We start from the raw sequence: 55565 nt of genomic DNA on the forward strand, positions 1-55565 counted from the left end.
GCAGTCGACGTGGGCATAGTGACGGTTGGCCGTCTCATATTCCACATGCGAGGTCGAGATCGTGATGCCGCGCGCCTTTTCTTCCGGCGCTGCGTCGATCTGGTCATAGGCCTTGAAGTCACCAAAGTACTTCGTGATCGCCGCAGTCAGCGACGTCTTGCCATGGTCAACGTGACCAATCGTGCCGATGTTAACGTGGGGTTTCGTACGTTCGAATTTGCTCTTTGCCATCGCCGTTGTTCTCTTTGTTCTAGAACCGCTCAAGCGCCAGCACAAAAGCCTTTTGGCTTCCGGACCAGCATTTATGCCAAAACGGAACGGCGAACCGCCCGTCGATGATTCCTTACACGCCAAACCGCCCTGAAATTTTTGGAGCGGGTAGCGGGAATCGAACCCGCGTATTCAGCTTGGAAGGCTGCTGCTCTACCATTGAGCTATACCCGCGCACTCTTAACTCTGATCCGACAGTGGTGGAGGGAGTTGGATTTGAACCAACGTAGGCATAGCCAACGGATTTACAGTCCGTCCCCTTTAACCACTCGGGCATCCCTCCAGATATCACTATCAGCAGAGTCGAGCGACTAGGCATTTCCGCGGGGCTTCTGGCTGACTGTTGGGCCAGCCGTCGATCCGCGAGGGGCCTTATGACGATAAGCTTATCCGCTGTCAACAGGGTAAAAGCGAAAAGAATGCATGTTCATCCACAACGCCGTGGAAACATCGCCCGCCTCTGGCCGTCCATAGGGCAAGAAAGCCCGCTAAACCGGGCTTTGCGAATTATTTTGCAATCATAACAGCCTGATAGCATTTGCGGGGCAAGCCGCTATCTTCCGCCCTTCTAAAGAGCTATAAGCACGCCATGACCGATCAAAACCCGCCCCGCACACCAAAAGATTCTCATTATGCGCGCCTGCGCCGCCAGCATCGCGACCAGAAGGCCGTGACCGAAGGCAAATCACCGCGCAAGCCGCAACGCCCAACCATTTCGGCAAGCGCCGTGACGGAGGGAACCGTTCGCCTTTATGGCCTTCATACAGTTCGCGCCGCCGTGGAAAACCCGGAACGCAACATATTGCGCATGCGCGCCACGCGAAACGGCTTCGCCCGGCTGGAAATCGGGGAAGCCGAATCTCTTCCCTTCCCGGTCGAGATCGTCGACCCGCGCGATATAGACAAGGAAACGGGGTCCGAGGCCGTCCATCAAGGCGTCATGATCGAAGCAGAACCGCTTCGCGCCAGAAAACTGTCGGAACTCAAGGACAGCCCTCTGCTTCTCGTTCTCGATCAGGTGACAGACCCGCACAATGTCGGCGCGATCATGCGTTCAGCCGTCGCGTTTGGTGCTGGCGCGCTGATTACCACAAGCCGCCATAGCCCCCAGGAAACCGGCGTTCTGGCGAAAGCCGCCTCCGGCGCGCTTGAAATGATCTCGCATATCGAAGTGCGCAATCTCGCCGAAGCGATCGAAGAGCTGCACAGCCTTGGCTTCCAGACAATCGGCCTTGATTCGGAAGGTCCACTGGAGATGGAAGCCACATTGTCCGGCGGACGAATCGCTCTGGTCCTCGGTGCAGAAGGCAAAGGCCTGCGCCAAAAGACGCGCGAAACCGTCACCGCGCTTGCCCGTCTCGACATGCCGGGTGAAATCAAGTCGCTCAATGTGTCGAATGCCGCAGCGATTTCCCTCTATGCCGCCGAGCGATATCTCCGCGCGCGTTGATTCGATTTTATTTTCCGAAAAATGCCTCCCGGCCGGTTTGCCGCCGGGAGATATGGAGAAGCCAATCGGAGCCTGAATAAAAAAGCGGCATGCAGCCACACGAGGGCGACTTTTGGAACAGGCTCTCAGGCAGTTGCGATATAGGTGCGGATATCTTCCGCCTCGCGCTCGACATCCTCGATGCGCCGCTTCACCACGTCGCCGATTGAAACGATTCCCACGAGCTTGCCGCCTTCTTCCACCGGCATATGGCGGAAACGGCTTCGCGTCATGATCTCCATCACCTGATTGATCGTATGATGTTCGCGGCAGACCTGCACTTTCGCGGTCATGACTTCGGCAACCGGCATGCTCATGGCTTTGGTTTCCTGCGCGGCGACAGCACGCACGACATCGCGCTCAGACAGAATGCCCTTGATTCGACCGGCCTCGTCGCACACCACCAGCGCACCGATCTTGTGTTTGTTCAACATCGCGACAGCGTGGGATAGCGTATCGGCAGGCGCGATTATCACCACATCCCTGCCCTTTGTTTCGAGAATCGATCTTACGGTCATGCCAAAGTCCCTCCAAGATTTAGCACTTGCTGCTTCGGACGCTCCAGCGCCGTATGAAGCAGAACGCAGCTCCTCCCACCACGTTCCATGATGGTGCGCTTCGAACGTCAGATTGGCAAGTGGCATCGAATGGGGAGAAGGGAATCTATCGCCTCAGCACGGCATCATAACTGCGTGGGCGGTCCATCAGCGAAATGCCGAAGAACCCGGCAATGAAGCCGCCTATATGCGCTTCCCAGGCAATGCCGGAAAAGTCAGCGCCGCCCGTCGAATAAAGACCGGTGATGATGTTGATCACGAACCAGACCCCGACAAAAGTCAGCACAGGCTTCAGCGTCAGGGTCAGCCCTACCGGAAGAACAGGGCCTGCGAACTCCGATCTGCGCCCGTGGCCTATACGACGGAAACCATAGCGTGCGGCGGCACCCATCATGCCTGAAATGGCGCCCGATGCGCCCACCATCGGCGAAACGCTGTCTGGATAGATCGCATAATGGGTCAGGCCGGCAATCACCGAAGTGAATATCCAGAAAATAATCATCCGCCCGGTGCCGATGCGGCCCGCGAGCGGGGAGCCAAAAGCTGCCAGCCAGATCATGTTGACGGCAATATGAGCGATGCCGCCATGCATGAAGGAATAGCTGATCAGCGTGAAAAGCGCCGCCGGATCGGTAAAGCCATCCGCAAGAGAGAATCGTGCTGGAATAAGCGCGAAGTTCAGCATGAACTCATAGTTCTGCTGCTCGCTGATGAGGTAGTTCTGATAGATATAGACTGCGGCGCACAGGCCGATCAGAGCTATCACCACGCCCGGAATATTGAATATCGGCTCGCTGCCGCCCGACTGTCGGTTGGTGCCGTTCATTTCCGGCTGGGGAACGCTCATGAACTGCTGCCCTTTACTTTATGCGAAACACCCGCAACCAGCTCGAAGCAGCCGTTTGCATGGGGTTGAACGTTGATAGGGCACAATTTGTTAAAAATAAAGGCCGGCGGAGGTTCCCGACCGGCCTTGACGCGAACAGAAATCTTTCGCGAAATTCAAATCTGGAGCTCAGAAAAACGCCAAGCAAGTCAAAGGCTTCGTCTGAAGTCTCATCAAAGCGCGTCTTTTAAAATTGCGCAACCATTACTTATTATTAACCTTAACGAACGAGCCCGGTGGATGAAGAAAGGGTTAAACTGGCATACTCGCCGTTAATACTATTTTAATGCGTTCAGCAGCGGAGCCAGCTTCCGCCTTTCACGAACAAACCAACGGCGCAGGATGAAACACCGCAGTACGATCGCGATTTTCAGCGAATGGCAGCGCTTGGCCCGCACGGAACGCGGCACCTTTCGCGCGCCGACACGCGAACGGATCGAGCCGCGCAAGCTCGGACGCCATCTATCCGATCTCTTCTTCCTTGAAGCCGACAAACACGGCGATTTGTCGTTTCGTCTGGCGGGAACACGCATCTGCACCCTTTTCGGGCGGGAACTGAAGAACACCCGGTTCCTCTCGCTCTGGTCGGAGCGTGACCGCACGGCTCTCCGCGAACTGACGCAAAACGTAACTTCCCTTGAGATCCCTGCCCTCGTTTCGCATGCCGGAATCAGCATGTCTGGACGAAGCCTCAGGCTTGAAATGTTCCTCGCCCCGCTCGAAACGCCCGGCGTGCGGACAAGTCTTCTCGGCAGCATCGCCGTGCTTGATTCCGTCACATGGGTCGGCGCCGACCCAATCGTACTCGGCCATTTGAACTCTATCGAGCCGGTGGCGCCCGATCTGATTCTGGTCGATGACATCCGGAAATCGGCAGCCATCAGGGTCAACGCCCCCCGAACAGGCCGGGAGTGGACGAATATTCGCCTGACGGAGCCGCATGCGGCACCCAAACTTCGCGTCATCAAGGGCGGCAAAGCCTGACGCCCGGTTGAAATCGCGATTTCTCTTTATCGACGGCTACTATATTGTCACGGGTAATGAGAGTGCGGAAATTCGGAATGGATCGACTTTGATGAACAGATTTGCTGCGGCATCTTCTGCGACCACTGTGCGGCAGGAAAACTTCAACGCCGTGAATGTCGATCTCAACGGTCGTTACATGCTGGAAGATCGCAGCGAATTTCCATGCATTATCAAGCGTATGTCGCCCGGCACGGCCCTGTTGAGCGGTATAGCGACACCGCGAAACGGCGAGCGGATCATCGCCTATGTCGACCATGTGGGGCGGATTGAGGGAATTGCCAATGAGGTTACCTCCGAAGGCTTTCACATTCTCCTGTCGACCTCCGAACAGAAGAAAGACAAGCTTTCCGCCCAGCTGACCTGGCTTGCCAACAAGCACGAGCTTGCTCTTCCTGAGGACCGCCGCCACGAACGCGTTGCCCCGCGCAAGACCCGGCACAACATCACTTTCGGCGACGGTACGCAAAGACTGTGCCGCATCGCCGACCTTTCGCTTTCCGGTGCGGCTATCGAAAGCGAGTTCAAGCCCCCGATCAAGAGCGGCGTCATGCTCGGGCCGATCCGGGGCACTGTCGTTCGCCATTTTCAGGGTGGTTTCGCAATCGAATTCGCCACCATCCAGACCAGCACGACACTGGACAATCTTTTCGGCTGAAAGCCGCTGGCCCAAAGATGAATGCGCGTCAAGGTTACGGAATGGCAAACCCCAAAAAGGCCGGAATCACAGAAAAGCCACGAAAATAGCCCGGTTTGCCCTGAATTTGTCCGTTCGTTGACAAAAAGTTTCAGCGTTATTTGCACTTTTAATCGAATTTGACTCGCATTTTCGCGCGTAAATTTGCGTGCCTTCAAATTGTCTAAGTCATCTTGGTCCCCAACAGGGAGACAAAAGAATGACGAAGCAGACCATCATCGCAGCCATTTTGATGCTGCTAGGAATCGGACTGGCAGAAGCCGCAAGCCCCGCCTCCAACTCACCGTGGATGACCACCGGCGAACGCACGTCACAGCCAATCGGCCATTATGAATTCTGCGACCGCTACAGGTCCGAATGCAATATCACCAGCCGCAACAGCAACATGCTGAAGCTGACGCCGGAAATCTGGAAGCAGATTATCTCGGTCAATGCGAGCGTCAACGAAAAGATCGCGCCGATGACCGACATGGAAGCCTGGGGCCGCGAGGAATATTGGGAATATCCGACGACGGTCGGCGATTGCGACGACTATATGCTTTTAAAGCGTCGCGAACTGATGGCGCTCGGCATCCCGGCCAATACGCTGCTTTTCACGGTTGTCCGCCAGCCGAATGGCGAAGGCCACGCGGTTTTGACCGTCCGCACCGACCGCGGCGACTTCATTCTCGACAATCTCGATAGCCGCGTCCTCGCCTGGAACAAGACCGACTATACCTATCTCAAGCGCCAGTCGGCCACCAACACCGGCAGCTGGGTTTCGATCAAGAGCGACCGCGAACTTCTCGTCGGCAGCATCAAGAACTGATCAAAAGGCCAAATCGAAAAGGACGGGAAGCCAGCCTCCCTCTGGCCCCGTCCTTTTCATTTCAGGCAGGTTCCAGGCCGCGCATGAAGGACCGCGCCTTCTCCACATAATGCTCTGCCGATAGTTTGAGTTTTTCCACCGCTGCCGCGTCCAGCTCCCGGAGAACCCTTGCTGGAGAACCGACGACGAGCGAATTATCCGGTATATCCTTGCCCTCGGTCACAAGAGCCCCTGCCCCGATAAGGCAGTTCTTTCCGATCTTCGCTCCATTGAGAACGATCGCGCCCATGCCGATCAGCGTATTGTCGCCAACCGTGCAGCCGTGAAGAATCGCCCGATGACCGATGGTGCAGCCCTTCCCCACCGTGAGCGGAAAGCCGATATCGGTATGCATGATAGTGTGTTCCTGAACATTGGTGTCGTCGCCAATGGTGATCGGCTCATTATCGCCGCGCAAAACAGCGCCGAACCAGAACCCGGCATTTTCACCCACGACGATCTTGCCGATCAGGGTCGCATCAGGCGCGATCCAATTGCTGCTGCGGTCCGTGAATTGCGGCTTGTGACCGTTATAAGCATAGATCGGCATAGTTTATCCTCCATCTGCAAACTCGATACTGAATCGCTAAGCCGTTTCAGGCGGCCAGACAAGCGCGGTTTCACGCTCTGTTAACCATAGAAGACAGATATTCTGGCCAAATGGAAACAGCACCCGACTACACCGCCTCGAAAACGAGCAACCGGCTCTTCGGCTGGCTGCTGCTGGCCGTTGTCGCGCTGGTTCTCCTTTCGGTCGCCATCAATGTAGGCGGGCGCCTGCTCGGCCCGCTGATTGCCCGCGGCGGGCATTCCGCCAATACGCAAGCCTATGAGATCATCATCGGCAACAATGTCCTCTCGATTCCCGCCAATATGATCCGCTTCTCGAATCAGCGGCGCGGCGGGGTGACGGGTCGCCTTGATCTTTATGCCCGCTGGCCGGGGCTTACCGGCTATACGGAACGCGACCGCGCCATCTTCAACCTTCTGACCCCGAAGCGGCACCTGATTTTCATGTCGATCGAACAGCGCACCATGTCCCGCGACATGAGCGGGCGTTACCTGCCGATCTACGCCGAACTGATAGATCCCGATGGGGAAGCCGCCCCCGGAAACCTGACGGCACACCGGTTTCTGGAAAACAGCGGCTACAAGGGCGAGGAACTGCTCCTGTCCGACACGAGCAGCGGCAAGCCGGAATTTGTAGCGCGATGCCTCGCCGACAGCGAGGCGGAAAGTTTCAATTCATGCGAACGCGACGTCCAGTTCGGACGCGACTTGCAGATACTCTATCGTTTCCCCCGCTCCATGCTGGGCGACTGGAAGTCACTGGACAAGGCGGTCGTCGATTTCGCGAACACTCATCTTCTTGACGGCAACCGCGCCGGCTGATTCCGGACGAGCATCATAGACGGAACAGCCAGCAGATAGACGGCTGGCCCCACCAGCCATACCCATCCATTCCAACTGGCGGCTGTCATTGAATAAAGGGCCGTGAAAACGAGCGGCCCGACAACGGCACTGATATTGGTAAGGCTCGCGAGAGTTCCCTGAAGCGCACCTTGCCGGTCATGGCTGATCCGGTCCGACAGTACTGATTGCAAGGCAGGCATCGCTATCCCGCCAAAAGCCAGCAGGATGAGAATCGGTGCGACCATCCAGACTTGCGTAGCGATGGCGAGGGATGCCATGCCCACCCCGTCAGCGATGATCCCGATCATTATCGTGCATCCGGCTCCAATCGCCGCGACGAGACGGCCCGTGCCCAACCACTGGAACAGGGCATGCAGCAGACCGAAGGCCGCAAGCGACAGGCCGACATAGGTCGTGTCCCAATGGAATCGATCTTCGGTGAAGATCACCCACAAGGCAGCAGGAACCTGCCCCACCAATTGCAGAATGAAAAACACCCATAGCAACGGCTTCAGCCCCTTTTGCACACCGGACGGCAGAAAGGCTTTCAGCAATCCTTCTGCCTGCGGCTCCTGTTCGGCCTCCGGGCGGAGCCGAGGCATAAGCAGGTAAACCGCCAAAGCCATGCAGCCACTGACCAAAGCCGCCGCCGCGAAGGGTGCTGTCGGCGACACATTGCCCAATGCGCCGCCGATCACCGGCCCGAGAATCATGCCGCCGCCATAACACGCACCGAGCCAGCCGAAAGCTCGGGCGCGCGTTCCCTCCTCCATCGTGTCGGCGATGCAGGCACCGCCCACCGCCATCGTTGCCCCCATCACGCCTGACAGGATACGGCCGATATAGAGAACCCAGATATGGGGCGCGGCAGACATAATCGCATAATCAATCGTTGCCCCGATCAGCGACCCAAGCAAGACGGGCTTGCGGCCAAAACGATCAGACATTCGCCCGAGTACAGGCGCGAAGAAAACCTGCATCAGCGCATAGAGCGACAACAATATTCCGTAATGCCCCGCCACATCGTCCGTATGGGCCACATCGCGCAGCAAGCTCGGGAGAACAGGCATCACCAGACCGATGCCAGCCGCATCCAGCGCCGCAACAGCCAGAACAATCATCAATGTGCGGTTCATGCCAGCCTCATAATTTATCACTGATAAGTAGTTGGACTTAAAATTTATCGGTGATAAATTGTCAAGAGGCAACGGATTGGATGAACCGCATTGGCAAAACTGCATCGCGACGCCGTGATACGCACGGCACTGGAATTACTGAATGAAGTCGGAGAAGAGGGCCTGACGACACGCCGCCTTGCGGAACGGCTTGGCGTACAGCAGCCCGCGCTCTACTGGCATTTCAAGAACAAGCGTGTCTTGCTCGATGCCCTTGCCGAAACGATTCTGGCCGAACATCACGACCGCGCCCTGCCGCGCGCCGGGGAGAACTGGCGTCAGTTCCTGATTGAAAATGCGCGCAGTTTCCGGCGAGCCTTGCTGACTTACCGCGACGGTGCGCGCATCCATGCCGGAACGCGCCCGACCAACAATCAGATGGGACAGGCGGAAGCGCAGATCGGGTATCTAGTTGAGGCGGGATTCACGCCCGCAGATGCAGCGCGCGCGCTGATCGCCATCAGCCATTACGTTGTCGGTTCGGCGCTGGAACAACAAGCTGACATGCACGAAAGCACGGCTTCCGATGCGGCGAACATAGCCGCGACGCCAAAAATCGCCGAAGCTATCGCCGTGCTGGATGCCGACGGCCCGGAGAACCTGTTCGATTTTGGCTTGCTGGCATTAATCGATGGATTGGAGCGGCATCGGCGGTCCTGAGTGCCCCGGATTGCCCGTTAGTTCCTCAAAAGCTTTTTGTCCATCTTGCCGGAACTTGATCTTGTTCAGCGGAACGCCGCTCACGACACGTTCCTCCGTGGCGTTCAGCACGATTTCCAGCTTCAGCATGTCCGCCGATCCGAGCACCTTCCAGCATCCTTTTCCGGCAGGCAGGGAAAAATCACCCTCCGTGACATAGGCTGCGGCGGCATAAGCGCCGTCGCATTTGCCGACGCTTTGAGGTTCATCCAGAATTTCAACCACCGACCGGGAGCCATCGTCCTGCTCGGTTTCGATGGTGCCTAGAACTGCTGCCCGCCCCGGAAACGACAGGGCGACCATGAGAACGGTCAGTGAAAAGCGGAATTTCATGAACTCGCACCGGAATCAGGGATAGTCGCAGACTTCATACCGCTCGGTTCCGTTTCCACACCATAGCAGCAGCATGGTCTTGGTGAATTCTCGCAAGCACGTTTCAACAACAAAACGCCCTCTCCATGGGAAAGGGCGTCAAGAGCATTTCTGCATGGACATCGGCGTCGTCAGCGACGCGATTGCCGTGATCGATCAAAGATCGACGTCGAGAATGGCCATCGAGAAATTGTAGGAGAGTTCGCCCTCGTCCTCATCCTTGTAGATCAGGCCCAGAAACTCGTCCTCGAGATAAAGCTCGGCGGAGTCGTTCTTGCGCGGGCGCGCCTTCACCTGCAGGCCGGGATTATTGAAGGTCCGTTTGAAATAGGCGTCCAGTTTTTTGAGTTCTTCGGGTTTCAACCGGCTTCTCCTGAAATTGAATTGAGCCGGTTTATTGCACCCGGCATTTTCTTATGTAAACCCCTGACATCGACTATCCCAAGGGCGTAGCCAGCGAATTGCCGCTTGCGTCATCATATAGGCCGCCTGCGGGAGAAAACCAGCAAGCGGCCCTGTTTCTTCGGCTCAACCGATATCAATGGTGGAAAATGGGCTAGATTCCTTCGCCCAGCATCTGGTCCATGACGCGGGAAGGCTCTGCGCAGCCCGTATCGCCCATGATCCGGGCAGGCACACCGGCGACCGTGACATTGTTCGGCACAGGCTTCAGAACCACCGACCCGGCGGCGATCTTCGAGCAATGGCCGACTTCGATATTGCCGAGAATTTTCGCACCCGCGCCGATCAGCACGCCATGACGGATTTTCGGATGACGGTCGCCGCTCGATTTGCCCGTGCCGCCAAGCGTGACGCCATGGAGGATCGAAACATTGTCTTCGATCAGAGCCGTCTCGCCCACGACAAGGCCGGTCGCATGATCGAGGAACAGGCCGCTGCCAAGCCGCGCAGCCGGATGAATATCGGTCTGGAAGATCGATGAGGAACGGCTTTGCAGGTAATAGGCGAAATCCTTGCGGCCTTGATGGTAAAGCCAATGCGCCAGACGGTGGGTCTGGATCGCATGGAAGCCCTTCAGATAAAGGATAGGGTCCATGAAGCGGCTATAGGCCGGGTCGCGATCATAAACCGCCTGAATATCGACGCGCACGGTTTGCGACCATTCCGGATTGGCATCCAGCATCGCATCAAAAGTCTGGCGCAGAATATCGGCGCTCAGGTCGGCATGGCCGAGGCGCTCGGAAATGCGATGCGTGACTGCATCTTCCAGACTTGGCTGATTGAGAATCGTCGCATAAAGAAACGTGCCCAGAACGGGATCGTTCTTGGCGGCTTCCTCCGCTTCGGCGCGGATGGAATGCCAGATGGGATCGACCTGCCCCAGACCGGGGGCTGCTTTCGCTGATGTGCGAACGGACATATGCATACTCCAGTTTTGCACCGCGCGAGGGGAGAGACAGCCGTGCTTTCACTCAGTCCCCGCGCCGCAATACGAGTTCGGCGCGCAGCATACCTTAAAAAGACTTGCCTTGACACAGCCGAATTTGACGCGGCTGCGACGCACGCACTTTGCAGAAGATCAAACTTCCGTCAGAGCGGGTTTTCTTTCAAAAACTCCAGGACCGCCTGCTTGTAGACCTTGTCGCCAACGGCCAGCATATGGTCGCGGCCCGGAATGTCGACCGCCTGTCCATTGGGCAGAAGATCGGCCAGTTCCTGCGCGCTGCCCGCAATATCGTCGGTCGTGCCGACGGCAACCAGAACAGGCTGCATGATGCGCGCTATCGCGGCGGCGGGAACAAGTTCCTTCGAGGTAATCACGCAGGCCGCAAGGGCGATGCGGTCGCTCCTGGTCTGGTCGGCAAATTTGCGAAACATCTGCCCGCGTGGATGCGTGATCGTCGTCGGGTCTTCGGCAAGCAGCGCCTCGCCAATCGGTTCCCAATCGCCCGCGCCCGTGACCATGCCGATGCCAAGTCCGCCGAAAACGGCGCTATGAACGCGCCCGGCATGTTCGAGAGCCATGAAGGCGGTAATGCGGGCGCCCATGGAATAGCCCATGACATGCGCCTTTTCGATGCCGAGGTGATCGAGCAGAGCCGCCGCATCCGCCGCCATCTTGGTCGGCGTGTATTCATCCGCATCATGCGGCTTGGCGGAAAGCCCATGCCCGCGATTATCGATGGCAATGACACGATATCCGGCTTCTGTCAGCGTTCGGAACCAGCCGGGCGAAACCCAGTTGACCAGACTTGACGAAGCAAAGCCGTGAATGAGCAGGATGGGATCTCCTTCTCCATCCTGACGATATGCCAGACGCAAGCCGTCATGCTCAAAATAGTCCATGTCGAAGACACTCACCTGAAATTCCTCTTGATTGCGATCAGGATCGGCAAGCGCCGCAGATCACGCGATGGGTGGCCTTGTCGCCAATCTTTATGCCGGTCCGTTTAGCCGTGCCGGCCAGAAGTTCCACGACATACGCCGCCGGACCTTCCGAGGAAATGATATTTTCGGAGAAAGGCACCGCATTTTCGTGAATGGCCGATACTCGCCCCTTGTCATCGAGGAAGACCATATCGAGCGGCGACGGCGTATTCTGCATCCACATCATGATGCGGCGCATCTCGCCAAATACGAAGATCATCGCCCGGTCCTGCGGAAAATCCGTGCGCCACATCAGGCCGCGAACGCGGGCTTCGTCGGTGTCTGCGACTTCAAGCGCAAAATTCACCTTGTTGCCATTGGCGGTGACGAATGTCAGCGGCTCCTTGTCGACCGGCAACCTCATCGGCTGTGCTTCATCAGCGCGAGTGGTGAATGCAAGGAAAACAAATGCAAAAGCGAGAAAAATACGGCCCATAACCTGCCTGTTCAAACAAAAAGACCAGGCCGGAACCTATCAACGGGACGGGATGACCACAAGACCGCGTGAGGATCAGCACCGAGCCCTCACCTGCTTGTTACAACAATCGGGTAAATCCGGCACGCTTTGAATTGGCGCGCGCTCGAGCGCGTTTCGATCCGATTGGATCAGATCGGCGCTCCAGGTAGCATAATCTTGATCGCCCTCGTTTCACTCCGATCGGACCATGCCCTAATGAGAAACGGGAATTGCCGTGCCAATATCCGGATGAATTTCAGCAGCCATCAGGCCCTTGTCGCCCTCACCGAAGCGGATGAGCACCACCTGACCGGGGCGCAGTTCCATCATGCCGAAACGACGCAGCGTTTCCATGTGGATGAAGATATCTTCCGTGCCTTCGCCGCGCGTCAGGAAGCCGAAACCCTTGGTGCGGTTGAACCACTTGACGATCACGCGCTCAAGTCCGCTCGACGGCGTAACGGTGACATGGGTGCGCTGCGGCGGCATTTGCGCCGGATGAACGGCGGTCGACGTATCCATCGACAGCACCCGGAAACATTGCAGGCCGCGTTCGCCCTGCCGGACTTCACAGACGATGCGCGCCCCTTCCAGAGCGGTCTGGAAGCCATCGCGACGCAGCGAAGTCACATGAAGAAGAATGTCATTGAGGCCCGGCTGGTCCGGAACGATGAAGCCATAGCCCTTGGCTACGTCGAACCATTTGATATGGCCCGAAACTTCGATGATTTCGCCCAGCTCTTCCGAGGCGTGCTGGCTGTGAAACTGGTCATTTGACACAGACTTGTCCGCCATGCGTTCGCCCCTCCTCTGTTCTTCCGTTGCGATTCCGACCTGATTCTTGTCCAAAGAATAACACTTCCTTAACCGGAGGCGGCAAGTCCAAACTTGTGTCCGTCCCCATGAAGACCACACACTTCACAACTTCATGGTTACTTTTCCGGCGCGGCGGCGCCTGAAACCGCGCCACGCTCTCAAATATGGCCGGCCATCGATTTGGCAATGTTGTTTTCAGGACATTCCGCTCACATATGCCGCCTCAAATTTTTGGGCGCATTGCGTCCGCCATGGCTTGACCTTCGGGCTCAGGCGTCGGATTCGATATTCCGGGCGAACCAATCGGTCTTCCATACGTTTTCCATACTTCAGCCTTCTGCATCACAACAGCCGAGGAAAAGACTATGCGCTACCTGCACACGATGGTCCGAATTCGCGACATCGATGAATCTCTCGATTTTTATGTAAACAAGCTCGGCCTTGAAGAAATCCGCCGCACAGAAAATGAAAAGGGCCGCTTCACGCTGATCTTTCTCGCAGCGCCTTCCGATACGGACCGGGCGAAGGCGGAACGCGCGCCGGAACTGGAGCTGACCTACAACTGGGACCCGGAAACCTATACGGGCGGGCGCAATTTCGGCCATCTGGCCTATATGGTCGATGACATCTATGCGACATGCCAGAAGCTGCAGGACGCAGGCGTCACCATCAACCGTCCGCCGCGTGACGGCCACATGGCCTTCATCAAGTCGCCCGACGGCATTTCCATCGAACTGATCCAGAAGGGCGAACGGCTCGCCCCGCAAGAACCATGGGCTTCCGCCGAAAACATCGGCAGCTGGTAACAAAAAACCCGGTCGCGAGACCGGGTTTTTTCAATCCTGAACGGTTATTCCGTTCCCTGAATGGCAGCAAGCTGCCATTCGCCGCCGTCCTTGCGGGTGAACGTCCAGAGCTCGACGCTTTCCACCGGCTCGTTGGGATTGCCCTCGACGACTGCGCCGGTATTGCGATCCAGCATCACATCGATTGCCGAATAGCGGATAGCAACGGTTGCATATTCGGCATTGCCTTCGCGCCAGGCTTCCGACACGTCGCCCTGCAGAAGCTTCACGTCCTTCACTTCGTTGCGCATGCCGCTGGAAGCGATCTCGCCCAGCTCTTCAGCCAGATAGGACATGGCTTCCGGCGTGGCAAGCTTGCGCAGCGCCGCATAATCCTCGCGGCCATAAGCGGTCTGGATTTCGGACAGCATCTGCTCAAAACGGTCCAGATCTTCCTGACCGACATCCATCGGTTCGTCTTCAACGGCAGGGGAAGCGGGGGCCGCGGCAGCGGGTGCGGCTTCCTGCTTTGTCTCGAACGGGTTCACCGATGGCGTGCGGCCACCAAAACCGGCCAGAGGACCAGCCTGTGGGGCGGCAGCCTTTGCCGCGCCGAAGGGCTGCGCGCCTGCGTTACCGGCACCTGCCGCCGCTGGCTGGCGACGGTTCGCAAACATGCGCATGACGAACATGGCAATGAGCGCGATCACAGCAACCTGCAGGATCAGGCCGAACATGCCCGCAAGACCGCCAAGGCCGTTACCGAGCAGCATGCCGATCAGTCCGCCGACCAGAAGACCGCCCAGCATGGAACGGCCGAAATTGCCGAACATGCCGCCGGAACGCTGCGCCTGCGCCGCATTCTGCGTTGCGCCTGCCGCCGGACGGCTGGTCTGTGTCGCGCCCGTGTTCGGCGTCATCGAACGTTCGATGGGAGCGGCGTTGTTGGGTGCCGTGCGCGTCGGCGCTGGCGCGGAATAGGTGCGCGCACCGCGGCTGCCGAAACCGCCACCGCCCGCGCGGCGAGCCTCGGCGAAATCGACCGCAGCAAAGGAGGCAATCAGCCCTAGCACCATTGCAGCTGTCAGTTTGGTCAGGCGGTTTCCGGAACCCGGCATCGGTTTCTCCCATTTAGAGTCATGTCTGAATGTTTAAATCAGTGCTCATATGGGAATTGGCCCCCGCCCCTCACAAGAGCGTGAAGACAAAAAAATCCTGAAATTTCAAACTGGCAAAGCTGCGTCCAGAATCTGTATCTGAGGAGTGACCGAGCCATTCCAGTGGTTTAGCGACAGATTGCCCGCCACATGCACGCTCTGGCCGATATTGTTGAACAGGAAGCGCCCGAGATCGCCTTCCGCCGCCCGGAAGGCTATGGCATTGACGCGCTTTCCATCCGCGCCGCGCAATGTGACGCGCACATGATCGCGCCCGACGCCGCGCACATCGGCCAGTATATGATGCGGCAGCGCCAATATGGGCTGCGGATGCGCAGAACCATAGGGCCCCGCCTTCTGCAAGGCTTCATAGAGCGATACGGTGGCGCCCGATGCAGCCAGCGCGCCGTCGATGGAAAGGCTCTGGTTTTCCCGCAAGCGCGAAACGATATGCGCCGATTCCTCTTCAAGATAGGCACGCAACGCGCCAAGATTGCCGCGCTCGATGGTGATACCGGCAGCCATGGCGTGGCCGCCGCCCTTGACGAGCAATCCACGCTCCATCGCACCGCGAACCAGCTTGCCGAGATCAAGCCCTATGATCGAGCGCCCGGAGCCTGAACCAACGCCATTGGCATTGAAGGCGATGGCAAAGGCCGGTCGCCGGGCCTTTTCTTTCAACCGTGAAGCGAGCAGCCCGACAATGCCCGGATGCCAGCGGTCGCTTGCCGTCACGATCACCGATGCGCCCGCGCCGCCGGAGATTTCCAGCGAGGCTTCTGCTTCCGCCTCCATGAGCATCTCGGCCTCCATGGCCTGACGCTCCTGATTGAGCCGGTCGAGTTCAACAGCGATACGGTCCGCCGTTGCAGGATCATCCAGCGTCAGCAGCCGAGCGCCAAGCCCGGCATCGCCGATGCGCCCGCCTGCATTGATGCGCGGCCCGATAAGGTATCCCAGATGGAAGACATTGAGTGGCTCGCCAATGCGCGCCACGCGGGCAAGCGCCGCAAGGCCGACATTGCTCTGCGAGCGGGCAACAAGCAGCCCCTTGACGACGAAAGCGCGATTGACGCCGGTTAGCGGCACCACGTCGCAGACCGTGGCGAGCGCCACCAGATCGAGCAGGGAAAGAAGATCGGGACCCGGCCCTTTGCCACGCTCGCGCAAGATTTTTGTCACCTGCACCAGCGTCAGAAAAACCACGCCCGCCGCGCAGAGATGCCCTTGCAGGGAAATATCGTCTTCACGGTTCGGGTTGACGATCGCCACCGCATCTTCCGGCAGGTCGCCGCCAACCTGATGGTGATCGAGCACCACGACATCCGCCCCGGCCTGCTTCGCCGCCGTGATGGAAGGTGCGCTGTTGGTGCCGCAATCGACCGTGACGATCAGGGTCGCGCCCTTGGCAACCAGATCGCGCATGGCATCGGGGTTTGGGCCATAACCTTCAAAAATCCGGTCGGGAATGTAGATGGAGTGCTGAATGCCGTAATGTTTGAAAAAACGCGCCATCAAGGCGGAGGAACAGGCACCATCCACATCGTAGTCGCCGAAAATGGCCACGGTCTCGCGGCGCAGAATGGCATCGGCAATGCGCCCTGCCGCATTTTCCATATCGGTGAGCGTCGCCGGATCGGGCATGAGATTGCGCAATGTCGGATCGACAAATTCAGGCGCGCCTTCCACCGACACACCCCGCCCTGCCAGCACGCGGGCGACAAGATCGGAAATGCCGTGATGCTGCGCGATGGCAAGTGCCGTATTGGCCTCACGAAGGCCAAGCCGGTCCACCCATTTCTGCCCGGTTGCGGATTGTTTTATTCCGAGGAAAAAGCGCTCTGTGGTCATGAGATTCTAAAGACACAAAAGGCGGCAGACGGTCAAGATGGACGATTTCTATCTCGCCAGTCGGCAGGACTAAGCGACGTTACCCGCCGGAACTCCCTATTGAAGTTTGATTTGGTCTGGAACCCGGATTCAAACATCACGGTGGTTATCGAGATGTCGTCCTTCTCAAGCCGCCGACAAGCTTCCGCAATTCGGTAATCGTTGATGAAACGGGAAACATTCTGGCCCGTCAGCCGGTTGATGGCGCCCGATATCTGGCGCGCCGGAAGGGAGGCGCGCCGAGCCAGCCGCGACAGCGTCAGATTCTCATCGAGAAAGAGCTTTTGCTCAGTCAAAAGCGCTTCGACCTTGTCCAGAACATTGCGATCTACTTCGACATTTGGCGCCGATGGCGTCGTTTCAAATTCCGGTTCTGGTACAGCTTTGGCGCGAGCCGCCGCCAGCGCGGTCAGGCCGATAAGAAACAGGCCCAACAGATTGGCATTGCCAATGATCGCAGCCGTGTAATCGCCTTTCCACCATTCGAAATCCAGGACCACTATAAGATCGAACAAGGCAGAAAAGCACAGCGAGGCGGCTGCGATGACAAGCGCCCGATGCGCTGCCACCGCACTGTCGAGACGCGCCGCATCCAAGGCGTCAGGACCAGAGCGGCCAAGCAGCACCAAGGCGACCGCATAGCCGACGTAAAGCCCAATCAGCGCCACGTCGATCAAACCCGGTGCGAAATAGACCATTGCGGCAATGACGAAGGGTGGCAGCGCGTGAAACCAGGTCAGAACGTTATCGTCTGCTTTCGCCTGATGGATGAGGCTTCTGAAACTCACCAGCGTCAGCCCCGGCAGGCAACTGGCCAGAACAGGCAAAACATGGCGCAATTCCGTAATGCCGTAGCCCCAGCGCAGACCGACAATGAAAGACTGCGACGCGCACAACCCCAACACGAGCAGGAAGGGACGGTTCGCTCCGTTCCAGCCGAAACGGTGCAACAGAATTGCCATCAGAAAAAGAAGCAGAAGTGCGGAGACGAACGGCAGAGGAATGAAAATCATAAAGCACACACGAGTGACAAACAGGCAGCCATCATGGCCCAAATCGCGATCCGAGACGACCTGAATCATGATCGAGGACGCAGTTCGCGCAAAATCGGATGACGTTCGCCCTGTTCCATCAATCAGCGGAGACCGCCATGTTTCTCTACTACATCGTCACTATCCTCTTCACCTTTTTAACCGCCGCCCCCAGTCAGGCCCATGAGGTCGGCCAGCGGGAAGTCAAGTTCAACAATGCGCTAACGGGGCGCAATCTCGAAGTGGGTATATGGTATCCAGCCGCAACCGGGGGCACGACTTCTCTTGTCGGAGACAATGAAGTGTTCAAAGGCGCTCCGGCTGCAATCAACGCCCTGCCCGAAAAAGGCAGCTTCCCGCTCATCGTCATGTCGCATGGTTCCGGCGGACGCTTTCAGGGTATGGCGTGGCTCGCAAGCGAGCTGGCCAGGGCGGGTTACATCGTTGCAGCGCCAAACCATCCCGGTACCACCAGTGGCGATTCCACACCGCAGGACACACCGAAAATCTGGCAGCGCACCGGAGACCTGTCGGCAGTGATCGACACGATGACGACTGATCCTGCATGGAGCGACATAGTCGACAAAAACAAGATCAGCGTCCTCGGATTTTCGCTGGGCGGTACCGCAGCAATGGAAATCGCAGGCGCAAGGACCAATCTCGACGCCTATGCCCGCTATTGTGATGTCTACGGCAAATGGGATTGCGCATGATATGCCGGTGGCGTTGGCTATCGAAATAACAAGCAGATCAAAGTCGACAAGGTCGATTTGCGCTCGGTCGACAGAAACCGCTTCGAGCAATCCAATCTCGACCGCCGCATTACGTCAGCCGTACTTATTGATCCCGATCTTGTGCGGGCTTACGACGAAGAGAGCCTGGCATCGATTTCAATCCCGATGAGCTTCATCAATCTTGGTGAAGGCGACGCGGTCCCTCCAGGAATTGCGGCTGAGAAGCTGGCATCAATCACGCCCAAAGGAACTTATGCCGCCGTCGCTGGCGCTAACCATTTCAGCTTCATGCCCGAATGCAAGAAAGGCGCCGCAGACCTCCTTAAAGCCGGAGGAGAGATAGATCCTGTTTGCGATGATGCCGGTCGCCCGCGTGCCGACATCCATGCAGATATCACAAGACTGGTGTTGAAGGCGTTGCAACCTAAGCCGAAAGCCTGAATCAAAACGCGAACATGTCAAAGGCGGCATTTTGCAATGCCGCCTTTGATAAAGTCGAAGGACCTATAAGACCTAGAACTTGGACAGGTCCTGATGCCTTGCCTTGATCTCGCGCACCGTCTGCGAGCTTGAACGCATGACGATGGTATGCGTCTGGATATAGTCGCGGGCGAACTTGACGCCGGAAAGCATGTTGCCGTCCGTCACGCCGGTCGCGGCAAAAAGCACGTCGCCCTTGGCCATTTCTTCCATCGTGTAGACCTTCTTGGGATCGGCAATGCCCATCTTGGCGGCGCGGGCGATCTTTTCATCAGTATTGAGCTGGAGACGGCCCTGCATCTGGCCGCCGATGCAGCGCAGCGCTGCCGCAGCCAGAACGCCCTCGGGCGCGCCACCCATACCGATATAGATGTCGATGCCGGTTTCATCCGGGTTGGTCGTGTGCATGACACCGGCCACGTCACCGTCGCCGATCAGGCGGATGGCAGCGCCGGTCGCCCGCACTTCCTCGATCAGCCGCGCATGACGCGGACGGTCCATGATGCAGGCGGTGATTTCATTCGGCTTCACACCCTTCGCCTTGGCAACCGACATGATGTTGTCCGTCGGGCTGGCGTCGAGATCGACGACGCCCTTCGCATAGCCCGGACCGACTGCGATCTTTTCCATGTAGACATCAGGCGCGTAAAGCAGGTTGCCCTTCTCGGCAATCGCGATGACAGCAAGCGAGTTCGGCAGGTTCTTGGCGCAGATCGTGGTGCCTTCCAGCGGGTCGAGCGCGATATCAACGTCCGGCCCCTGCCTGGTGCCAACCTCTTCGCCGATATAGAGCATCGGCGCTTCGTCGCGCTCACCTTCACCGATGACAACCGTTCCGGTAATCGGAAGGCGGTTCAGTTCCTGACGCATGGCATCGACGGCAGCCTGATCGGCGGCCATCTCGTCGCCACGGCCACGCAGCCTCGCCGCCGCCACTGCTGCACGCTCGGCCACGCGGACCAGTTCGAGTGTGAGAATGCGGTCGAGTCCGTGGGGTTGCTGCTCTGCGGTCTTGGCCATTTGAACAAAGTCCTGAATTCGAATTGCGTGGATGCGGCGCATCGCGCCCGCGACTGCCGCCTTTTATAGCGACACTGTGCAAACCTTTTGTCAAAGTCCCCCGCACCCTGCAAGGGCGCGAGGGCTAAAAACATTGTACGCTCAAACTCTTAATCGATTTAAGCAATACACGCTTCGTTTCATGTCCCGACCGGATGTGAACACTCACACCCGACCAGAAGTTATTAAACAACCGAAAGATGTTGCGCCTATTCAGCTTCCGATAGCATCGAAGAAAAAATCCGGACTTTCCAGCTCGATCAGCTTTTTTCTTTCGATCATCCAGAAACGGTTGCCGACATTGCGAACAAAACTCCGGTCGTGCGAGACGATCAGGCTTGCCGCCTCATTGCGCAGCAGTTCCACTTCCAGCGCTTCCTGCCCCTCGATATCGAGATGGTTGGTCGGTTCATCGAGAATATAGAAGTTCGGATTGGTCAGCCGCAGAACCAGCATGGCCAGCCGCGCCTTCTGCCCGCCAGACAGGCGTTCCAGCGGCTTCGCCTGCATTTCAAGCGTCATCCCGGCACCGGCCAGCAGGGATCGCGTCCGCTGGTCGCCAATGTCGAAACGTTTCGCAATCGTCTCGAACGGGGTCCACTCCGGGCGAAGTTCCGACAAGGCCTGATCGCTATATCCAAGCACCAGCGATGGCGTCGCCTTGATCCCGGTCTGCGCCCGTTCCGGAGCAAGAATGGCCTCGCGCACCAGCGTCAGCAGCCGCGTCTTGCCCATGCCGTTGGCGCCAAGCAGGACAATGCGGTCGCCCGGATTGATCCAAAACTGCCCCGTCTTGAAAAGAAGCCTGCCATCGGGCGTAGCAATATCGGCGTGATCGAGAACAACCAGTGCCTTGGCGTGGCTGCCGCGGCTGTTCAATATGATCTTGCCGGCAGATCGCTCCACATGGGCTGCTTTGGCAGTTTCCTCGATCTTGTCGGCCCGCGCTTTCAACTGCTTGGTCTTGATAACGAGCAGGTCGCTGCCGGAATTGATGCCGATATTGTTCAGCTTCGCCGCCTGCCTGCGCAATTGCTGGACCGTCTTCATGTCCTTTTCGAACTGCCGGGCGTCCGCCGCGTCGATTTCATCGAGCGCAACCCGTGCCTGGCTATAGGGCAAGGAGAAAACAGGCGACTTTTCCGCCCTCAGGAACAGGGTGCGCTTCGTCACCGCATCCAGAAAGGCACGGTCGTGACTGCTGACCACGACCGCGACCGAGCGTGGCAGCGCGTTCAGCCAGTCTTCCAGAAGCCGCACCTTTTCGAGGTCCAGATGGTTGGTCGGCTCATCGAGCAGGAGAACATCGGGTTCCGACACCCATGCGCGGGCCAGAAGCGCAAGCCGCTGCCAGCCGCCGCTGAGTTGACGTACGGGAAGCTGGCGCAATTCATCGGCCACGCGCAGATCATCCAGAACGATATCGGCGCGCCAGCTTTCATAATCCCGCGCTTCTTCATCGAGCCCATCCAGCACAACCTCGTAGAAACTGCGGTTTAGCAGGCTTTCTGGAACGTATTGGCTGACATACCCGATCTTCAATCCACGCGACCGCGTGATCGCGCCGAGCGTTGGTTCGCCCTCGCCGACAAGGAGGCGCAGAAGACTGGTCTTGCCGCGCCCGTTGGCAGCAACGAGACCAAGGCGCTCGCCCTCGCCTATGACGAGATCGAGATTGGCAAAAAGCGGCTCATGAAGGGTAAGCGAAAGATTCTGGATAGAAACAAGAGACATGGCAATCAGCCCAATTCTGCCACGCACAGACGCTCGGTTTCCAAACCGCGATATGCATCAATGTGCTGGCGAATGTCCGGCAACGGTCGATGACCGCGCCTTCAGGAAAAGGCAGAATAAGACAGTGGTTGAGTGTCTTTTCCGCCCTGCACAAATTACTTATGCAGGGCAAAACCGGGGCCATACTGACGGTGATGATCATGACGCTTCACATACATCGTACAGCCCTCCTTTCCTGTTTATCTCTTGAAACGAATAACCCGGCCTTCATAACAAAGGTGAATCGAACCTGCAAGAGAGCAGAATATCCCCAATCAGCCTGCCCGTTCGATACGGATCATCTGTGGCTTGTCGACCAGATGGTCGTCCTTGAGGATCGCTTCCAGCGCCTTCTTGACGGCCGATTCGGTCGTTTCATGCGTGACGAGGATGACCGTCTTGATACCTTCGCGCTGCGCATCTTCCATCGGCGGACGCTGCACGATCGACTCCAGCGAGATGTCGTTTTCGGCCATACGCTTGGCGATGGCCGCAAAAGCACCGATACGGTCAAGCACGGTCAGGCGGATGAAGTAGCCGCCCGCATGCTTGCGCATCTTGGCGCGCTTATAGGGCTGCAACGCCTTGGCGGGCGTGCCGAACACCGGCCCGTGCTGGAAACCGGGACGACTTTTCGCAATATCGGCAACATCGCCGATCACGGCAGATGCCGTCGCGTTGCCGCCCGCACCGGGACCGGAAAGCAGAAGCTCGCCCAACAGGTCGGTTTCGATTGCCACGGCATTGGTCACGCCATGAACCTGCGCGATCACCGACGAGGTTGGCACCATGGTCGGATGCACGCGCTGTTCAATGCCCGTATCGGTCTTCTGCGCAACGCCCAGAAGCTTGATGCGATAGCCGAGTTCATCGGCGGCGCGAATATCGGCCAGCGAAATATTGCTGATGCCTTCCAGATAAATATCGTCGGCTGCGATCTGCGTGCCGAAGGCAAGGCTGGTCAGCAGCGCCAGCTTGTGCGCCGTGTCGTTGCCCTCGATATCGAAGGTCGGATCGGCTTCGGCATAGCCCAGACGCTGCGCATCCTTGAGACAATCCTCGAACGAAATGCCTTCTTCCCACATCCGGGTCAGGATGTAGTTGCAGGTGCCGTTCATGATGCCATAGACACGCGACACCGTATTACCGGTCAGCGATTCACGCATGGCCTTGATAACCGGGATGCCGCCTGCGACAGCCGCTTCGAAATTGAGCAGAACGCCCTTGTCTTCGGAAATTCTGGCGAGCGCAACGCCGTGGCGCGCAAGCAGGGCCTTGTTTGCGGTTACGACATGGCGACCCGCGCGCAGAGCCGCTTCCACGGAAGCTTTGGCCGGGCCATCCTCGCCGCCGATCAATTCCACAAAAACATCGATATCGGCGGATTTCGCAAGCTCCACCGGGTCGTCGAACCATGCGATGCCGGAAAGATCGATACCGCGATCCCGGTTGCGGTCACGCGCACTGACCGCTGTAACCGTAACAGGCTTGCCGCATTGGCGCGTGAGCATTTCGGACTTGTCACGCAGGATACGCAACACCGAAGCACCAACGGTGCCGAGGCCGGCAACGCCGATCCGTAATGCATCACTCATTATTTCGACCTTCTGTATGGAGTGGCTTATCGGGTGGGAACCACAGGCGGCGAGTTGCCGCCCGTAGCGATTTTTAAAGACTATCCGCGACGACCGTCGAGCGGAATCACATTTTGCAGGTTCTCATGCTTGGCAGAGAGAAAACGCTTGATGTTGCGCGCGGCCTGACGGATGCGATGCTCGTTCTCAACCAGCGCGATGCGCACATAATCATCGCCATGCTCGCCGAAACCGATGCCCGGCGCGACGGCCACATCGGCCTGTTCGACCAGAAGCTTGGAGAATTCAAGCGAACCCAGCGAACGGAAGCGTTCCGGGATCGGAACCCAGGCAAACATGGTTGCGGCTGGCGGCGGAACATCCCAACCTGCCCGACCGAAGCTTTCGACCAGCACGTCACGGCGCTGCTTATAGACATTGCGCACATAGGCGATATCCGAGCCGTCGCCATTAAGCGCCGCCGTTGCAGCAACCTGGATCGGCGTGAACGCGCCATAATCGAGATAGGATTTTACGCGCGTCAGCGCTGCAATCAGGCGTTCATTGCCGACCGCAAAGCCCATGCGCCAGCCCGGCATGGAGAATGTCTTCGACATGGAAGTGAACTCAACGGTCACATCCATGGCGCCCGGCACTTCCAGCACCGATGGCGGCGGGTTGCCATCGAAATAAATTTCCGAATAGGCGAGATCCGACAGGATGACGATGTCATGCTTGCGGGCAAACGCGACGACATCCTTGTAGAAATCGAGCGTCGCCACATAGGCCGTCGGATTGGACGGGAAATTGAGGATCAGCGCGATCGGCTTTGGGATGGAGTGCTTCACTCCGCGCTCCAGCGTCGGGATGAAGTTCTCGTCAGGCTTTGCCTGTACCGAACGGATCACGCCGCCCGACATGATGAAGCCGAAGGAGTGGATCGGATAGGTCGGATCCGGGCAAAGCACCACATCGCCCGGCGCGGTAATGGCCTGCGCCATATTGGCGAAACCTTCCTTGGAGCCGAGCGTGGCGACGACCTGAGTGTCCGGATTGAGCTTCACGCCAAAGCGGCGCGCATAATATTGTGCCTGCGCGCGACGCAAGCCCGGAATGCCTTTGGAAGCCGAATAACGATGCGCGCGCGGGTCCTGCACGGCCTCGCAAAGCTTGTCTACGATGTTCTGCGGGGTCGGAAGATCGGGGTTGCCCATACCTAGATCGATGATGTCGGCACCCGCCGCTCGCGCCGATGCCTTCAGACGGTTGACCTGTTCAAAGACATAAGGGGGCAGACGGCGGACTTTATGGAATTCTTCCGACATGATCCTGTTCCAGTGGAGGGTTGAACGTAATGGCGCGTATGCGCCGCAGAGGAGCTATACACCTGTTCTCGAATCGGGTCGAGACATGTTGCCGGGTCAAAGAACCCGGCTTTCGTCTTTAGAGCACATCCCGAAAAGTGTGAAACGGTTTTCGGATATGATGCGCGCCAACAACCAAGGAAGAGGGTTACTCTTCCCCGCTTTCGATCTGTTTCAGGGTAGCGTCCGTATCTAGCTGCGCCTGCTTGCGCAGTGCAGCAGCTTCGGCGGGCGTGAAACCCGCGCCGCCGGTTCTGGATGCCGCCAGACGCGTGCGGTCGGCATCAAGCTTGGTCGTAAGCTGTTGCTTTTCTTCTGCGGTGATCTGCGTGGTCGCAGCCTTCGGCATATGGCCGAATGTCGGGAAAACGCCAGTGCGGGAGGCACCTTCCTGCGGCACGCCCTGAAACTCTTTTCCGCCCGCGCACGCCGTGAGCATCGCCGCCGCTGTTGCTGCCAGCAAAAGATTGGCGATCTGCCGCGTGCGCTTGGTCATGTTTCTGTTCCCGGTTAATGCCGCATTAGGCGCTGTTGGTCACAGCGCCAGACAAAGATAAAGCAATTGGCAAGGGATAGCACCAAGTCGAGGCGTCCTGTCAACAAGTGAGTGATGCAAATCGGAAATTCGCCTTGTCCAGAAGGACGGAACGCCACACCAACGGGCTCTCAGGAAGGAAAAACCTAACCAAGAGTTACACGAAGTAATATTTTGTTATATGCGAATATTCCGGGCTAAACGCCAAGTCATTTAACACCACATGCGCATCAATAGTTGCACTCGGCGATTAAAAAACTTAAAAATTGGTAGCGAATTGCCCGACAGGTGATTTGCCCGTTACAGCGAAATGACTGTCATCGCTCTGAAGTGACTATCATAACACGCTGATATTTCTGAATTTCTTCCCGGCACAAACAGTCGGGAGCGGTGGGGACGGCAAGCCATCAAGCATGACGTCAGCCTCGCACGGGAGAGCCGATCTCCCGAAACCAGGTGGGCCCGGATGAATTCGGGACGCCAAACTGGTCAGGGAAATCGAGCTGGAGCAGACTGTTGAAATTTGCACATTCTACACACCGGACCTCCGGCAGGTTTCTATCAGGCAGCGTGGCTTTGCTCGCGCTTCTTGTCACGTCCTGCACGTCAACCGGGACGGGCCTTGACGGCAAGCCGCTTCAGATGACCTCCGCCACTGACGGCTCCGTCATTGCGGAAACGTTGCAAAGCGCCGCTGACCAGACAACCGTCGCAGGGGCAACGACGCCCACTTCCGCGGAAGCGAAAAAAGCGGAAGCCAAGCCCGGTGAAACAAATCCTGCCACCGTGGCAGCAGCGACAAACGCCAATAATAAAGAGCAGGCGAAGCCGGTCACAACTGCGGCGGCCACCGAGCAGCAGCCGACCGAGGTTGCCGCCCTCGCCCCGCAGCAGCCGAAGAGTACATCGCTTTTCGGCATGTTCGGCGGCAGCAAGCCCACAACGCCGGAATCAACTGCTCAAGCCTCCGAACAACCAGCGGAAGCGGCTCCCGCCGACACCGCGAAGAAGCCGCAGGAACCGGCCAAGGAAGAAAAGACGGCCGAGGCAGCCGAACCACAGCAGACCCCAACTGCAAAGCCTGCCGAGGCTGAAAAGCCGGTTCAGGTCGCTTCCCTGTTTGGTTCCACCAAGAGCGCCTACGCCTCACCACAGCGCCCAACGGCCTCGCAAGGCAGTATTGCCCGGCTTTTCTCCGACGAATCGACCGGCGCACGTTCCGACAGAACGGAAAGCAAGAAACTTGCCGTCGTGAAGCCGGTTTCGCCGTCCGCCAAGCACGATTACAATTATTCGCTGCCGGGTGTGCGCCCGAATGGCGGCATCGAAATCAAGCATCGCAACAGTCTCTATGACGATAGCGATATTGATGCGAATGAAGACGATGAATTTGCAAGCGTGACGCTTGCGTCAGCTCCGGGCCTTGCCCGCCTTACGCCGAACGGCTTGAAGGTGCAACGCGAAACCGTGGATGTCGCCTGCCTCAAACCGCAACTCGTTTCCATGCTGAAAACCATGGAGCGTCATTTCCGCCGTCCAGTCATGGTGACTTCGGGCTATCGCAGCCCATCCTATAATCGCAAGGTCAACGGCGCCCGCAAATCGCTTCATATGATCTGCGCCGCAGCCGACATCCAGATCGACGGCGTTTCCAAATGGGAGATTGCCCGTTTTGCCCGCTCCATGCCGGGACGTGGCGGCGTCGGCACCTATTGCCACACGACTTCGGTTCACGTCGATGTCGGGCCGGAGCGCGACTGGAACTGGCGCTGCAAAGGCTGAGAAAAGTACCCTCACCGAACACCGGAAGCCGGATCGCACGATCCGGCTTTTTCTTTTGCCCTTATTTTTCAAGGCAGTACCAAGTTCGACCGCAGAAATTTTCCCCATTCTTGCAGTACATTCGATTTTTTTCAGAAAAGTGTTTTTTGGGGCTTGCGAGTCAGAACCTTCCTCAATATAAGCCCACTCACACCAGTAACGGGCGCCCATCGTCTAGCGGTTAGGACGCCGCCCTTTCACGGCGGAAACAGGGGTTCGATTCCCCTTGGGCGTACCATTGCTGGTTTTTTCTTTTCCCCTTACAATTCAATCGCTTGGCGCTTTTTGCGCACAGTTTTGTTCTGTTCGAAATTATTCACAGACAAGTGAAAAAGGGGCTTGCATGTCGGAAATTTCCTGACTATAAGCGCCCCACACCAGCAACGGGCGCCCATCGTCTAGCGGTTAGGACGCCGCCCTTTCACGGCGGAAACAGGGGTTCGATTCCCCTTGGGCGTACCATTGCTGGTTTTTCTTTTCCCTTATAATTGACGCAAATATTACTGGCTGATCTGTCAGGATGTTGCTACGCGCCTGTCTGCAACCTTTTTGGAAGGACAGCATGATGCCGAAAGCAACAGCAATCGTTCCCACCGCCCATGCCAGCCGTTACCTGCAGCAGCTCTGCAAGCACTGGGCGCACAAGTTCGCCGTCGAATTCACCCCTGAACATGGCACGATCGATCTTGGCGAGAATCGCCTCGTGATTCTCGATGCCGATGCGGAAAAGCTGACCACAACCGTTGAAACCTCCGAAGAAAATCTCGGACGTCTTGAAGAAGTCGTGGCAAGCCATGTCGTCCGCTTCGCATTCCGCGAGGAGCTCGTCTTCGAATGGGTAAGGCAATAGCAAGGGGCGGCGGCGTTTACCCTATCCGTAAAATGCCTGCAAATTGCCCGGAATAGCCATTATCGCATCACAATCCGGGCTCAATCACCCGCGAAATTCTTCCCAACTTCGAACGACTGATTTGATGGGGAAGAATAATGACAAGCGAAACAAGAACCACCCTCACCTTTCTCGGCGCCGGTCTGGTTGCTGCGGCAATGGCGCTCAGTGCGGATATGAGCTGGGCGGACGTCATCAAGGTCTTGTTCTGACCCCTTCCCGTTTCCCGGCTATTTCCGCGAAGCTGTCAGAAAACCCTTTCGCATACGCGCCGAACTGCTCTACATCGGCGCATGATTTTTCAAACACCTCTGGTTACCGGCAGGCTGGAACGCCGCTACAAAAGATTTCTTGCCGACGTCACGCTTGACGACGGGCGGTTCATCACAGCGTCCGTGCCCAATACCGGTTCGATGCTCGGACTGACCGCGCCGGGTTCCCGCGTCTGGCTGAGCGTTTCGGACGCCCCTCACCGCAAATATGCCCACACGTTGCAGATCGTTGAAGCGGATAATACGCTGGTCGGCGTGAACACCGGCTTGCCCAACAGAATCGCCGAGGAAGCGATCCTGAAAGGTCTCATTCCCGACCTCGCGGGATATGCCAGCCTCAAGCGCGAGCAGAAATATGGTCGCAATTCGCGCATTGATCTTCTGCTGGATGACGGTCCGCGCCAGCGGGCCTATGTCGAGGTCAAGAATGTGCATTTCATCCGCACGCTCGGACTGGCGGAGTTTCCAGATACGGTGACGGCGCGCGGCGCGAAACACCTCGACGAACTGGTCGACATGGTTGCCGCTGGTCATCGGGGCGTGATGCTGTTTATTATCCAGCGAAACGACTGCAGCAGATTCAGCATTTCCGGCGATCTTGATCCCACTTACGCACGCGCTTTTGAACATGCGCGCGCAAACGGGGTTGAGGCCTGGGCCGTTCGGTGCCACATAACGGATAACAGCATTGACGCCACCGAGCTGGTGCCAATTGAGTAAATGAGACGGATCGAGTGATGGTAACCTATATCGAAGCGACAAGCGTACCCATGAAATATACGGGTCAGATCAGGCTCTATGGCCCCGAGGCTTTCGAGGGTATGCGCACGGTCTGCAATCTGACGGCTCGCTGCCTCGATGCCCTCAATGATATCGTCAAGCCGGGTGTGACCACCAACGAGATCGACCGTTTCGTGTTCGAGTTCGGCATGGATCACGGCGCTTTTCCGGCAACGCTGAACTATCGGGGCTATACGAAATCGACCTGCACCTCGATCAATCACGTCGTCTGCCACGGCATTCCAAACGACAAACCGCTGCGCGAGGGCGATATCGTCAATATCGACGTTACCTATCTGCTCGATGGCTGGCACGGCGATTCCAGCCGCATGTATGCGGTAGGCGAAATCAAACGCGCCGCCGAACGGCTGCTGGAAGTCACCTATGAAAGCCTTTTGCGCGGGATCGCGGCCGTCAAGCCGGGCGCCAAGACCGGCGCAATCGGTGCGGCGATCCAGACCTATGCCGAAGGCGAACGCTGCTCTGTCGTGCGCGATTTCTGCGGCCATGGTGTCGGGCAGCTGTTTCACGATGCACCGAATATCCTTCATTACGGCACGCCGAATGAAGGGGTGGAAATCAAGGAAGGCATGATCTTCACCATCGAGCCGATGATCAATCTCGGCAAGCCGCATGTGAAGGTTCTTGCCGACGGCTGGACAGCGGTTACACGAGATCGGTCGCTGACGGCCCAATATGAACACACGGTTGGCGTCACGAAAGACGGCTGCGAGATATTCACACTCTCTCCAGCCAATGTCTTCGGTCCGCCTTCCATGAGATAATGTCGCAGTGATGTTGTCCCGATAATTGTCTGGTCTGTTTTTGCGGGGGTTTAAACAGGATGGCAAAGAACAAGAATGAGCCGGGTAATGCGCACTTGCCCGGCTTCAGCGATACGCTGCAATTGACGCCCAAAATCGACAAGCCGCATTACGCCGGGCATCGCGATCGTCTCAAACAGCGTTTCAGGGAAACCCCCGATGCGTTGGCGGATTACGAATTGCTCGAAATGCTGCTGTTTCGCGCCATTCGCCGCGCCGACACCAAACCGATCGCCAAGGCGCTTCTGACCCGGTTCGGCTCGATTGCCGAAGTGCTGGCCGCCCCCGAAAAGCTGATTGCCGAAGTGCCCGGTGCCGGCCCCACCGTCGCGCATGAACTCAAGCTTGTGGAAGCTGTCGCCAAGAGAAGCGCGCGCAGCACGGTCATGGAGCGCGAAGTGCTGGGTTCATGGAACCAGGTGATCGAATATTGCACCACCGCCATGGCATACGAGACCCGCGAACAGTTCCGCATCCTGTTCCTCGACAAGAAGAACAAGCTTATTGCCGATGAAGTCCAACAGACCGGCACGGTCGATCACACGCCGGTCTATCCGCGCGAGGTGGTCAAACGCGCGCTGGAACTTTCTGCAACGGCCATTATTTTGGTCCACAACCACCCATCGGGCGACCCGACGCCTTCGCGCGCCGACATCGACATGACCAAGCAGCTCGTCAATGCTGCCAAGGCGCTCAACATCACGGTGCAGGATCACGTCATCATCGGGAAGCACGGCCACGCCAGCTTTCGTGGATTGGGATTGATCTAACAAAACCGGCTTCAGGCAGTTACCGATTGTTAAGCATAGCGCGAAGAATGGTTGCGCAATGCATGGAAATCGCTCGAATTTTCTTAAATTTGGACACAATCAGAGGTGAGACGAAAGCCAGACCGAAGGCAAGGCCTTTCGATGGCAATAATGAATTCAGGCATGTTTCCCGCCAGCGTTTTCGGACGGGAAAATCGGAGTAAAAAATGTTGAAGCGTTCTATCACCGCAGTGGCGCTTGGCGCCGCAATCGTTGCTTTTGCAGGTTCGGCTTTCGCTGCCGACATGATGGGAGCAACCGACTATTCGTACAACGATCCGGTTGCCAGCGGCCCGCATGACTGGTCCGGCAACTATATCGGCGCACAGATCGGCGCTTCTTCTTCCAAGATTCCCGGCCCCTTCACCAACCGCACCGGCGCGCTTGGCGGCGTTGTCGTGGGTAAAAACATGCAGAGCGGCAATGTCGTGTTCGGCGCGGAACTCGAAGGCAACTTTGCCGAAGCGGAGCATCGCATCGGTCATGGCGGCAGCCTTCAGCAATCGTGGAACGGCAACGCCAAGGGCAAGATCGGCTACGCCTTCGACAAGACGCTCATTTACGGCACCGCCGGTTATGGCGTGACCCGTTTCAAGGCCAAGGACAACACCACCTCGGCTCCCGGCTGGGAAGGCGGCGCACTGATCGGCGCCGGTGTCGAACAGGCGCTGAGCGGCCCGCTCTCGGTCAAGGCTGAATATGACTTTCAGCGCTTCGGCGACGTGAAATCCCGCGTCAACGGCGTGGAGCAGCGCAACAACCTGAAGAACCATTCGATCAAGGCAGGTCTGAACTACAAGTTCTAGTTCCTGCGATCCGATGCGAAACTTCATTCTGTTTTAGCATCAAGCAATTCTTCTTTTGCACAAAGGGCTGCGTTTTATGGCGCAGCCCTTTCGTTTTGCATAAATTTATCTTCATTTCGCAGCCTGACTACGTCATTCGGTGGCTTGACTCCAACACGCACTCACCGCTTATAAATTGGTAGTGGAAATGCGGGGAACAATGAGTGGAAAGCTCAACCACCATATCGGGAGGTTATCTTACCTTGCCGTGTTGTCCCTTTGCGCCTGAACACATGAATATGTGGCTCTGCTCCGGCAGGCCATGCAGGCAGGAATGAGAGAATGCAGCGCGTTTTTGACGGACATAACGATGTCCTTCTGCGGCTTTGGGAAAATGCCCGCAAAGGCGAAGACCCCATCAAGGAATTCATCGGCGGAACGGATGTCGGCCATATCGATGCCCCCCGCTCGCGCAAGGGCGGCCTGGCCGGCGGTATTTGCGCTATCTATGTGCCCTCCGGCGAGCATATCGAACTAGGCAAGCCAGACGCCAATGGCCATTACGAAACGCCGCTTTCACCCCCGCTGGAACGCAGCCCCTCCCTCGACATCGCTCTCGATATGGCCGCCATTGCCCTCAAGTTGGAAGCGGCTGGCGGCTGGAAGCTCTGCCGCAATGGACGCGATCTCGACGAGACGCTGAACAGCGACACATTTGCCGCCGTGCTGCACATGGAAGGCTGCGAAGCCATCGATGAAGATCTGGCAGCACTTGAAGTCTTTTACGCCGCAGGCCTGCGCTCGCTTGGACCCGTCTGGAGCCGCAACAATATTTTCGCCCACGGTGTTCCGTTTGCTTATCCGATGAGCCCGGATACCGGCCCCGGCCTGACTGAGACTGGCAGGCGCCTCGTCAAGGCATGCAATGCCAAGGGCATTTTGATCGACCTCGCGCATATCACCGAAAAAGGCTTCTGGGATGTGGCGAAACTGAGCGATCAGCCTCTGGTCGCCAGCCACTCCAATGCACACGCCCTCACCCCCGTGGCACGCAACCTGACCGATCGTCAGCTTGATGCGATCCGCGAGAGCAAGGGCCTTGCCGGACTGAACTACGCAACGACCATGCTGCGGGCCGATGGCAAGGAAGATGCCAACACGCCGCTTTCCGATGTGGTGCGCCACGTGGATTACATGGTTGAACGCATGGGCATCGATTGTGTGGCGCTTGGTTCGGACTATGACGGCGCAACAATCCCGGCCGAAATCGGCGATGCAGCAGGCACGCAGAACCTTGTCATAGCCTTGCAAAAGGCCGGATATAACGATGAGGAACTGGCAAAGCTTTGCCGGGGCAACTGGCTCAGGGTTCTGAAACAGGCATGGCACGAAGCCTGACATGCAGATGCAATCCAACAAAATCCCAACAAAAATACAGAAAGGGAACTCTATCATGATGCATTTCGGACGTTTTCGTATTCTGGCCGCAGGCGCGGCACTTGCCGCTGTTCTGGCCGCAAATCCGGCCTTGTCGGCCACACCTGCCGACACACTGGTTCAGGCATGGGCCATCGACGATACCATCACGCTCGACCCGGCTGAATCATTCGAATTGAGCCCGGCTGAGTTCATCGGTAACGCCTATGACATGCTCGTCCGCCTCGACATCAACGACACGTCGAAGGTCGTTCCGGGCGTTGCCGAAAGCTGGACCGTGTCCGACGACGGCCTCACCTATACGTTCAAGCTGAAGAAGGACATCAAGTTCGCTTCGGGCAACCCGATCACGTCTGCCGACGTGGCTTACTCCTTTGAGCGCGCCGTGCGTCTCGACAAGAGCCCGGCCTTCATCCTGACCCAGTTCGGCCTGACCAAGGATAACGTCAACGAAAAGGCAAAAGCCGTAGACGACAACACCTTTGTCTTCACCGTCGACAAGCCGTATGCGCCAAGCTTCGTGCTGAACTGCCTGACCGCGACCGTCGCCGCCGTCGTCGACAAGAAGCTTCTTGAAGAACATGCCGAAAAGGTCGCGCCGACCGACGAGTACAAATACGACACTGACTATGCCAATGCATGGCTGAAGACCAAGTCGGCAGGCTCCGGCCCGTTCGTGATCCGCGAATGGCGCGCCAATGAAGTTGTCATTCTGGAGCGCAACGACAATTATTATGGCGAAAAGGCCAAGCTCAAGCGCGTCTTCTATCGTCACGTCAAGGAAAGCGCGACGCAGCGCCTGATGCTTGAATCCGGCGACGTCGATGTAGCGCGCAATCTGGAGCCGGGCGACTACGAAGCCGTTCAGAAGAACGACAAGCTCACCACGACAAGCGCCGCCAAGGGCACGGTCTATTACATCAGCCTCAACCAGAAGAACGAGAACCTGGCCAAGCCGGAAGTTCGCGAAGCGTTCAAATATCTGGTCGATTATGATGCGATCGGATCGACTCTCATCAAGGGCATCGGTGAAATCCGCCAGACCTATCAGGCCAAGGGTGTTCTCGGCTCTCTCGATGCTGCTCCGTACAAGCTCGACGTCGCCAAGGCGAAGGAACTTCTCGCCAAGGCTGGCCTCAAGGACGGTCTGTCGGTCACGTTCGATGTGCGCAACGGCCAGCCTGTGACCGGCATTGCCGAATCCTTCCAGCAGACAGCCGCCCAGGCTGGAGTGAAGATCGAGATCATCCCCGGCGACGGCAAGCAGACGCTGACCAAATATCGTGCCCGTAACCACGATATGTATATCGGCCAGTGGGGCATGGACTATTGGGACCCGAATTCCAATGCCGAAGCTTTCACCAGCAACCCGAACAACGCCGACGATGCATCGACCAAGACGCTTGCCTGGCGCAACGCCTGGGATATCCCGGAGCTGACCAAGCAGACGCAGGCCGCACTTCTGGAACGCGACAGCGACAAGCGTGCCGAACAGTACAAGAAGCTGCAGCAGGAAGCTCTCGACCAGAGCCCGTTCGTCATGCTGTTCCAGCAGGTTGAGGTTGCAGGCATTGGCGGCAACGTGAAAGGCTACAAGCTCGGCCCGACATTCGACTCCAACTTCCTGGCTCCTGTCAGCAAGGAATAGTCGGCCATGCGTCGGCGCGTGAAAATCATCACGCGCTGAAACGGCTTTAAATCAACGAGATGGAGCGGTTTTCTGAATCAAAAAGGAAGCCGCTCCACGAAATTTTCAGCACTGCCGATCCGGCTTTCCGGAGCGACAGTTGTCCTGAAACGCTCTCATTGTCGGAAGCGGTCAAAACATTGAGTAACACTGGAACCACCAAAAAGGTAAGGCGGGCACCGCGGCGCGGGGCGGCTCTTGCCACGTCGATAGCCAGTTTTCTGGGTATCGTCATCACGACTTATCTCGGCCTTCTGGCCGTAACCTTTTTCATCGGCCGTGTTGTGCCGATTGATCCCGTACTTGCAATCGTCGGCGATCGCGCTCCAGCGCATGTCGTCGCGCGCGTTCGGGAAGAAATGGGCTTCAACCTACCCTATTACCAGCAGTTTTTCCTTTACGTGAAGGGCGTGCTGCAGGGCGATTTCGGCACTTCGGTCCTCACGACCAATCCGGTCATGACCGACATTCGCCGCGTCTTTCCCGCAACCATGGAACTTGCCACCGTCGGCACGATCATCGGCGCCGTGTTCGGCATTCCTCTTGGCGTCCTCGCCGCGGTCAAGCGCGGCAGCATCGTTGACCAGATCGTGCGCGTGATTGGGCTTGTCGGCTATTCGGTGCCTATCTTCTGGCTCGGAATGCTTGCGCTTTTGATCTTCTATGCGCGGCTCGGCTGGACCTCCGGTCCCGGACGCATCGACATCACGTTCGAATACACTTTCACGCCGATCACCGGTTTCTATGTGATCGACGCGATTCTCCAGCGCGACTGGCCTGCGCTGAAGGATATTGTCTCCCACCTTATCCTGCCATCGACGCTGCTTGGCTATTTCTCGCTTGCCTATATCAGCCGCATGACGCGTTCCTTCATGCTGAACGAGCTGGAACAGGAATATATCATCGCCGCGCGCGCCAAGGGCATTTCGGAAACCCGCATCATCTGGGGCCACGCACTGCGCAATGCCGCCGTGCCGCTGGTGACCGTGATTGCGCTTTCCTATGCTGGGCTTTTGGAAGGTTCGGTGCTGACCGAGACCATCTTCTCCTGGCCCGGCCTTGGACTCTACATCACCAATTCACTGCAAAACGCTGATATGAATGCCGTTCTCGGTGGCACCATCGTCATCGGATCGGTCTTTATCGCGCTCAACCTCGTGTCCGATCTTCTCTATCGGCTTCTCGATCCAAGGACGCGCACACGATGAGCCAAATGACAGATACTTCCAACCTCTCATGGCGTGAATGGCTGCTGACCGAACGGCCGCAATCGCGCACGCAAGCCCGTCTCGGTCGCGCCTACATGGTCTGGCGGCGCTTCACCGCCAACAAGCTGGCCGTTCTCGGCCTCCTGATCATCATCGGGCTTCTTGTCGTGGCGGCTCTGGCCGACGTGCTGGCCCCGCATTCGCCGGTTGTCGGCGATCTGGCCAATGCACGTCTCCTGCCGCCAGGATCACCGGGCTATCTGCTCGGCACCGACGATCAGGGACGCGATATTCTTTCGCGTTTGATCCATGGCTCCCGCCTCACCCTTTATGTGGTGCTGCTGGTCGCCATCATCGCAGCACCTATCGGCCTTCTGGTCGGCACGGTTGCGGGCTATGCCGGTGGCTGGGTCGATGCGGTGCTGATGCGCATCACCGATATCTTCCTTGCCTTCCCGAAGCTCATTCTGGCGCTCGCCTTCGTTGCTGCTCTCGGGCCGGGCATCGAAAATGCCATCATCGCCATCGCCATCACCTCATGGCCGCCCTATGCGCGCATTGCGCGTGCGGAAACGCTGACCGTGCGCAACTCGGACTATATTTCCGCGGTTCGCTTGATGGGTGCTTCGCCGATCCGCATTGTCGTGCGCCACATCATGCCGCTCTGCACCTCGTCGCTGATCGTGCGTGTGACGCTCGACATGGCCGGCATCATCCTCACCGCCGCCGGTCTTGGCTTCCTTGGCCTCGGCGCTCAGCCGCCATTGCCTGAATGGGGCGCGATGATCGCGTCCGGTCGCCGCTTCATCCTCGACCAGTGGTGGGTTGCCGCCATGCCGGGTATTGCGATTCTCATCGTCAGCCTCGGCTTCAATCTTCTGGGCGATGGCCTGCGCGACGCGCTCGATCCGCGAGGTAACAACCAATGAAGCCTCTTCTGACTGTTGAAGACCTGCGCGTCACCTTCCCGACCCGTACGGGCGCAATCGAGGCCGTGCGTGGCGTCAGCTTCGAACTGGGCCGCGAACGCCTCGGCATCGTGGGCGAATCCGGTTCGGGCAAGTCGCAGACCGGCCGCGCCATCATGGGACTGACCCCGCTGCATGCGAAGATCACCGCCCGAAAACTGGAATTTGACGGCATCGATCTTCTGAACGCCCCGGCGCGCCAACGCCGCGCCTTGCGCGGTGGTCGCATCGCCATGGTGTTGCAGGACCCGAAATATTCGCTCAACCCTGTGATGACCATCGGCAAGCAGATCGCCGAAACGCTGAAGGCCCATGGCAAGTTCAGCGGTGAGGAAATCCGCAAGCGCTCCATCGCCATGCTGGAAGCCGTGCAGATCCGCGATCCTGAGCGTGTCATGAGCCTCTATCCGCATGAAGTTTCGGGCGGCATGGGCCAGCGCGTCATGATCGCCATGATGCTGGTGGCAGAGCCGGAAATGCTGATCGCCGACGAGCCGACCTCGGCCCTCGACGTGACGGTCCAGCTCGAAGTGCTCGGCATTCTCGACAAGCTGGTCGCCGAACGCGGCATGGGACTGATCTTCGTCAGCCACGACCTGCGCCTCGTTTCCTCCTTCTGCGACCGCGTCATCGTGATGTATGCGGGCAAGATCGTAGAGGAAATCGGGGCGAAAGACCTCGCCAATGCGAAACACCCCTATACGCAAGGACTGCTGAACTGCATGCCGAAAATCGGAGCCGATCGCCATCCCCTGCCAACCTTGCAGCGTGAGGAGGCATGGAAGCTATGAGCACGGCATCTGCACTCAGCGTCGACAATATCGACGTCTATTTCGACCACTTCCATGCGCTGAAATCGGTCAGCATCGAAGTAGCGCGCGGCGAATCCTATGGCCTTGTGGGCGAATCCGGTTCGGGCAAGTCCACCCTGCTGCGCGCCGTTGCCGGGCTGGCGCCCGTGGAGGACGGCGAAATCCGTATCGACGGGCAATTGCTGAAGACCCCGCGAGACAAGGCGTTCTATCGCAATGTCCAGATGGTGTTTCAGGACCCCTACGGTTCGCTGCATCCAAGGCAGACGGTGGACCGCCTGTTGCTGGAACCGCTCGCCATCCATGGGGTCGGCGATACGGAACAGCGCATCGTGAAGGCGCTCGATGAAGTCGGCCTCGGCTCCGGCTTTCGCTTCCGCTATCCGCACCAGCTCTCGGGCGGCCAGCGCCAGCGCATCGCCATTGCCCGCGCGCTCATCGTCGAACCCAGCATATTGCTGCTCGACGAGCCGACTTCGGCGCTCGATGCATCGGTTCAGGCGGAAGTGCTCAATCTGCTCGAACAGGTTCGGCGCGACCGCAACCTGACCTTCGTCATGGTCAGCCACGACCTTGGCGTTGTCACCCATATGTGCGACCGGCTCGCCGTCATGCGCAATGGAGAGGTCGTGGAACAGTTGCAGGCAAACGATCTTGTCAGCGGCAATATCCATGCCGACTACACGAAAAATCTGATGCGGGCGAGCGAGGGCTTCCGCAGGTAAAGCCGAAGCGGTCCGTTTCAGGATACGCGAAAAAGGGGCCGCGCGGCCCCTTTTTGCATCAATCGTCGGACTTGCGCGGCGCGTCGCCATCCTGCCCGCGCCGCCAATAGGCGACAATCAGCTGACGGCCCTTCGGAATATTGCATTCCTTGCGCATATAGGTGCGGATCGACCGGAATGCGTTGAATTCGCAACCGACCCAGACGTAAATATCGTCTTCATCTTCCGGAAATTCGACCGCCCGCACGGCATCCTGCAACAACGTCGTCGTTCCGGCCTCCGCGCCATTGCGGTTCAGCCATTGCAAATCGACATCGGCCCGAGAGAAAAGTTCCTGCTCCTCTTCGGCGCTGCCAATCTCGACGCGCACGACCGCCCTGGTTCCTTCGGGCAACCGTTCGAGAATGCGCCCGATGGCAGGCAGAGCTGTTTCGTCGCCTGCAAGCAGATACCATTTCGCATCGCCCGCATCGCCGCCGCCCGGACCAGTCATGCCGACAATATCGCCCGGCTTGGCGCTGAGAGCCCAACCGGAACCCGGAGCATCGCAATCATCGCCATGAACGACCATATCGATATCCACCCAACCGGCGACCGTATCGATATTGCGGATCGTATAAACCCGCGTCGCGAGCTTGGCTTCTCCATCCGGCCAGACAGGACGGCCATCTTCCCCCGTCACGGGCCATTGCGGCTTGGCCAGACCCTTTGGAGGAAACAGAAGGCGGATATGGAGACCTAGCTGCGAAAAGCGCGTCAGGTTCTCGCCTTTCAGCCGAACACGGCGCATATGCGGCGTTACATTCGATACCGAAACAACCTGCATCTCCCGGAAATAGGGCAATGGCAGTCCGGCAGCCCCGTCCCCTTCCCAGATAATCTTCGGTTTGGCGCTGCCCTTGTCGAGAAATTCCAGCACGTGTTCAGCGATGGAATATTTTATATAGGCAAGCCCGGTTTCGTCCTCGCTGGTGACGTCGACGCTGACCGTTTCATCGTCCCACTGCACATCCGCCTGACCGAAGCTCAGCACCAGCTTGGCCGTGCTGCCTTGACGGTGCACATCGGCATGTTCGACAAAATGATCGAGAAGCTGATTGACCACGTGACCGGCATTGGTAAGCGCAAAGCGGGTATTGGCGTTGAGTTCGGACATGCCCCGTCCTCCTTTGGGAAACAGTTTCCACAGCCTTACCCGAATATAACATGACCGTTCAAGTCATGATTTAGGCTTGTACTCGCAATAAATTGTGACAGGCAGTGCCTGCCGCCAGACATCAAAGGAACCGAGCGCCCCGGTCTGCGCCACCGACAGCCGCGTCAATTCTCCGCCGCACTTTTCGCGCCAGTTGAAAAGCAGCATTTCGCTTTGCAGGGTCACGGCATTGGCGACGAGCCTGCCGCCCGGCTTCAGGGCATCCCAGCAGGCTTCCAGCACGCCCTTGTCGGTCACGCCGCCGCCGATGAAGATGGCATCCGGTGCCTCCAACCCAGCAAGTGCCAAGGGCGCTTCGCCCCTGACCAGTTGCAATGCGGGAACGCCCAATGCGGCGCGATTCCGCTCGATCATCGCCTGCCGTTGTTCGTTGGCCTCGATGGCAATCGCGCGACAGGAAGGATGAACGCGCATCCACTCAATGCCGATCGATCCGCAACCCGCACCGACATCCCAAAGCAATTGACGCGGCAAGGGCTGCAACCGCGACAGCGTGACGGCACGAATGTCGCGCTTGGTCAGCTGGCCATCATTCTCGAAGGCTTCATCGGGAAGCCCGGCGATCGGCGAAAACACGTTGGTTTCTGGCGCAGCGATGCACTCAATCGCCAGCACATTCAGATCGGCACATCGCTCATGCGACCAGCTTTCGGCGGCATCCTGAAACCGGTGCTCCTTGGGGCCACCAATATGCTCAAGCACGGTCATGCGGCTCTGGCCAAAGCCCCTGCCCTTGAGCATTGCCGCCGCCTTTGCTGGCGTCGAGCCATCATTGCTAAGGACAAGAAGTTTCTCGCCCGGCAGGATATGCGGAAGCAGCAGTTCAAACGGACGACCGTGCACGCTGACCGTGCGGACGTCCTGAAGCGGCCAACCCATCCGCGCCGCTGCCAGTGAAAGCGAGGACGGATGCGGCAGAACAAGCGTTTCGTCCGCCGAAAAATGCCGGGCCAAAGTGGCCCCCACGCCAAAAAACATCGGGTCGCCGCTTGCCAGCACGACGACCGGCTGGCCGCGATACGCGTCGATCATCGCGATAGCTTCGTCGAATGGAGACGGCCACGCCCCGCGCACGGCCTTGATACTGTCGTCCAAAAAATCCAGATGGCGTCTGCCGCCGAAAATGACCTTGGCCGAGGCGATAGCCGCAAACGCCGTTTTTCCAAGCCCGTCAAACCCGTCTTCACCGATCCCGATCACTGTCAACCAGCGTGTCATGCGCAATGCTCCTTTTCCCAGTTCGTAGAGCATTTTGCAGTCGGGTGAAATCACCTGACGCCGCATAAATGCGGCAAAACAAACGGATAGAGCGGAAACGCGAACGAATGTGAGGCATTTCGCTCTATCGCGGGCAGTAGCAAGTGCAAGCGGCAAAGCGTATAAGGCTGAAATGCCCGGCAACCCAACCACCCATTCGCTGCAAGTCCAACCCGACAGGCGCAATGCCTGCCCCGGCCTCTCGCGCATGGTGATGGCGAAAGACGGGGCGATTGCCCGCATCAAACTGAAGCTGGGCCGGTTGTCAGCCGATCAGGCGCGTTCGATTGCGGCAATAGCCGAACGTTTCGATGCAGGCGCGATAGAGCTGTCGATTCGCTCCAATATCCAGTTGCGCGGCATCGCGCCCAGACATTGGGACAATGTTGTCGCTGCGCTGCACGACGCCGGGCTTGGGGCAGAAAATCCCGACGCCGACGATATTCGCAACGTGATGGTCAGCCCCACCGCGGGCATCGACTGTGGCCAGATATGCGACGTCACCGGACTGGCATCGTCCGCGCTCGCCATGCTGCAAACGAATAAGGCTTTCTATGCCCTGTCGCCAAAATTCTCCTTGCAGATCGACGGCGGCGAGGACTGCGCAATGATTGCCCATCCGGGGGATATCTGGCTGTCGGCCATCGACGCTGAAACCTATGCGTTCGGTCTGGCCTCGTCTCCCGATAAACCCGCGCTGGGAGCCGTAGAAGCGCGGCACGCCCTGCCCTTCATTGAAGCATTGCTGCACGGTTTTTTACGCCAAGGCCGTTTTGCGCGGATGAAACATCTGTTCGAGGTCGTTTCGCCATTGCAGTTTCTGGCGGAACTGGACCGGGAATTGTCTTTTCCCATCCAGTCGGCCACAGGCTGGAAACGCAAGGCACCGACGCCTTTTTCGCCTCTCGGTCAGAACCGGCAGCGTGAAGAATCGACTTATATCGGCGCCATGCCGCTTATGGGGCGGCTGACGCCACATCAACTCAGGGCACTGGCGGACCTTTCCAACAGCGGAAAAAGCGAACTACGGCTAACGCCATGGCAAGGCATGATCCTTCCTTATTTGGACGGAATGCAGATTGGAAAAATAACCGAAGAACTTCGCTCGCTTGACCTCGAAACCACAGCGAAAGCTCCGCAGGCGCGGCTTCGTGCCTGTTCGGGTTCCAGCGGATGCATCTCTGCACTCGCCGACACTCAAGCCGATGGCAGAAAGCTGGCGACACAGTTAACTCCGGGAACGTCATCCGTGCACATCACGGGGTGCGCCAAATCATGCGCGGCACTTGCTCCATTGCCGCACACGCTACTGGCGCGCTCGGCAGGCCGCTACGATCTTTATGCACAAGACAGGACTGGACCATCGCGCTTCGGACAGCTATTGGCGATTGATATCACCATTGACGAAGCGGCGCGCCTTCTGAACGCCCGACACTGATTAGAGTGGCACACCATGACAGACTACATTCGCGACGGGCAGGCGATTTATGACCGGTCTTTCGCCATCATTCGTGCCGAGGCCGATCTGAGCCGGATACCCGCCGATCTGGAAAAGCTTGCAGTGCGTGTCATTCACGCCTGCGGCATGGTGGATGTAGTCAATGACCTCGTCTTCTCCGAAGGCGCGGGCAAAGCCGGGCGCGACGCGCTGCTCGCAGGTGCGCCCATTCTCTGCGATGCGCGCATGGTGGCCGAAGGCATTACCCGCTCTCGCCTGCCTGCAAACAATGAAGTCATCTGCACTCTCAGCGATCCGTCGGTTCCCGAGCTTGCCGCGAAGATCGGTAATACCCGCTCTGCGGCGGCACTCGACCTCTGGCTGCCGCATCTTGCCAACAGCGTCGTTGCAATCGGCAATGCACCGACCGCCCTCTTCCGCCTGTTCGAACTGCTGGATGCTGGCGCGCCTAAACCGGCGCTGATCATCGGCATGCCGGTCGGTTTCGTCGGCGCGGCAGAATCGAAGGAAGAACTCGCCGCCAACAGCCGTGGCGTGCCTTTTGTGATCGTGCGCGGAAGACGCGGCGGCAGCGCCATGACGGCAGCGGCGGTCAACGCGCTCGCCTCGGAGCGCGAATAATGGCGGCAAAAGGCAGACTGTTTGGCCTGGGCGTCGGTCCCGGCGATCCCGAATTGATAACGCTGAAAGCCCTTCGTCTACTCAAAAGCGCGCCGGTCGTTGCCTATCATGCCGCGAAGGGAAAGAAGGGTAATGCCCTCACAATTGTTGAGGAATATCTTTCGCCGGAACAGATTCTGGTGCCGCTGATCTATCCCGTGACGACGGAAAAGCTTCCGGCACACATGGATTACGAACAGATTGTCAGCGATTTCTATGGCGAGATAACGAGCACGATAGCAAGCCATCTCGATCGCGGGCAGGATGTAGCCGTGATCGCGGAAGGCGATCCGTTCTTCTATGGCTCGTTCATGTATATCCACGACCGGCTTGCGGACCAGTATGAAACGCAAGTCGTCCCCGGTGTCTGTTCCGTTCTCGGTGCCTCCGCGGTGTTGGGTGCGCCGCTCGTCTATCGCAACCAGACGCTCTCCGTCCTTTCCGGCGTCATGAGCGCCGAAGAGCTGAAACAGCGGCTCGCGGATACGGGCGCGGCTGCAATCATGAAGCTTGGCAAGAACCTCGACAAGGTCCGCACCGTGCTTGGCGATCTTGGTCTCATGGACCGGGCGCTCTATGTCGAGCGCGCCACCATGTCCAACCAGCGTATTGTGCCGCTTGCCGAAGTCGATGGCGGCGATTGCCCCTACTTTTCAATCATTCTCGTTCCGGGGCAAAAATGGAACGGCTTATGATCCCCGCGATCCTAGTGCTCGGAGAAGCTGCTGTGCCCGCCGCACAGCGGATCGCAATGGCACTGGAACGCGCCGAAATACTCGGCCTCCGGAACCGTGTTGCATCGGTTGACAGCACCTTCATGCATTTCGGCGATGCGATAAGGTCGCTTTACGAGGAAGGCCGTCCCATCATTGCGCTTTGCGCCGCCGGCATCGTCATCCGGGCGCTCGCCCCGTTGCTTGAGAACAAGCGTATCGAACCGCCGGTTCTGGCCGTTGCCGAAGATGGAAGCGCGGTTGTCCCGCTGTTGGGTGGCCTCTCCGGTGTTAATGATATGGCCCGAAAGATTGCGGCGGCGTTTGAGGTCGCGCCCGCGATAACCACGTCCGGCGAACTGCGGTTCGGGATCAATTTGTTGCACCCACCGGCCGAACTGACACTTACCAATCCGGACGACGCGAAAAACTTCATGTCGAACCTGCTCGCGGGACAGAAGCTGCGGCTTAACGGACAATCCCGCTGGCTTGTGCAATCGAAACTGCCTTTCGCCGACGATGGCGCGTTGGCGATCAGCATAACGCCCCGCAACCGCACACCGCGCCCGGACGAACTGGTTTATCACCCGCGCTGTGTGGCGGTTGCCATTGATGCGGTCAGCGAAAGCATTCAGAACAATATTGAGCATGCACTTGCCAAAGCCGGAATAGCCCAGTCGTCTCTGGCATTGCTTCTTGCCCATGAGAAGGATTGTGCGTCTTCCATACTTCATCAGGCGGCGGCCAATCTCGATATTCCGCTGCGCTATGTGGCAGATGCGGCGGATGCGCGCGAGCTTGTCCTTCGTTCGGTGGAACAGCCGGTCGAACTGATAGATAGCGACGGGCTTGCCGTCGCCATCGCCGCTACGCCGGCAGATGTACTGCTTGTCGGTCGAAAGCGTGGCAGGCTGGTCGTGATCGGTCTTGGACCCGGATCAAGCGATCTGATGACGCCAGCCGTCCAGCGCGAACTGGAACAGACCGAAGATATCCTCGGCTATGAGACCTATGTGCGAATGGCCGAGGAGAACCTCCGGCCTTTCCGCTCCGATCAAACTGTGCACATGACCGACAATCGCGAGGAAATGCAGCGCGCCCGTCACGCATTCGACCTCGCAGCTTCCGGTCGGCATGTCGTCATGGTCTCCTCGGGCGATCCCGGTGTCTTTGCCATGGCTGCGGCGGTGGTCGAGGCGCTGCACGAAACGGACAATCCCGCCTGGCACGGCGTGGAGCTTGTCATCCAGCCCGGAATTTCAGCGGCAATGGCTGCCGCCTCGCGCATTGGCGCGCCGCTGGGACACGACTTCTGCATCATTTCGCTGTCGGACAATCTGAAGCCTTGGGAAATCATCGAAAAGCGTCTGGCGCTTGCCGCCGAAGCTGATCTAGCCATGGCGTTCTACAATCCCATTTCCAGGGCGCGCCCGCACCAGCTTGGCCGTGCACTGGAAATCCTGCGCCAGTATCGATCCCCGGAAACGCCGGTTGTCCTTGGACGGGACATTGGCAGGCCGGCGGAAACAACATGCACAACCACGCTCGGCAGGCTGACGCCGAATGACGTCGATATGCGAACCGTTGTGATTGTCGGCTCGTCCCACACGCAAAGCTTCACAAAGCTCGATGGCAGGCAATGGGTTTACACACCGCGCTGGTACGGCGAAAAACCAGAAAAATGACAAACAAAAAGGCAGGGAAAACCCTGCCTTTTTCGTATGTTATCGCTGATTATTGAATCAGTTTTTCTTCGCCTTGACCTTCTTCGGCTGGGCAGCGGCGGCTGCATCAGCCCTGGCGGCGGCAGCTTCAGCTGCGACCTGATCCGCGCTTTTCGGCGATGTGTCGATAACGGCACGCACACCGCCCTTGGCGCTCACCTGGCAGACAGCAGTGCGCAGGTCGACCTTAAGATCGACGTCGGTTCCACCTGCTGCACCCGGACGGGAATTGACAGCGGAGATAACGCGCTCCGGCAGGAAATACTTGTTGGCGGCAGCGGTGATGCAAGGCTGCGCCAGCGCTGGATCGACATAAGCAGTCGGCGTGAAGCTTGGCATCGAAATCGTCGGCGCGCTAACCGGAGCATCGGTCTTGCCGGGAGCCGCAGTCGTTGTCGGTACAGTAGTCGTGCAGGCAGCGGCAAGCGGGGCCAGCATGGCAAGGGCTAGAAAACGGGCTCCGGTGCGGGCGCGTCCGTACATGATCTACCTCATAGGATCTGCTGAGTAGGTAAAATTTTAAGTTCGATAACTATTCGGTTTTGCCCGATTGTCGAGTGGCAGGAAGGTCACATTGCCGGAATTTCGATTCGCATCCACAACCTGTCATCACGGTTTTGCCAGAATCCAGTTCAGCATCTCGCGCCAGTCGGCCATGCGGATCGGGGTGCCGTGATTGCCGCTCTCGAAACGGCGAAACTGAACCGGATAACCCGGCGCGCGCTTGCGTATCTCGCGATAGAAGGCTTCCTGCCTGTCAATCGCAAAAACCGGGTCGCGGCTTCCATGGCCGAAGAAAACAGGAACGCGCTTCCGGAATGCGAGAGACTTGAAAAATCCCTCATCCCAGAGCGATCCGAGCAGGATGAGGCCTGCAAGCTGATTTCCGGCCTTTTCGTTGCCCGCTATGCGCCAGCACAGCGTTCCGCCTTGCGAGCCGCAGGAAAGGATCAACGGAGCATTTGGCGACGACGCCTTAACAGCTTCGATCAGCGCAGCAATCTGCGCCTCGCCCATATCGGCGAAATCCTTGAAGTCCGGCGTGACATAAAGGCCGCCGTTCAATGCCGCGAGATTCTTCACACGGTTGAAATTGCCGCCGAACGTGAAGTCGTTCATGCCTTGCAGGCGATTGCCGCCCCGCCCATGCAGATAGATGACGATGAAAGACGCGCCCTCCCGCTTGCCCGCCGTCATGGCCTTGACGGGTCCGGCAACGGTTTGGAACGTGACGTCCTTCTGGTAGGCGCGGGCCTTCAGCGAGACATAGGCGTCTTTCACACGCTTTTCAGGCACCGCATCGCGACCGTTGATATCGCGCATCTCATTGTAATCGACGACCTTGTAATCGCCATTGTCAGCGCTGCTGATAATACCGGGATAGGCGAAATAATCGTCCTTGAACGCAGGCAACGGACCTGCACCAAATGCGGAAGACGCTGAAAACAGAAATAAAGCGCCCAAAAGACCGCTCGTTCCACGTCGTCTCATCGCATTACAACTCCAGCGTATGGTAGCGCCTGTTGAGATAGACCAGCGCTTCCTCTTCGGCCTTTGACCGCAGGCCTACCACTTCGCCGAAAAGCACGTGATGGGTGGAATGATCCTGAACGCTGATCACCCGGCAATCGAAAGAGGCAAGCGCTCCCTGCAATATGGGCGCTCCGGTAACCTGCACCTCCCACCGCGCCAGTTCGAACCGCTCGTCCTGCGTCAGACCAATGCGGCCGGAAAACGCATCTGCAAGCTGTTGATGCGAACCTGCAAGCGTATTGACCGCGAACACACCATTTTCGATGAACAGCCGATTTTCTTCGTGGATTTTCTGCAGGCAGATGAGGATCGTCGGCGGATTATCGGACACCGAGCAGGCTGCTGTCAGCGTAAGACCGCGCCTTCCCGCATTGCCGGCGGTCGTGACGATCTGTACGGCACCGGCATAATGGCTCATGGCATCCCGGTAGGACTTGGATTCCACCGAAGCTGCGCTGGAAATGATGTTCTTAATCGTTTGCACGTCCAACAGAATCCATCTCGCCCTATGGGTATGTTACCTGAAGCCAGCTATCTTGTTCAGAAGCCCGCAATATCGGCCCCCAGAAACGGGCATTGCACAAAGGCGAGGAAACAGCTACCCACTTTTCGTTGAAAATGCCACGAATTGTTTAATGAAGACGGATCACGTGATCGAGCTAGGGAAACGTCCTGCCGCAGCGCTGACAAGCATTATCCTCACACTGCTGGCCAGTTCGGTACTGGCGCAGGCAGAGGATATGCACATCGGACTTGCAGCCCCCCTGTCCGGCACCTTCGCTCCGTTGGGCAATCAGCTGGTCGAAGGTGCGCGCATCGCGGCCACGGCGAAAGGCGCTGAACTCGTCATATCTGATGACCGTTGCGACGCCGAAGGCGGCAGGGAAGCGGCAGAACGTTTCGTAAAGGAAAACGTTCGGATCGTGACCGGTTTCCTGTGTCCCGACGCCCTTGAGGCAGCGCTTCCCGTTCTCGCAGCCGGCAACATACCTATCGTGGCATCCGACGTCAGTGAACCAACACTCACGGAAAGGCGCGCACCCGCGCCAATGGCGATATTCCGTCTCGCAACCGGGCTCGACAAGGAAACGCAGGCGACTGGCAGCTTTCTTGGCAGCCTGTGGCGCGCCCAGGCTTTTGCCGTCATCGATGACGGCACCATTGAGGGACGCGAACGTGCGGCACGTGTTCTGGCGAGCCTCAAAGAGCAGCAATTGCAGCCGGTTTTCACCGATACATACCGGCCCGGCCTCGACAATCAGAATGCGCTGGTCGCCCGGCTGCGGCGCGCAGGCGCTACCCATGTCTATGTCGGCGGCGAGCGAGACGATATCGCCGCCATCGGTGCAAGCGCTGCAGCCCTCAATCACCCGCTGACGATAGCAGGCGGTAGCCTGCTGGATGCCGCACCCGGCGCACAGTCTTTAAGTCAGGGCACTTTGATGATTGCCCCGCTCCGTCCGCAGGACCTTTCGACCGCAAAGCCTGCAATCGACGCGCTACATCAGGCCGGGAAACTTGCCGATGCTTACGCCGTCATCGGCTATGCCAGTGCGGAGATTGCGGCGGATGCGATCCGGCGCGCCGAGGAGAAAAAGCAGCCGGTGTTGGATACGCTGCGCAGCGGCTCGTTCGAAACAGTGCTTGGCACGATCAAATTCGATAACAATGGCATTCGAACGGACAATCCCAACCGCCTCCAGCGCTTCGACGGCAAACGGTTCGTACTAGCCGACAAGTAACCCAAGCAGGCTCGCAGCGATCACAAGCCCGGTCATCAGGCTCATTGTTGACCAGAACAAGTGAAGCGCGGCATCGATATCATCGGCATTGGCATCGCGTTTGCCGGATGCATTGAGCATCGGACCCTCAACTTTTTCCGTTCCGTATTGGCGCGGACCGGCCAAGGCCAGTCCCAGCCCGCCTGCAAATGCCGATTCCGGCCAGCCAGCATTGGGCGAGCGATGCAGTCGCGCGTCACGACGCATGACCGAAAAGGCTTCCCTTCCTGACAGCTTGTCTTTCGTGACCGCAGTGGCAAGTGAAGCCAGCAGCCCTGTCAACCGAGCGGGAATGTAGTTTGCAACATCATCCAGCTTCGCGGCAAAACGGCCGAAATCGCGATAGCGATCATTGAGATGACCGATCATCGAGTCAGCGGTATTGATCATCTTGTAGGCAAACAGGCCCGGCAACCCGCCCACCAGGAACCAGAACGCGGGCGCAACGATACCGTCCGATGCGTTTTCGGCGAGACTTTCTATCGCTGCTCGGCTAACGCCACCTTCATCAAGATGCTCGGGATTGCGCCCGACAATCATCGACACGGCCCGGCGGCCACCCTCAAGGCCCTCCTCGCGCAGCGCCAGCGCAACCGCCTGCACATGATCGGCAAGGCTCTTCTGCGCAAGCAGCACCGTCACGATCAGGATTTCGGCAACAGCACCTGCTGTCCCGGCAAAGGGCAACAAAACCTCAATAACAAGCCCAAGAGCCACGCAGACCGCCACCAGCCCAACCGTCAGCCACATGCCATTTCGGCGAAGCACCGCGGCGGAAAAATTCCGGTTGTTCCAGCGCTTCTCCCCCCAGGCTATTGCTTTCCCGAACAGGACGACCGGATGCGGCATCCTTTGCCATAGCTGCGGCGGATCACCGACAAAGCGATCGAGAAGCAGCGCCAGCGAAAGAATAATGAGCTTTATTTCCATGAGCTTGACCAGAGAAACTGAATCAAAGTTTCAACGCCTTTTCCAAGCGCGCAAGCGCCACGTCATCCAACGGCAGACCAATGCGCAACCAGCGCGAGGCGTAATCGAATTTCCGGACAAGAATATGTCTCTGGCACAGTCTGGCATAGAGTTCGTGCGCATCCGGGTGTTCAATGAGCGAAAACAGCGCTGTGCCGCCGATTTCCTTGAGACCGCATTTCTCGAGAACGGCAGACAGTTCCAGCCGCCTCAGATCGATACGCGCGCGATAGTTGGAAAGCGCCTCGGCATCGCTGAAAGCATGGCTGGCAATTGCGAGCGCCGGGCCGGAAACCGCCCATGGCCCAAGCCGCTGCTGCAAAGCCTCGACAAAACGCATGCCGCCGATTGCAAAGCCTAGACGAACGCCAGCCAGCCCGAAAAACTTGCCGAAGGATTTCAGCACGATCATCGGCGCGTCTTCTGCATCTGCTGCAACGCTGACATCCTCATGCGCATCGGCGAAAGCCTCATCCACGACCAGAAAGCCGCCCCGCGCACCCAGCTTTCGCGCCAGATGCAGCAGATCGCCTTTAGAAACCACGCGCCCGTCGGGATTGTTGGGATTGACGATAACCGCCGCCGTCGCATCGTCTGGAATTTCATCAATCGTCGTGCATTGCACGACCTTCCAGCCGGAAGCGGAGAACGAGGCCGCATGTTCCTGATAGGTCGGCCCGAGAACCGCAGCCTTAGACGGAGCAACCAGTGTGGGAACGAGCTGGATCAAAGCCTGTGTGCCGGGTGCGGCGATGATAGCCGCATCCTCGCCTAGCCCATAATAGCCGCGGGCGAGCCGCAGCGTTTTCCGCAACAGCCCCTCGTCGGGCAAGCGGTTCCAGATTTCCTGTGTCAGCTGGGGAAGTGGAAAATGCTCCGGATTGATACCCGTCGAAAGATCGAGCCAGTCTTGCGGCTGTCCGCCGAAGCGTGCGATGGCCTTGTCCAGCGCACCGCCGTGCTCGATTTCTGCACTCAAGCTTTCTCTCCGCAAAAATCGATGACATGCATGAACGAGCCGGAAACGGAACCGACCCTCAGCCCTGCCTCGCCAAGATCGTCACCCGCCGCATCGCGAGCCCGGAACAGGCGGTCCGCCTTCCCTTCACGCAGGATGCTGGCATAGTGAAACTCGTGCGCTTTCAACGGCTCAGCCCATGGTGAACCCCCAAGCGGCTCCAGCAGGCGATAGCCGAGATGCAGCTTTCTTTTCGCGAAGCTCGTTTCGAGCGGCAGAAGACCCAGCATCGGATGCGCAACACCTTCCGCATCGTGCAACGTCTCGCCAAGAACCATGTAGCCGCCGCATTCGCCATAGATCGTCGCGCCACGGGTTGCAGCTTCGCGTATGCCCGTTTGAAACCGCCCGGCCTGTGCAAGACGTCCCGCGTAAAGCTCCGGATAACCGCCGGGCAGATAGATGGCGTCGGCGTCCTGTCTCGGTGTCTCGTCGGCAAGCGGCGAGAAGAATGAAATCTCAGCCCCGCGCCTGCGCCAGCCTTCGAACAAATGCGCATAGGCAAAAGCGAAAGCGTCGTCGCGGGCAACCGCAATGTGGCTGCCAAGCGGTTTCAGGCGCGGCACATTGGCCATTGCGTCAAAGCGCTTCGGTCGCGACCATATGGCTTGAAGTGCGCCTAAATCGATGTGCGTTTCCATCACATCGGCGGCATGGTCGAGGAAAGTTTCGAGATCGGAATGTTCGCCCGCCTGCACCAGCCCCAAATGCCTTTCAGGCAGCGAAAGAGCGGCATCGCGAGGCAGGGCACCGAGAACAGGAATACCGAGCGGCTCCAAGGCGCCACGCAGCATCGCCTCGTGTCGGGCACTGCCGACGCGATTGAGGATAATTCCCGCAATCAGCACGTCCTTGCGAAACTGGCTGAAACCCCAGACAAGCGCGGCGATGGAATGCGACTGACGGGCGCAATCCACCACCAGTACCACCGGCAGATCGAGAAGCCGCGCCAAGTCGGCTGAAGAACCCTTCCCGTCCAGCGCTCCGTCAAAAAATCCCATCATGCCCTCGGCGACCAGCAGCTTGGCGCCGCTTTCCGTCATGCGGGACGACAGCGCGCTGATAAGTTCAGGGCGCATCGCCCAAGGGTCGAGATTGAAGCAGTCTGCGCCGCTTGCGGCCTTATGATAGGCGGGATCGATGTAGTCCGGCCCGGCCTTTACCGGTGCAAGCGCTACGCCCCGGCGCTTCAAAACCCTCAACAAACCCAGCGTTACCGTTGTCTTGCCAGACCCGGAAGCCGGTGCTGCTATCATAAAACCCTTCATGCGGTTTGCGCTCCCTCATTTTGGTTCCTTTTGCCAAGCGGATCGCTGGACAGGATCTTGCCGCTCAAAGCGCCCATCCAGTCCAGTCCCTCCCGCAAACGAACCACTTGCCCCACAACCACGATTGCAGGCGGGTTCAGCCCCGCCGCTTCGACGTCTTTTGCAGCCTGCGCCAGTGTGGTTTCAAGCACGGTCTGGTTGGGCAGGCTCGCATTGCACACAAAGGCGACCGGCTCGTCCGGCGAGCGTCCGGCATCGATCAGGCGCCTGGCAATGAGATCGATATGTTTCATCGCCATATACATGACGATAACCGGAGAGGTTCTCGCGATGCCGGTCCAGTCCACCCCGTCCGGCACCGAACCGCTGGCATCGTGACCGGTCAGAAACGTCACCGACTGATTGATGTCGCGATGCGTTGCGGGAATGCCGGCATAGGCGAGGCCGCCAATTCCGGCGGTCACTCCGGGAACGATGCGAAACGGAACATCGTGTTCCACAAGCGTCAGCGCCTCCTCCGCCCCTCGCCCGAACACGAACGGATCGCCGCCTTTCAAGCGCAGCACCTTCTTGCCCTGTTTCGCAAGTTCGACAAGCCGCAGGGAAATATCGCGCTGTTTCGGCGAAGGCTTGCCGCCGCGCTTGCCTGCATATTCCAGAACAGCATCTGCATGTTTGAGGGAGAGGCAGGCATCATCCACCAGCGCATCGTAAACGATGACATCCGCCTGTTGCAGGGCGTTGACGGCATGAAGCGTCAAAAGGCCGGGATCGCCCGGCCCTGCCCCCACGAGCCACACATGGCCGGGCTCCATCGCAGGCAACGTCATTTTGCTTTTGGCAATGACACATGCCGCCGTTTCTTCAGCCTTGTTCATTCTCGTCAACCATTATTCTATCTGGCGACACAGCTAGCAGATACATTATAAGGCGTCCATGAATGACGAAACCGCTGCAACGAATAAAAGTCAGGAAAAGGCCGAGCTTCGCCGCGGCTGGACCACTGGTGCCTGCGCGACCGCTGCCACCAAGGCAGCTTTGACGGCGCTCATCACCGGAGAATTTCCCGATCCCGTCGGCATAATTCTGCCCAAGGGAGAGGTACCCTATTTCCAGCTCGCCTATGAGGGGCTGGGCGAAGGCTATGCGATGGCGGGCATCGTCAAGGATGCGGGCGACGATCCTGATGTGACCCATGGCGCCACGATCATCTCGACAGTGTTCCCTGCGCCGCCGGGAACCGGCATCATCTTTCGCGCCGGTGAAGGCGTTGGAACGGTCACGCGGCCCGGCCTGCAAATTCCTCCGGGCGAAGCCGCCATCAACCCGGTTCCACGCCGCATGATGACGGAAATCTGCGAACAGATTTGCGCCGAATACGGCCTGCCCGCAGACCTCGTCATTACGATATCGGTTCCGGGCGGCGAAGAGATCGCCAGGAAAACATGGAACCCTCGCCTTGGTATTATCGGCGGCATCTCCATTCTCGGCACCACCGGTGTGGTCCACCCATTTTCCTGTTCGGCCTGGATTCACTCGATCCATCGCGGCATCGATGTTGCGCGTGCTGTTGGGCAAAAACACGTGCTCGGTGCGACCGGCTCGACGTCCGAAGACGCGGCGCAGGCGCTCTATGACCTGCCGGATTTTGCCATTCTCGACATGGGCGATTTCGCGGGCGGTGTGCTCAAATATCTACGTGACCATCCTATCGACAAGCTGACGATTGCGGGCGGTTTCGCCAAATTGACAAAGCTCGCCCAAGGCGCCCTCGATCTCCATTCTTCGCGCTCGCAAGTGGACAAGGGTTTCCTCTGGACCATAGCGGAAAAGGCAGGCGCACCGACAAGCATGAAGGAGCAGATTCTCTTTGCGAACACTGCCCTGGAAGTGCTTGAACTGACTCAATCAATCGGCATCGACATGGCAATGCCCATTGCGCTCAAAGCGAAGGAAACAGCACTGGAAACCCTTCGCGGTGCACCTGTGGAAGTTGAGATTATCTTGACTGATCGCAGTGGAAATATCCTTGCGCGCGTCTGAACCCAAGATACTCATTCTGGGCGGAACGGCCGAGGCAGCAGCACTTGCAACGGCCTTTGCGGAACTGCCCGTCAAAGCGATTACCTCGCTCGCCGGACGCACCAGCAATCCAGCCAAACTGACCGGAACGGTCCGCAGCGGCGGCTTCGGAGGCATTGACGGTCTTGCCACCTATCTCGATTGCGAAGGGATCGACCTCGTCATCGACGCAACCCATCCTTATGCCGCGCGCATCTCGCAAAATGCGGTTCAGGCCGCAAGCAAGTGCGACATACCACTGGTGAGGCTGGAGCGCCCTGCCTGGCAGAAACAGCCGGGAGACCGCTGGATCGATATTGCCAGCGAGGCCGAGGCTGCAAGCGCCATTTCTTCTGGAGAGCGTGTGTTTCTCGCGCTCGGTCGCCAGCACATCGCCCCTTTTGCCAAGCGCGCGGACGTTCATTTCGTCATGCGTATGATCGATCCGCCGGAGGTGACGCCGCCACCGGATTGCGAACTTATCCTCGCAAGGCCCGGCGATTTCGCGGCGGAAATGCTATTTCTGAAGGGTCGGAATATCGGGCTGCTCGTGAGCCGCAATTCGGGCGGCGCCATTTCCTATGCCAAGATCGAAGCAGCCCGCGCGCTAGGGCTTCCGGTCATGATGATTTCCCGCCCGCCGGTTGCGGCGAAGACCATTGTCACCTCGCCGGAAGACGCAATCGCATTCGCCCGTACAAGCTTAAGCTTTTGAACGCGCCGCGTGGCTATGCGCTTCATGATAGAGCGCTGAATCGCGAAAGCTCTTTGGGTCCAGACCGCGCCCGACAAAAATCATCGCCGTGCGCTGCAGACCCGATATCGCCACCTTCTCGCTAATATCCGACAACGTACCGCGTAGAATCCGCTCATCCGGCCATCCAATGCGATAGGCGACGACCACAGGGCAATCAGCGCCATAAAGAGGTGTCAGCTCGGCCTCGATCTTCGCGAGGTTGCGAATGGAAAGGTGAATCACCAACGTCGCGCCCGACCGTCCAAGTGTGGCAAGGTCCTCGCCTTCGGGCATTGCAGACGATTTCATCGATGTGCGGGTCAGGATGATGGTCTGGTTGACCTCGGGAATGGTCAATTCCTGTTTCATGGCGGCGGCGGCAGCCGCAAATGCGGGAACACCCGGCGTCACATCATAGGGAATGCCGAGACTGTCCAGCCGCCGCATCTGTTCGGCCATAGCACCGTAAATCGACGGATCGCCGGAATGCACCCGCGCGACATCGAGACCCTTAGCGTGTGCGGCTTCCATTTCAGCGATAATCTCATCCAAAGTCAGGGATGAACTATCGACCAGACGCGCACCCTTGGGCACTCCGGCAACAAGTTCCTTCGGCACCAGCGACCCCGCATAGATGCAGACGGGGCATTGCTCAATCAGGCGCAGCCCGCGAACGGTGATG

57 protein-coding genes and 4 tRNA genes (1 of these 61 running past the window's edge) are annotated in these 55565 nt (G+C 58.3%); 30 read left to right on the forward strand and 31 right to left on the reverse strand.

All coding sequences use genetic code 11. The annotated features are described in order from the left end of the window. From AC0TOF_RS19530 to AC0TOF_RS19540, 3 genes are all read right to left on the reverse strand, one after another. A partial coding sequence (locus tag AC0TOF_RS19530; protein ID WP_473769491.1) for a GTP-binding protein occupies positions 1-231 on the reverse strand: 231 nt, incomplete at its 3' end. A 139-nt stretch (positions 232-370) separates the two neighbouring features. Beyond that, a tRNA-Gly gene (locus AC0TOF_RS19535) sits at positions 371-444 on the reverse strand. A 24-nt stretch (positions 445-468) separates the two neighbouring features. Further along, positions 469-553, reverse strand: a tRNA-Tyr gene (locus AC0TOF_RS19540). Positions 554-859: 306 nt separating this feature from the next. Here AC0TOF_RS19540 and rlmB point away from each other — a divergent pair. After that, positions 860-1720: a 23S rRNA (guanosine(2251)-2'-O)-methyltransferase RlmB gene (gene rlmB, locus AC0TOF_RS19545; RefSeq protein WP_473769492.1), complete on the forward strand. Its 861-nt coding sequence runs from the start codon at positions 860-862 to the stop codon at positions 1718-1720. A gap of 125 nt (positions 1721-1845) precedes the next feature. Here the strand turns inward: rlmB and AC0TOF_RS19550 are convergent, their stop codons facing one another. Together AC0TOF_RS19550 and AC0TOF_RS19555 are read right to left on the reverse strand one after the other, a co-directional pair. Next, positions 1846-2277: a CBS domain-containing protein gene (locus AC0TOF_RS19550; protein ID WP_122002410.1), complete on the reverse strand. Its 432-nt coding sequence runs from the start codon at positions 2275-2277 to the stop codon at positions 1846-1848. A 145-nt stretch (positions 2278-2422) separates the two neighbouring features. After that, a complete protein-coding gene (locus AC0TOF_RS19555; protein ID WP_473769493.1) occupies positions 2423-3163 on the reverse strand; it encodes a rhomboid family intramembrane serine protease in 741 nt (246 codons plus the stop codon). 381 nt (positions 3164-3544) lie between these two features. Between AC0TOF_RS19555 and AC0TOF_RS19560 the strand changes: the two genes are divergently transcribed. The 3 genes from AC0TOF_RS19560 to AC0TOF_RS19570 all read left to right on the forward strand — a co-directional run bounded on the left by AC0TOF_RS19560 (position 3545) and on the right by AC0TOF_RS19570 (position 5730). Further along, positions 3545-4186 (forward strand): PAS domain-containing protein, encoded by a 642-nt coding sequence (locus AC0TOF_RS19560; RefSeq protein WP_473769494.1) that lies wholly within the window; start codon positions 3545-3547, stop codon positions 4184-4186. 91 nt (positions 4187-4277) lie between these two features. Next, positions 4278-4883 (forward strand): PilZ domain-containing protein, encoded by a 606-nt coding sequence (locus AC0TOF_RS19565; RefSeq protein WP_473769495.1) that lies wholly within the window; start codon positions 4278-4280, stop codon positions 4881-4883. A gap of 238 nt (positions 4884-5121) precedes the next feature. Continuing rightward, entirely contained in the window at positions 5122-5730 is a 609-nt protein-coding gene (locus AC0TOF_RS19570; RefSeq protein ID WP_473769496.1) for a transglutaminase-like cysteine peptidase, read from the forward strand. A 61-nt stretch (positions 5731-5791) separates the two neighbouring features. On the opposite strand, the gene AC0TOF_RS19575 is transcribed toward AC0TOF_RS19570, so the two are convergent. Then, the gene (locus tag AC0TOF_RS19575; protein WP_473769497.1) at positions 5792-6319 is read right to left on the reverse strand and encodes a gamma carbonic anhydrase family protein; all 528 of its coding nucleotides are present in this window, start codon (positions 6317-6319) and stop codon (positions 5792-5794) included. 110 nt (positions 6320-6429) lie between these two features. Here AC0TOF_RS19575 and AC0TOF_RS19580 point away from each other — a divergent pair, with 110 nt between their 5' ends. Further along, a complete protein-coding gene (locus AC0TOF_RS19580; RefSeq protein ID WP_473769498.1) occupies positions 6430-7161 on the forward strand; it encodes a hypothetical protein in 732 nt (243 codons plus the stop codon). On the opposite strand, the gene tet is transcribed toward AC0TOF_RS19580, so the two are convergent. Next, positions 7131-8318 (reverse strand): Tet(A)/Tet(B)/Tet(C) family tetracycline efflux MFS transporter, encoded by a 1188-nt coding sequence (gene tet, locus AC0TOF_RS19585; RefSeq protein WP_473769499.1) that lies wholly within the window; start codon positions 8316-8318, stop codon positions 7131-7133. The two genes, AC0TOF_RS19580 and tet, sit on opposite strands and share 31 nt — an antisense overlap. Positions 8319-8408: 90 nt before the next feature. On the opposite strand from tet, the gene tetR reads away from it, so the two are divergent. After that, positions 8409-9017, forward strand: a complete 609-nt coding sequence (gene tetR / locus AC0TOF_RS19590; RefSeq protein WP_473769500.1) for a tetracycline resistance transcriptional repressor TetR — start codon at positions 8409-8411, stop codon at positions 9015-9017. Here tetR and AC0TOF_RS19595 read toward each other — a convergent pair. The 6 genes from AC0TOF_RS19595 to AC0TOF_RS19620 all read right to left on the reverse strand — a co-directional run bounded on the left by AC0TOF_RS19595 (position 8982) and on the right by AC0TOF_RS19620 (position 13068). Continuing rightward, a complete protein-coding gene (locus AC0TOF_RS19595) occupies positions 8982-9389 on the reverse strand; it encodes a hypothetical protein (protein ID WP_473769501.1) in 408 nt (135 codons plus the stop codon). The genes tetR and AC0TOF_RS19595 overlap by 36 nt on opposite strands. Before the next feature lie 195 nt (positions 9390-9584). Beyond that, entirely contained in the window at positions 9585-9791 is a 207-nt protein-coding gene (locus AC0TOF_RS19600; RefSeq protein WP_006467055.1) for a DUF3126 family protein, read from the reverse strand. A 193-nt stretch (positions 9792-9984) separates the two neighbouring features. Further along, the gene (gene cysE, locus AC0TOF_RS19605; RefSeq protein ID WP_122002419.1) at positions 9985-10809 is read right to left on the reverse strand and encodes a serine O-acetyltransferase; all 825 of its coding nucleotides are present in this window, start codon (positions 10807-10809) and stop codon (positions 9985-9987) included. Positions 10810-10979: 170 nt separating this feature from the next. Then, positions 10980-11735, reverse strand: a complete 756-nt coding sequence (locus AC0TOF_RS19610; protein ID WP_473769832.1) for an alpha/beta fold hydrolase — start codon at positions 11733-11735, stop codon at positions 10980-10982. 37 nt (positions 11736-11772) lie between these two features. Continuing rightward, entirely contained in the window at positions 11773-12252 is a 480-nt protein-coding gene (locus tag AC0TOF_RS19615) for a DUF192 domain-containing protein (RefSeq protein ID WP_473769502.1), read from the reverse strand. Positions 12253-12486: 234 nt separating this feature from the next. Beyond that, positions 12487-13068 (reverse strand): cold-shock protein, encoded by a 582-nt coding sequence (locus tag AC0TOF_RS19620; RefSeq protein WP_122002432.1) that lies wholly within the window; start codon positions 13066-13068, stop codon positions 12487-12489. 386 nt (positions 13069-13454) lie between these two features. Between AC0TOF_RS19620 and gloA the strand changes: the two genes are divergently transcribed. Further along, on the forward strand, positions 13455-13895 hold the full coding sequence (gene gloA / locus AC0TOF_RS19625) for a lactoylglutathione lyase (RefSeq protein WP_112702470.1): 441 nt from the start codon (positions 13455-13457) through the stop codon (positions 13893-13895). A 44-nt stretch (positions 13896-13939) separates the two neighbouring features. Here the strand turns inward: gloA and AC0TOF_RS19630 are convergent, their stop codons facing one another. The 3 genes from AC0TOF_RS19630 to AC0TOF_RS19640 all read right to left on the reverse strand — a co-directional run bounded on the left by AC0TOF_RS19630 (position 13940) and on the right by AC0TOF_RS19640 (position 17934). Beyond that, positions 13940-14992 (reverse strand): Tim44 domain-containing protein, encoded by a 1053-nt coding sequence (locus AC0TOF_RS19630; protein WP_473769503.1) that lies wholly within the window; start codon positions 14990-14992, stop codon positions 13940-13942. Between the two features lie 105 nt (positions 14993-15097). Beyond that, on the reverse strand, positions 15098-16882 hold the full coding sequence (gene recJ / locus AC0TOF_RS19635) for a single-stranded-DNA-specific exonuclease RecJ (RefSeq protein WP_473769504.1): 1785 nt from the start codon (positions 16880-16882) through the stop codon (positions 15098-15100). Between the two features lie 32 nt (positions 16883-16914). Then, complete coding sequence (locus AC0TOF_RS19640; RefSeq protein WP_473769505.1) at positions 16915-17934, reverse strand: helix-turn-helix domain-containing protein; 1020 nt, start codon at positions 17932-17934, stop codon at positions 16915-16917. A gap of 137 nt (positions 17935-18071) precedes the next feature. Between AC0TOF_RS19640 and AC0TOF_RS19645 the strand changes: the two genes are divergently transcribed. Next, on the forward strand, positions 18072-18665 hold the full coding sequence (locus tag AC0TOF_RS19645) for an alpha/beta hydrolase family protein (RefSeq protein WP_473769506.1): 594 nt from the start codon (positions 18072-18074) through the stop codon (positions 18663-18665). 57 nt (positions 18666-18722) lie between these two features. Then, on the forward strand, positions 18723-19127 hold the full coding sequence (locus tag AC0TOF_RS19650; protein WP_473769507.1) for an alpha/beta hydrolase: 405 nt from the start codon (positions 18723-18725) through the stop codon (positions 19125-19127). A gap of 72 nt (positions 19128-19199) precedes the next feature. On the opposite strand, the gene glpX is transcribed toward AC0TOF_RS19650, so the two are convergent. The 5 genes from glpX to AC0TOF_RS19675 form a co-directional block, all read right to left on the reverse strand. Continuing rightward, positions 19200-20186 (reverse strand): class II fructose-bisphosphatase, encoded by a 987-nt coding sequence (glpX, locus tag AC0TOF_RS19655; protein WP_473769508.1) that lies wholly within the window; start codon positions 20184-20186, stop codon positions 19200-19202. A gap of 252 nt (positions 20187-20438) precedes the next feature. After that, positions 20439-21959, reverse strand: coding sequence for an ABC-F family ATP-binding cassette domain-containing protein (locus AC0TOF_RS19660; protein WP_473769509.1), 1521 nt, complete (start codon positions 21957-21959; stop codon positions 20439-20441). 314 nt (positions 21960-22273) lie between these two features. After that, complete coding sequence (locus AC0TOF_RS19665) at positions 22274-23593, reverse strand: homoserine dehydrogenase (RefSeq protein WP_473769510.1); 1320 nt, start codon at positions 23591-23593, stop codon at positions 22274-22276. Positions 23594-23673: 80 nt separating this feature from the next. After that, on the reverse strand, positions 23674-24897 hold the full coding sequence (locus tag AC0TOF_RS19670) for an LL-diaminopimelate aminotransferase (RefSeq protein WP_122002428.1): 1224 nt from the start codon (positions 24895-24897) through the stop codon (positions 23674-23676). 187 nt (positions 24898-25084) lie between these two features. Further along, complete coding sequence (locus AC0TOF_RS19675; protein ID WP_473769511.1) at positions 25085-25432, reverse strand: hypothetical protein; 348 nt, start codon at positions 25430-25432, stop codon at positions 25085-25087. Positions 25433-25987: 555 nt separating this feature from the next. Between AC0TOF_RS19675 and AC0TOF_RS19680 the strand changes: the two genes are divergently transcribed. The 14 genes from AC0TOF_RS19680 to AC0TOF_RS19745 all read left to right on the forward strand — a co-directional run bounded on the left by AC0TOF_RS19680 (position 25988) and on the right by AC0TOF_RS19745 (position 38488). Then, positions 25988-27253, forward strand: coding sequence for a YcbK family protein (locus AC0TOF_RS19680; RefSeq protein ID WP_473769512.1), 1266 nt, complete (start codon positions 25988-25990; stop codon positions 27251-27253). A 202-nt stretch (positions 27254-27455) separates the two neighbouring features. Next, positions 27456-27530: transfer RNA gene (locus tag AC0TOF_RS19685), tRNA-Glu, on the forward strand. Positions 27531-27679: 149 nt separating this feature from the next. Next, a tRNA-Glu gene (locus AC0TOF_RS19690) sits at positions 27680-27754 on the forward strand. A 103-nt stretch (positions 27755-27857) separates the two neighbouring features. Then, a complete protein-coding gene (locus AC0TOF_RS19695) occupies positions 27858-28142 on the forward strand; it encodes a DUF2218 domain-containing protein (protein WP_473769833.1) in 285 nt (94 codons plus the stop codon). Between the two features lie 332 nt (positions 28143-28474). Further along, entirely contained in the window at positions 28475-29173 is a 699-nt protein-coding gene (gene sfsA / locus AC0TOF_RS19700; RefSeq protein ID WP_122000539.1) for a DNA/RNA nuclease SfsA, read from the forward strand. A gap of 17 nt (positions 29174-29190) precedes the next feature. Beyond that, positions 29191-30018: a type I methionyl aminopeptidase gene (map, locus tag AC0TOF_RS19705; protein WP_473769513.1), complete on the forward strand. Its 828-nt coding sequence runs from the start codon at positions 29191-29193 to the stop codon at positions 30016-30018. A gap of 59 nt (positions 30019-30077) precedes the next feature. Continuing rightward, positions 30078-30827, forward strand: a complete 750-nt coding sequence (gene radC / locus AC0TOF_RS19710; RefSeq protein ID WP_473769514.1) for a RadC family protein — start codon at positions 30078-30080, stop codon at positions 30825-30827. Positions 30828-31033: 206 nt separating this feature from the next. Further along, positions 31034-31672 carry an outer membrane protein gene (locus AC0TOF_RS19715; protein WP_122000537.1) on the forward strand — a complete coding sequence of 213 codons (639 nt, stop codon included), beginning with the start codon at positions 31034-31036 and terminating at the stop codon, positions 31670-31672. Positions 31673-31993: 321 nt separating this feature from the next. Further along, positions 31994-33049 (forward strand): dipeptidase, encoded by a 1056-nt coding sequence (locus AC0TOF_RS19720; protein WP_473769515.1) that lies wholly within the window; start codon positions 31994-31996, stop codon positions 33047-33049. A gap of 55 nt (positions 33050-33104) precedes the next feature. Continuing rightward, a complete protein-coding gene (locus tag AC0TOF_RS19725; RefSeq protein WP_473769516.1) occupies positions 33105-34736 on the forward strand; it encodes an ABC transporter substrate-binding protein in 1632 nt (543 codons plus the stop codon). A gap of 179 nt (positions 34737-34915) precedes the next feature. Continuing rightward, the gene (locus AC0TOF_RS19730) at positions 34916-35983 is read left to right on the forward strand and encodes an ABC transporter permease (RefSeq protein ID WP_473769517.1); all 1068 of its coding nucleotides are present in this window, start codon (positions 34916-34918) and stop codon (positions 35981-35983) included. Beyond that, a complete protein-coding gene (locus tag AC0TOF_RS19735) occupies positions 35980-36912 on the forward strand; it encodes an ABC transporter permease (protein WP_122000534.1) in 933 nt (310 codons plus the stop codon). Before AC0TOF_RS19730 ends, AC0TOF_RS19735 begins: the two co-directional genes overlap by 4 nt. Then, the gene (locus AC0TOF_RS19740) at positions 36909-37742 is read left to right on the forward strand and encodes an ABC transporter ATP-binding protein (protein WP_473769518.1); all 834 of its coding nucleotides are present in this window, start codon (positions 36909-36911) and stop codon (positions 37740-37742) included. Before AC0TOF_RS19735 ends, AC0TOF_RS19740 begins: the two co-directional genes overlap by 4 nt. After that, positions 37739-38488, forward strand: a complete 750-nt coding sequence (locus AC0TOF_RS19745) for an ABC transporter ATP-binding protein (protein WP_025090430.1) — start codon at positions 37739-37741, stop codon at positions 38486-38488. The genes AC0TOF_RS19740 and AC0TOF_RS19745 overlap by 4 nt, the downstream gene beginning before the upstream one ends. Positions 38489-38546: 58 nt before the next feature. On the opposite strand, the gene AC0TOF_RS19750 is transcribed toward AC0TOF_RS19745, so the two are convergent. Together AC0TOF_RS19750 and cbiE are read right to left on the reverse strand one after the other, a co-directional pair. Then, positions 38547-39644 carry a DUF2218 domain-containing protein gene (locus AC0TOF_RS19750; RefSeq protein WP_473769519.1) on the reverse strand — a complete coding sequence of 366 codons (1098 nt, stop codon included), beginning with the start codon at positions 39642-39644 and terminating at the stop codon, positions 38547-38549. 63 nt (positions 39645-39707) lie between these two features. Continuing rightward, positions 39708-40922 carry a precorrin-6y C5,15-methyltransferase (decarboxylating) subunit CbiE gene (gene cbiE, locus AC0TOF_RS19755; RefSeq protein ID WP_473769520.1) on the reverse strand — a complete coding sequence of 405 codons (1215 nt, stop codon included), beginning with the start codon at positions 40920-40922 and terminating at the stop codon, positions 39708-39710. A 172-nt stretch (positions 40923-41094) separates the two neighbouring features. Between cbiE and cobG the strand changes: the two genes are divergently transcribed. From cobG to cobJ, 4 genes are read left to right on the forward strand one after another with little or no spacing between them, the layout of a single operon-like run. Continuing rightward, entirely contained in the window at positions 41095-42399 is a 1305-nt protein-coding gene (cobG, locus tag AC0TOF_RS19760; protein ID WP_473769521.1) for a precorrin-3B synthase, read from the forward strand. Positions 42400-42414: 15 nt separating this feature from the next. Beyond that, positions 42415-43041 carry a precorrin-8X methylmutase gene (locus tag AC0TOF_RS19765; protein WP_473769522.1) on the forward strand — a complete coding sequence of 209 codons (627 nt, stop codon included), beginning with the start codon at positions 42415-42417 and terminating at the stop codon, positions 43039-43041. Beyond that, complete coding sequence (locus AC0TOF_RS19770; RefSeq protein ID WP_473769523.1) at positions 43041-43775, forward strand: precorrin-2 C(20)-methyltransferase; 735 nt, start codon at positions 43041-43043, stop codon at positions 43773-43775. Before AC0TOF_RS19765 ends, AC0TOF_RS19770 begins: the two co-directional genes overlap by 1 nt. Beyond that, positions 43772-45478, forward strand: coding sequence for a precorrin-3B C(17)-methyltransferase (gene cobJ, locus AC0TOF_RS19775; RefSeq protein ID WP_473769524.1), 1707 nt, complete (start codon positions 43772-43774; stop codon positions 45476-45478). The genes AC0TOF_RS19770 and cobJ overlap by 4 nt, the downstream gene beginning before the upstream one ends. A 57-nt stretch (positions 45479-45535) precedes the next feature. On the opposite strand, the gene AC0TOF_RS19780 is transcribed toward cobJ, so the two are convergent. From AC0TOF_RS19780 to AC0TOF_RS19790, 3 genes are all read right to left on the reverse strand, one after another. Further along, on the reverse strand, positions 45536-46000 hold the full coding sequence (locus AC0TOF_RS19780) for a hypothetical protein (protein ID WP_473769525.1): 465 nt from the start codon (positions 45998-46000) through the stop codon (positions 45536-45538). A gap of 126 nt (positions 46001-46126) precedes the next feature. Further along, the gene (locus AC0TOF_RS19785; RefSeq protein WP_473769526.1) at positions 46127-47008 is read right to left on the reverse strand and encodes an alpha/beta hydrolase; all 882 of its coding nucleotides are present in this window, start codon (positions 47006-47008) and stop codon (positions 46127-46129) included. Between the two features lie 4 nt (positions 47009-47012). Continuing rightward, positions 47013-47534, reverse strand: coding sequence for a flavin reductase (locus AC0TOF_RS19790; RefSeq protein ID WP_122000551.1), 522 nt, complete (start codon positions 47532-47534; stop codon positions 47013-47015). A gap of 166 nt (positions 47535-47700) precedes the next feature. Here AC0TOF_RS19790 and AC0TOF_RS19795 point away from each other — a divergent pair, with 166 nt between their 5' ends. Further along, a complete protein-coding gene (locus AC0TOF_RS19795; RefSeq protein ID WP_473769834.1) occupies positions 47701-48792 on the forward strand; it encodes a branched-chain amino acid ABC transporter substrate-binding protein in 1092 nt (363 codons plus the stop codon). On the opposite strand, the gene cbiB is transcribed toward AC0TOF_RS19795, so the two are convergent. From cbiB to cobA, 4 genes are read right to left on the reverse strand one after another with little or no spacing between them, the layout of a single operon-like run. Then, complete coding sequence (cbiB, locus tag AC0TOF_RS19800; RefSeq protein WP_473769527.1) at positions 48778-49761, reverse strand: adenosylcobinamide-phosphate synthase CbiB; 984 nt, start codon at positions 49759-49761, stop codon at positions 48778-48780. The genes AC0TOF_RS19795 and cbiB overlap by 15 nt on opposite strands. 22 nt (positions 49762-49783) lie before the next feature. Continuing rightward, entirely contained in the window at positions 49784-50779 is a 996-nt protein-coding gene (gene cobD, locus AC0TOF_RS19805; protein WP_473769528.1) for a threonine-phosphate decarboxylase CobD, read from the reverse strand. Beyond that, on the reverse strand, positions 50776-52086 hold the full coding sequence (locus tag AC0TOF_RS19810) for a cobyrinate a,c-diamide synthase (RefSeq protein WP_473769529.1): 1311 nt from the start codon (positions 52084-52086) through the stop codon (positions 50776-50778). The genes cobD and AC0TOF_RS19810 overlap by 4 nt, the downstream gene beginning before the upstream one ends. After that, the gene (gene cobA, locus AC0TOF_RS19815; RefSeq protein ID WP_473769530.1) at positions 52083-52964 is read right to left on the reverse strand and encodes a uroporphyrinogen-III C-methyltransferase; all 882 of its coding nucleotides are present in this window, start codon (positions 52962-52964) and stop codon (positions 52083-52085) included. The genes AC0TOF_RS19810 and cobA overlap by 4 nt, the downstream gene beginning before the upstream one ends. A 58-nt stretch (positions 52965-53022) precedes the next feature. Here cobA and AC0TOF_RS19820 point away from each other — a divergent pair, with 58 nt between their 5' ends. Beyond that, the gene (locus tag AC0TOF_RS19820) at positions 53023-54129 is read left to right on the forward strand and encodes a cobalt-precorrin-5B (C(1))-methyltransferase (RefSeq protein WP_473769531.1); all 1107 of its coding nucleotides are present in this window, start codon (positions 53023-53025) and stop codon (positions 54127-54129) included. Next, entirely contained in the window at positions 54116-54862 is a 747-nt protein-coding gene (locus tag AC0TOF_RS19825) for a cobalt-precorrin-6A reductase (protein WP_473769532.1), read from the forward strand. The genes AC0TOF_RS19820 and AC0TOF_RS19825 overlap by 14 nt, the downstream gene beginning before the upstream one ends. On the opposite strand, the gene cobM is transcribed toward AC0TOF_RS19825, so the two are convergent. Continuing rightward, positions 54851-55565, reverse strand: the 3' portion of a protein-coding gene (gene cobM, locus AC0TOF_RS19830) for a precorrin-4 C(11)-methyltransferase (RefSeq protein WP_473769533.1). Its footprint extends 44 nt past the window's final position; the window shows 715 of its 759 coding nt (coding positions 45-759); its start codon lies off the right edge, out of view; the stop codon is at positions 54851-54853. The two genes, AC0TOF_RS19825 and cobM, sit on opposite strands and share 12 nt — an antisense overlap.

Source organism: Ochrobactrum sp. PL_is501 (assembly GCF_055816895.1).

Excerpts from the sequence above, each read along its gene's own strand:
- AC0TOF_RS19750 (WP_473769519.1), bottom strand. The coding sequence starts at position 39,644 with ATGTCCGAACTCAACGCCAATACCCGCTTTGCGCTTACCAATGCCGGT.
- radC (WP_473769514.1), top strand. The coding sequence starts at position 30,078 with ATGGCAAAGAACAAGAATGAGCCGGGTAATGCGCACTTGCCCGGCTTC.
- AC0TOF_RS19645 (WP_473769506.1), top strand. The coding sequence starts at position 18,072 with ATGTTTCTCTACTACATCGTCACTATCCTCTTCACCTTTTTAACCGCC.
- recJ (WP_473769504.1), bottom strand. The coding sequence starts at position 16,882 with ATGACCACAGAGCGCTTTTTCCTCGGAATAAAACAATCCGCAACCGGG.
- cobG (WP_473769521.1), top strand. The coding sequence starts at position 41,095 with ATGCCCGGCAACCCAACCACCCATTCGCTGCAAGTCCAACCCGACAGG.
- AC0TOF_RS19785 (WP_473769526.1), bottom strand. The coding sequence starts at position 47,008 with ATGAGACGACGTGGAACGAGCGGTCTTTTGGGCGCTTTATTTCTGTTT.
- AC0TOF_RS19570 (WP_473769496.1), top strand. The coding sequence starts at position 5,122 with ATGACGAAGCAGACCATCATCGCAGCCATTTTGATGCTGCTAGGAATC.
- cysE (WP_122002419.1), bottom strand. The coding sequence starts at position 10,809 with ATGTCCGTTCGCACATCAGCGAAAGCAGCCCCCGGTCTGGGGCAGGTC.
- AC0TOF_RS19565 (WP_473769495.1), top strand. The coding sequence starts at position 4,278 with ATGAACAGATTTGCTGCGGCATCTTCTGCGACCACTGTGCGGCAGGAA.
- AC0TOF_RS19640 (WP_473769505.1), bottom strand. The coding sequence starts at position 17,934 with ATGATTTTCATTCCTCTGCCGTTCGTCTCCGCACTTCTGCTTCTTTTT.
- AC0TOF_RS19735 (WP_122000534.1), top strand. The coding sequence starts at position 35,980 with ATGAGCCAAATGACAGATACTTCCAACCTCTCATGGCGTGAATGGCTG.
- AC0TOF_RS19615 (WP_473769502.1), bottom strand. The coding sequence starts at position 12,252 with ATGGGCCGTATTTTTCTCGCTTTTGCATTTGTTTTCCTTGCATTCACC.
- AC0TOF_RS19765 (WP_473769522.1), top strand. The coding sequence starts at position 42,415 with ATGACAGACTACATTCGCGACGGGCAGGCGATTTATGACCGGTCTTTC.
- AC0TOF_RS19725 (WP_473769516.1), top strand. The coding sequence starts at position 33,105 with ATGATGCATTTCGGACGTTTTCGTATTCTGGCCGCAGGCGCGGCACTT.
- sfsA (WP_122000539.1), top strand. The coding sequence starts at position 28,475 with ATGATTTTTCAAACACCTCTGGTTACCGGCAGGCTGGAACGCCGCTAC.
- AC0TOF_RS19720 (WP_473769515.1), top strand. The coding sequence starts at position 31,994 with ATGCAGCGCGTTTTTGACGGACATAACGATGTCCTTCTGCGGCTTTGG.
- AC0TOF_RS19660 (WP_473769509.1), bottom strand. The coding sequence starts at position 21,959 with ATGTCTCTTGTTTCTATCCAGAATCTTTCGCTTACCCTTCATGAGCCG.
- AC0TOF_RS19630 (WP_473769503.1), bottom strand. The coding sequence starts at position 14,992 with ATGCCGGGTTCCGGAAACCGCCTGACCAAACTGACAGCTGCAATGGTG.
- AC0TOF_RS19555 (WP_473769493.1), bottom strand. The coding sequence starts at position 3,163 with ATGAGCGTTCCCCAGCCGGAAATGAACGGCACCAACCGACAGTCGGGC.
- rlmB (WP_473769492.1), top strand. The coding sequence starts at position 860 with ATGACCGATCAAAACCCGCCCCGCACACCAAAAGATTCTCATTATGCG.
- AC0TOF_RS19675 (WP_473769511.1), bottom strand. The coding sequence starts at position 25,432 with ATGACCAAGCGCACGCGGCAGATCGCCAATCTTTTGCTGGCAGCAACA.
- AC0TOF_RS19695 (WP_473769833.1), top strand. The coding sequence starts at position 27,858 with ATGCCGAAAGCAACAGCAATCGTTCCCACCGCCCATGCCAGCCGTTAC.
- AC0TOF_RS19780 (WP_473769525.1), bottom strand. The coding sequence starts at position 46,000 with ATGTACGGACGCGCCCGCACCGGAGCCCGTTTTCTAGCCCTTGCCATG.
- AC0TOF_RS19620 (WP_122002432.1), bottom strand. The coding sequence starts at position 13,068 with ATGGCGGACAAGTCTGTGTCAAATGACCAGTTTCACAGCCAGCACGCC.
- AC0TOF_RS19820 (WP_473769531.1), top strand. The coding sequence starts at position 53,023 with ATGAATGACGAAACCGCTGCAACGAATAAAAGTCAGGAAAAGGCCGAG.
- cobJ (WP_473769524.1), top strand. The coding sequence starts at position 43,772 with ATGATCCCCGCGATCCTAGTGCTCGGAGAAGCTGCTGTGCCCGCCGCA.
- AC0TOF_RS19745 (WP_025090430.1), top strand. The coding sequence starts at position 37,739 with ATGAGCACGGCATCTGCACTCAGCGTCGACAATATCGACGTCTATTTC.
- glpX (WP_473769508.1), bottom strand. The coding sequence starts at position 20,186 with ATGGCCAAGACCGCAGAGCAGCAACCCCACGGACTCGACCGCATTCTC.
- cobA (WP_473769530.1), bottom strand. The coding sequence starts at position 52,964 with ATGAACAAGGCTGAAGAAACGGCGGCATGTGTCATTGCCAAAAGCAAA.
- AC0TOF_RS19715 (WP_122000537.1), top strand. The coding sequence starts at position 31,034 with ATGTTGAAGCGTTCTATCACCGCAGTGGCGCTTGGCGCCGCAATCGTT.
- AC0TOF_RS19740 (WP_473769518.1), top strand. The coding sequence starts at position 36,909 with ATGAAGCCTCTTCTGACTGTTGAAGACCTGCGCGTCACCTTCCCGACC.
- map (WP_473769513.1), top strand. The coding sequence starts at position 29,191 with ATGGTAACCTATATCGAAGCGACAAGCGTACCCATGAAATATACGGGT.
- AC0TOF_RS19670 (WP_122002428.1), bottom strand. The coding sequence starts at position 24,897 with ATGTCGGAAGAATTCCATAAAGTCCGCCGTCTGCCCCCTTATGTCTTT.
- AC0TOF_RS19575 (WP_473769497.1), bottom strand. The coding sequence starts at position 6,319 with ATGCCGATCTATGCTTATAACGGTCACAAGCCGCAATTCACGGACCGC.
- AC0TOF_RS19770 (WP_473769523.1), top strand. The coding sequence starts at position 43,041 with ATGGCGGCAAAAGGCAGACTGTTTGGCCTGGGCGTCGGTCCCGGCGAT.
- AC0TOF_RS19665 (WP_473769510.1), bottom strand. The coding sequence starts at position 23,593 with ATGAGTGATGCATTACGGATCGGCGTTGCCGGCCTCGGCACCGTTGGT.
- tet (WP_473769499.1), bottom strand. The coding sequence starts at position 8,318 with ATGAACCGCACATTGATGATTGTTCTGGCTGTTGCGGCGCTGGATGCG.
- AC0TOF_RS19810 (WP_473769529.1), bottom strand. The coding sequence starts at position 52,086 with ATGAAGGGTTTTATGATAGCAGCACCGGCTTCCGGGTCTGGCAAGACA.
- cbiB (WP_473769527.1), bottom strand. The coding sequence starts at position 49,761 with ATGGAAATAAAGCTCATTATTCTTTCGCTGGCGCTGCTTCTCGATCGC.
- AC0TOF_RS19560 (WP_473769494.1), top strand. The coding sequence starts at position 3,545 with ATGAAACACCGCAGTACGATCGCGATTTTCAGCGAATGGCAGCGCTTG.
- gloA (WP_112702470.1), top strand. The coding sequence starts at position 13,455 with ATGCGCTACCTGCACACGATGGTCCGAATTCGCGACATCGATGAATCT.
- AC0TOF_RS19610 (WP_473769832.1), bottom strand. The coding sequence starts at position 11,735 with ATGGACTATTTTGAGCATGACGGCTTGCGTCTGGCATATCGTCAGGAT.
- AC0TOF_RS19550 (WP_122002410.1), bottom strand. The coding sequence starts at position 2,277 with ATGACCGTAAGATCGATTCTCGAAACAAAGGGCAGGGATGTGGTGATA.
- AC0TOF_RS19580 (WP_473769498.1), top strand. The coding sequence starts at position 6,430 with ATGGAAACAGCACCCGACTACACCGCCTCGAAAACGAGCAACCGGCTC.
- cbiE (WP_473769520.1), bottom strand. The coding sequence starts at position 40,922 with ATGACACGCTGGTTGACAGTGATCGGGATCGGTGAAGACGGGTTTGAC.
- AC0TOF_RS19595 (WP_473769501.1), bottom strand. The coding sequence starts at position 9,389 with ATGAAATTCCGCTTTTCACTGACCGTTCTCATGGTCGCCCTGTCGTTT.